We start from the raw sequence: 56,476 nt of genomic DNA on the forward strand, positions 1-56,476 counted from the left end.
ACCTAAGAAGGCGCTGGGCGGGCTGACGCCCGCGGACTACGCAAAGCAGTTAAAGTGACAACGGGCTCCAAAGCATCCCGCTACTCAAGGCGGGGGGACGTCGCCCTTGGGCCACAATGACTTCATATCGCAAGTGACCAAGTGACCAACTTCCTTGACTTTACCGAGCACTCTGCCGTGCTATGGCGCCATCAACGCCGTTAAAACACTCGCTCCTTTTCACAAATAGTCAGTCACTTGGTCACCTTTGGCGAGAACTTGCCAGTGCATCCCGCTTTTGCGAAGGAGCCAGAGTGTTTTTCAAACGAAAAAGCACTCTAGCTCGTCATCCCTTCAGTCAGTCGCGCAGATACTCGCCATATTGCTCAAGCAACTTTGGCTCGCCGCTCAACTGCTCGCGTAGATATTGTTTGAACTGAAGCATTTGGAGTATCCACTCCTCTATGTCCTCTGGATCTTTTACCGTCTCACTATGCTTAAGGCGGTCGTTGTACTTGATACCATCATTCAACGCGCAGAGAAGCGTCGGTAGCCAAGAACTATCAATTTCCATATGAAACATCCTTTTCTAAAAGCTTTGCCAGCGCAGCGAGCAGCGCTTTAAAACGCTCCAAAGGCATGTCGTACGCAGGTGCAATCGTGTGATGGGTCGCATCGTAATTCGAATTGTAGTAATCGCGAACTATCACCAATCCTTCTGGAAGAACCGTGCCTGCAGGAATCTTGTAGTAATTCCATGCCCCCTTGAATAGGTTCGGCTTATCAAATGTACTTATCCCTCTAGGAAAGTTCCTCACTCGTACCCAACCATCTTCGATAGTTATATCCGGTTTTCTTGGTGCTCCGCGCATGCGTTGAACTTCTTGTTCAACAGGAGCGAACAAGCCCTCTTGCGAAGAAACCTTTCTGGCTCGCCATAGATCAACGGGTACTACGCCACCAAAAAATCGTTCTATCTGGTTGGTTTCGATCAATACGTCTTGTAGAACTTCGATGTTCTTCATGACTTACCTCTGTCCTAAGGTTTAAGTGACCGGCGCAATGCTGCGTGCCGAATATATACCCCTTGAACTAGTAACAAAGTGGCCAGGATCACTCTTGAGCTACAGAGCCAGCGCTGGCTTTTTCAGGCATAAAAAAACCCGCCAATCGGCGGGTTCTTCTTTTCTTCACTACCGAATCCTGTACCAGGACTTCCGTAGCCTTCGATTGGTGCCAAGGGGAGACCATACTTATCAAACAAGTTATTGATTTTATTGCAAAATATTTCGAACAGGCCAAAAAACATACACAAGATCATACACAACTTAGACATGGAATCCACCAAATCCGCTCTTGGCGGTCTTAGATCACTCATCGCAACGCATGCCGCTTGCTCCAATGCGAGTCCCCATTGGGTACTCACATTGCAAGTACATCTTAAAGATCAGCCGCCTCACCCTCTCCTTCGACCTGCAGCTGCACTTTGTCCAAGCTACCTTCAGCTGGGTATTTTTCATCTAGAGAACTGAGCATCTCATTTATGAGAGATACAACGTCGCCATCCACTGAATTCAGGCTCCTCGCATACAATCGCGGGATTCGATGCAGCCGGTGAAGTGGATTGTGGCAAGTCACAAAATTCGTGTCGCGGACCGCAGCCCAATGCCCATGCACAAATCCCGATGACCAATCGTAATATTTGTCATAGATATCCTTGCATCCGCTCTCGGTCGCTAGTTTTCTAAGATTGCTGCTGGCCCAGTGACCCACATCAATATTTAAAAATTCCTGCCAAGCGTCTTCGTTAGCAATGCTGTAAAGGGCGTCTTGATCAAGAAAATCAGGCAACTCGCCCTCTGCTTCTTGAATTTTTAAGAATGCCAATTTTGCCTGACCCGCTCCATAGACGCGGTAGGACTTCCAAAGGCTTTCGTCATCTTTGGCAAACAAATATTTCAATGTAACGAAAGCTTCCACGAGTGACCGCAACGCCATCCTTCCAGTAATGCGAAAATGCAGGAGACTGAAGCGAACTTCTTCGGCAATTGCTAACGCATACAATACAAGTCCAAATGCTGTGTCGAGTCGAGCATCAATTCGATTCGAATTGAGGTTAGCTTCACAACGCATGATAAGACTTTGCCGAGCTCGATATAGTGAGTCCTCATCTATCTTCGATGGAGTAATTGTATATCCATCATCGTTAGGGTCGATGCACTGAGTTTTCTTAAAGGCCTCGTCCCAGAACGATTGAACCCAGTGAGTCGGAGAGTCACGACGAAAAGCCTGCTCCATCGCACGTATCGATGGACGCACTTTACGAAGGTCTCCGTGGTTGGGGTACAACCTCAACGATTCAATTTCACCCTGACTTCCGGGTGGGAATACGAGTCGGCCGGAAATCGCTGGAATGATAACTTTGAACCAGCGAATGTCTGTGGATGCTTGGGATTGATGGTCGAGCACCCCTGCCAATGCTCGCCCAAGCGTCTTCCAATCGTCCTTATCCGCCTCCACCGTTAACCGCTGCTTCCAACGATCTATTCCGGGCAGAGAGTCAATGAGAGTAAGAGGCCTTAGCGCTGCATAAGCAAGAGGATGTTCAACAATAAGGTCGAAGAATCCATTGAACCGATCTAGTGGTATTTGCGCCAACATAGTGTGGTCGACAACAGGTAGATTTGGCGGAGCTTCATCATATTCCGCCTCAGATCGATTTGGCGTCAGCCTCTTCTCGCCATCTACTTTAAACCACTCTATGCATAGATGTGCTATCCGTCGAAAGCATGCGAGATAGTCATCACGGTCCATCACCCCTGTAAGCAAGACGGCCCAAAGCATTTCCGGCATATGATCATCTGACCATGAAGACATGTGGAAATTAGGTAACTTGTTTAATGGTGGAATCAGCTTACTTCCATGACGCTGATGTTGCTCGATACCGCTGATATTATAGTTGGCGTAAGACTTGCGAGATTGCTTTTTCCTACCGCGCTGATTTTTCGACTTGGACATTGGAACGCTTCCGCAATTTGTCTAAGTAGACGGGACAAACAGCCAGCATTGACATGAAGATCCGTTGTCAACACCTTAAACCTTCCTAAGCTTAAGACCGACGCTTTGTGCCGGTGAGATATTTCTCGACCTGTGTTACAAGCCTTGGGCTCAACGCTCCAGATACCTTCATCGTTCCACCAGATGAAAGGGTAACGTGACCTTTGAGGCCACGATACGTAACCTCAAAAGCAGAAGAATCAATTCTGTATTCCACACCTTTTAACCATCTAATCTTTTCGACATCCATCCCTTGCTTCGAGGCAAATTCCAGCCTAGCTACCAGATCTTGAGTCACAACAGCGCCAGATACCGACAAGCCCGTTAGCTTCGCAGACTCAACGCCGCCAAAAATTTCAGCTGGATTAGAAAACTGAAACTTCATTGGTTCGCATGTAAAATCTAGGCCAGATATCGTCTCAATGGCATTAAAAAGATGCTTCCCGCCGTGGCCGGGATTTTCAAGTCTGAAGTAGCTTCGCACATCGCGAAAAATTATCGCAAAATCAAGGAAATTGACGCTAGCAAATTCCTCATTAAATGGAACGCCTTCATCACTGATGCGCGTAACAACAACCTTAGTCCGCCATAGGAAGCGAAGCTTTTGGATTTGCCCATCATCTTCGAGCGGAGTAAAGCCAAACTCAGACTCTGCAAGTAGTGGATACTTGCTCAATAACTTAACTATGCCCACGCCCTTCTTCGGAAGGCCAACCCGGTACCACCTGTAAGTGGTACTCATGTCTCGTCACCTTCAGTTTGTTTTGAAATTTCTTTTCTGAAACCTTCCATCAATTCCCGCGCCTTGTCCTCGACAACAGAGGAAATTCGTTCAACTTCCGCACGCAATGGCGTTCGTTTGCGTGACGAAACTTTTCCGTCCTCCATTGGATACACCCCTCGCAAAAGAAATGAGAATCCGGTGCAATCCTTTGGCTCAGCAAACATAGCTTCGATGTCGTAAACGTTCCCGATTCCCTTCAACTCCGCGGTCGCCCAGCCAACCCTACAGATGTAATACTGCCTATCATCCAAAAGGCCATTCAAGATTTCAGACCGCGTTACTCCATTGCCACGTAGGGCAACCCTCTCTACGTGTGTGTCGATATCGTCTTCAGCTTCGTCGTCGGGATCAGGCTTAGGTTTAAACGTGTAAACGTCCGTCACATCACGCCTTGAGTAGTCTGGAAGACTATTCATTAATTCCAAGAAAAACTTGGTCCTCTGTTTATGGAACGGAACATCGAACAAAGATATTTCATCCTTGGAAACACCTTGGCCAGTATTTTTTTCGACTCGCTCGAGGACCATGTCCCTTATCGCGTTGACATAATCGTTTTGCGTATTACGTACGATGTAGCGATCTCCCGACCTAACGAAGTCGACTGTTCCATCACGTACTTGCAACTGATTAAACTCGTTCCTTTTGTAGTCAACCTTCGTGTAGTGAATGTTGACAGATAGATTTTCGCCCGCTCGAGTAACAGTAACTACATCCCCGACCGACTCCATCTCAGCCTTCATTTGCTCGATTGCTTTCGTAATATCATCAATCCCCGCAATGCCATTGACTGCCATTGAGGTAATGCGCTCTCGACGAGAAGCCACGCCTAGACGTGCTGCAATACTTTGGTTATCGTGATAGTCATGCGTGAGTCTCGAAAAATATCTCGCAAGATCCACCCTGTCAGTCTTCTTGCTTACGACAATGTTCCGATGCTCAAACAACTCAATGATTGTCGGCAAATCAACTTTGTGCTCGTTTAGAGCATCGAATATATTTTTGTCAGTTGCGTAGTACAGTGATGGTCCATAAGCAGGCTTTTTCATTTACGCCACCCTATATCGCCGGGATTGTATGTAGTTGCCACACTCGCAATTCGGTCTATTTGGATTTGATCGAGGATCTCACTTCGCTCTGGCGCAAACCCCCAAGCTTTAGCGTACCTAGTCTTAGCTTTTTCAAAGATGCTCTTCAGATCACTGTGCGCGTCGGCACTTGTGACGCGAATACGTAACGTTTCCCCTGAATCGAGCATCTGATAGTGCGAAAGACAATCCAATAGATACTCAAATTCCTCTACGGAATCACCTTTTCGGTTGTAATAGATGAGGTAGCCCTGACCACACTTATCAGCTTTTTTGTGCTTTATAACGATAAACGGCCCTGACATCGTCTCAATAGTCGCGGGCTGCCCCCACACGTCCCCCTGCCTACGCAACATTTTCAAGTCAGGGTAGTAGAATGAGTAATCCTTTGGCAGTTCATCCTCTCCTTTGAGACGAATTAAATCGTTAGCAACGTTGTAGAGCCGTTGAATATCTAGAGGCCCTAAAAAGTGAAGGACGAGATTGGCCGCTAACGGAAGAGTCCCTAAGTCAACTTTCTTTATTTCTTCATAAAAGGACTTGCCATATTGGTAATCATGATTATGGACAAATAACATTCCACGAACTTCATAAGACTCCGTATCATCCATAACATATTTCGCACGCCAGTCAGCAGACTCTCGCGCACATTCGGTCGTCAATGCGAGTGACTTCAAGGCGCCCCTGAGCGCAGTAGCGGAGATGGATTCCGCTTTGTAACTTTTTAGATCCGTGTGAAGATAAATCCGCTTTCCAAGATACGGATCTATGTAGTGAAAAACGACGTCACCCGGGTGGGTATCTTTTTTCTTTTTACTTTTGCCGCCCTTTAGATGTGCATCGTTACAGCACGGGAAATTATCGTCATGCTTGTGATTTTTTTCCCAATGGAAGTGCCGAAAGATATCGTGAGATAACTTCGCGGCGATCTCTGAAATATTTATGGTCTCAGCCACTCGACGTTCCCTTGTATGTTGCCTGCACGACCTTTGCTGCCTCTGAAGATTGGAGATCAGCCATCCGATGGGCCTCCAGCATTTCCAAGGCCCGACCATTTTGGAAGCACGAAACGTACCAGAGAAGCCAATTTTAGACGGTATTGCCGCAATGGTCGGAGAGGCTGAGCCCCTCAGAACGTATACCTTCCGGAATCCTTAAAGAGGTCTATCAAATCTCATATCATAATGATATTATAAAATTCTCTAAGGAGATTTGATAATGTCAGCCGCTATCGTGGGCTATGCCCGTGTCAGCTCCACCGGCCAAAGTCTGGACGTTCAGCTCGATAAGCTGAAGGCATATCGTTGCACCAAGGTCTTTGCCGAGAAGCGATCCGGCAGGCAAGCGGACGGCCGCCCAGAGCTTCAGGCTTGCCTTACCTTCCTACGGGAGGGAGATACGCTAGCCATCACCAAGCTGGACCGTATGGCCCGTTCTGTACTCGATCTGGCCAAGATTGCTGACCAGCTTCGCCAGAAGAGTGTGACCCTGAAGGTTTTGGATCAGGCCATTGATACAAGCACGTCGGAAGGGAAGTTGATGTTCAGCCTGTTAGCCAGCTTTGCGGAGTTCGAAAACGATATCCGTGCTGAGCGGCAAATGGACGGGATCGCCAAGGCCCGGATCAAGGGTGTGCAATTTGGCCGGAAGCATGCCCTCACACCTGAGCAGGTTGGGCGAATTAAAACACTGCGCGAAGAAGAGAGCTTTTCGGTTCCGCAGATTGCCGAGCGGTTTAATGTTGGTGTGGCTACCGTGTATCGTGCTTTAAAACTGCCTTAGCAATGTCTCGATCACGACCACAGGGGACGTATGAAACTCTTCATTAGTTGGAGTGGTGAAAGAAGCAAGGCATTAGCGCTTGCACTCAAAGAGTGGTTTCCACTGGTCCTACATTACGCTGATCCTTGGCTTTCCGAGGCAGACATTGAAGCCGGGCAGAGATGGGCCGATGCGGTCGCCAAAGAGTTAGAAGCATGCAACTTTGGAATTCTCTGTGTCACCCGGGAAAATTTAAATTCTCCATGGGTACTTTTTGAAGCGGGTGCGTTGGCTAAATCTTTAGAAGGTGGCCGCGTCATACCCCTTCTTCTCGATCTCGACTTCCGCGACATCAGCGGACCTCTTGCTCAATTTCAAGCGAAGAAGTGTGAAAAGAATGGACTGCTTGAAACTATACAATCCATCAACCAAAGTGCCGCCAATCCCACGGATGAGCGGTACAAGCAGCTTTTCGAAGCCCTGTGGCCAGACTTAGATAAAAAGATATCCGACATACCCAAGCCTAGTGATCCCGTGAGACAAACGAGGACGCAATCTGAAGTGCTGGAAGAATTAGTCGGAACCGTCCGGACGATGGAGTCTCGCTTAAGAGAGAGTCCAGACGAACCAAGACAACTTAGAAGGCGCAAGCGGATGCACCCCATGATGCTCCGCGAGTTTTCCCATATGTTCTCTGAAAAAAGAGGTGACCCAATCTCAATCTTGATGATCGCGAGTATCTTTCGTGAAGATATTCCGTGGTTATACGAAATTGGGGTTGATGCCTACCGGCATGCCTCTGGTGGCAATCGCAGCGCAGCCAGTAAGGCAGTCCATAGATTTCTTCGCGCGATCGAAGCTGTGCGGCATAGTCCATTTATAGAAGAACTGGATGTCGACGATAAAATGATTCGGCCATCGCTGTTTCGAGATATCGAATTCATGCTGCACGAAGAATTTTCTGACGAAGACCGTAAAGGTGAAAAGTCACTTGAGTCCAGTCCCAGCAGCCGGACTTAGTGCCCACCGATATCAACCAAGTTAGCGACGAGATTCGAGGGTCAGTGGCGATCCCCTTAGCTCGGTTCGCTATCCAAGTGGTGCGCGCGCCCGGGCAAATGTGGCCTTGTACAGATTTGGCGAGAACCTTTTAAAAAGTAGTCGACGAAAAAGCCAAACTTGGTTTCGGAAAGCAGGTTTTTCCTTGCATCATAGGAAATGCCTGCTTTCCATATCGGATTGTGGACCAAGCCACCCTTTCAGCGTTCACTCACGCAAAGTGTTTACGACCGCACTCCAGTTCGGGTACGAAATCGAGAAAATAGCGGGTGCGACCTCATGAAGGCCATCTCCTTCATATCCTTGCAAGCCATCCAACTTCCAGTTGGCAACGCCGCCTTTATCGGGGCAGCCCAAATAGTCCACTTCGACAATCTTCTGGGACGAACTCGGTAAGCTATCAATCTTAAATGAGCCACCACCTCCTATTTGCATGTTTTGACCGTCCACTAAAGCTACACCTGCACTGACACCGCCCAAGTTTTTGTTGGTCTGGTTATCGATTCGCAAAGTAATGTTGCAAAGGTTGGTCGGAGGTTCACCTTGGCCTTTGCTATACGCGATTGGCGTGACCACAACGTATCCCGTAGCTGTTTCCGCTTGCTGGTCTGCTTTCCGCTTTTGCGCTTCCGCTGCAAGTACATCGAACGATTTATCTACGCTGGTTTGGCCATCAACATCTAAGCCATTGGTTCCATCTACGTGTTCGAACACAACGGCCTGCGTTTTGAAGTAAACGGTATGATGAAACTGATTTCCGCATGAAGCCTGATCGCCAACTGCACAGCGATTTGCTCCAACAATTGCATTTGCGGATTCGTACACATTCGAAGGTTTGTCTGTCTTCACTTCAAACGATCCATCGACTTCATAGCTATTCTTTTTGTTCGTATCATCTTTGCGTATTACAGTTGCGTCGTAGCTGACGATATCGTTTGTATCGAAATTCGTCCTTCCTGCTACCCACGTTATTACCTGCCTTTTGATCTCGTCATTCGTTTGGTTCCCGTGGTCGCTTGGCGCATCTAATTTGGCCGCAGCTTGTGAACTGGCCGGATCATCAGCGCTTGGTTTGCTTTGGGTAAAACTTAGGACGCCGCCTAAGCATGCGAACGCTACAATGATGCCAAGCATAATTTTGAACGGCTTACGCATTTCGAAATCCCCTGTTTGATGTTCGGATTGCGAGTAGGTTTCAATCCGAATCAAGTGGCTTGTTGCCCAAAAATTTGGAATTTTTGTTGATCAGATGGATCAGCGCGTGCATAACGGCAAATGCGAGTGCAATGAGAAGTGCGATGTACAGGGCTAAGGCAAACCAGCCCAAATATCCTTCTACGACCCAGCCGATACCAGCCAGCAGAATCACCATGACGCCCGGCCCACTTAGCCTGTACAACGCCCACAGCGTCATCAGCCGACCAAAAAGAGAATCCATATCCGTCTCCCCTGTTTGTTTGTAGTCAATGGATCGAGGCGAGATTTAGACCGCATTCGCGGTAACGCACCCCATCCAAATAAGTTCAATATGGACTAGTCATTTTTGGACTATACCAAAACCAACTTCAGCATGCCATCCGGGTTTACCTCGGATACGCACGATGGCCGGCTCTACTCACCATCCCGACTATCAGCTTCTATTGACAATGCTTAAAGCCACACGGGAATCCGGTAAGGTGGCTCAAACAGAACTTGCGAGCAGATTGGACACAACTCAGACCTTCATCTCTAAGGTTGAGCGAGGCGAGCGCAGGTTGGATGTCGTCGAACTAATTGAGATGCTGGAGGCACTCGATATCAAGCTAGAGGATTGGCTCAGGGACTATGTTGCACAACGACATCGCGAGCACAGAAACAAGACTGTGCCAAAAAAATTGTCAATGTGATGATCAGGCAGCATCCCCGAGCTGATCGACATCTATAAAAATATATTTTCAAAGAGCAACTGAGAACCCTTGAGTCACAAGGGCTCTTAGCTTTAAGCACGCGAAAATTTACAGGGTACGCATTGCCCTAGACATCAAACCACGCCATCCTTACAGAGATAGCTGATGCGATCTTCCCACTTCCATTGAAAATGCCATGCTTCCTTGGCTGCATAGCCACAGATGCCCACGATATTCTCTACGGAAAGAACTCTTGTCCCGTATCTGCTTACGAGCTGCCATCTTTTGTTCTTATGAGTCAGTCCACGAGCCGCGTGAGCAAATGCTTGATTGAGCTCAGCGGCGGCCATGTACTGATTGTCCGGCAGCTTAGGATGGCTATAGATCAAATGATGAAAGTGGCATCCACTAAACTTTTGCGTAGTCATCTTATTGTAGATTGGGTGGGTTTCCATCACTAGTAAACCCGTCAAAGGCGGAACACCTTTCTTGATCCAATTTCTACCTAATACGTATTTTTGAACCTTTCTCCAGTGAATAGATGCAACTCTGCGTGCCTCGCATGGTTCAATATCATATTGAAAAGATAGAGTTCCAAAATACGCTATATCATTCTTTATAAGCTGCTTCTGAATTTTAATTATTCTTGGATTTATCTGTTCATAGTCTTGGTATCGACGTATATCCTCATAATCATGGTCATAGTATGGAATATTTTGATTAATAATAAATTTATTTCTATTCATAAAATTTAATTCACTTTTTTATTGTTTATATTTTTAATACTTCTCCAATCTGATCCAGAGCGATAAGCCCTGCCAGTCAAGAAATATAGTGTTTTCGACGCTCAACTCTTCGTCAGTGGGACCACTGGCTCATTGCCTCTGCGATCTATATTTAGCAGCGCTAAAGCCAAGTGCTATTGCAGCTGTGGAAGTTGGGCAAATTTGGCAGCCACAATTCCATTCAAGTGATCGATTGTTTTTCGACCGCTACCCCTCCCTTCCATTTGCCTTCCTTGCTGGAAACTTCAGCAAGTTCGAATATCCAAGAGTCAACGTCGCAACTTAACCAGCGCGTCATAACTCCCGAAATCTTAATAGGCTTCGGAAAATGCCCTTTAGCCATTAGTCTTCCGACGGTCGAACGAGAAAGACTAGTCTTCTTAACGACGTCAGCCATTCGCAGCAAACTTACTGAATTCGATTCTTCGATTTTTGACACGATGATGATCTCCTAAAATGTGAGGCCATTTTCATCTTGTCTTATTACTCACGCAATAGCATTTGTTAATTTAAGATACTAAAGTTATTATTATAATTGTCATTCATGTTTTATTTATTTTAAAAATTCAGAGCTCTCCAGCACTATTCTTTAGAATGATCTTCGTCCCTTAAGCGATCAAGGTGATCTGCCCATTCCTGCATTTTTTGACGTCGCTGCTCTTTGAACTTCACCCGCGCATAAGCGGCTTGAACCTGATCTTTGGGCGCATGAGCCAGCTGCTGTTCCAACATGTCGAGCTCATAATTCAAGCGTTCCCTGCCCATGCTACGTAAGGTTGCCCGGAAGCCATGTGTCGTGTGCTTGCCACGAAATCCCATTTCTCGCAAAGCCTTGCTTAGCGAGTCACGGCCCAAATGTGGTGTCTTCTGCCTAGCCAGCGGTGGAAACACATATTCCGTACCACCAGTAAACAGGCGCATTTCCTCGAGCGCGCGAAGTGCCTGTTTCGGCAGGGAAGTAGTGAAGTCTTTCCCAGTCTTCATCCTGTTACGACCGTCCAATTCCATGCCCGGCACACGCCATTCCGCCGCCGCTAAATCCATTTCGGACCAACGCGCACTAGCAATGATCCCCGGTCTAAGGCTAGTTAACATCGTTAGTGTTAGTGCAGCGCGGACCACGCGATTGTCGTAACGCTCGATCGCCTTCAGAAGCTCTTTGAGTTCGTTTTCGTTTTCTGTGATAGCAGGAAGATGGCCGCCCTCATGCTTAGGCAACAAATTGTTTAGACGCAGCACCGCATCATCAGCACGCATGCCCTCGTCTATTGCATAACCTACGATGCTACCCACGTGCTGTTTCGCTTTTCTAGCAAGCACAGGTACTTTAGATGCCATCCCAAGAAGGACTGGCTTAACATCCTTTGTCACAAGGGTGCGCATATCTACATCACCAAGTTTGGGAATTAGATATGTCTCAACGATAAGTCGGGCTTTACGATAAGTCTCCGATTGCCAAGTCGGTCGTTTTTCCGATAGCCATCTTGTCGCCACAGTCCGGAAGCTAAATCGCTCAGCTTCAGCAGCCTGCTGGGCTGCAGCCGCTATCTCAGACACTCGTGCACTACGACGATCCCGTTTGGCGGCATTGACCCCTTTGACAGCTTCTCCCCCTTCGACTGCTCGAATTAGCGTAATTGCTTTGGTGCGAGCATCAGCTAATGACAAACCAGTTTCTGGTATGTCTTCAGGAAAATGTCCGATAACGATTGCCGGACTCTGTTTGCCATTCGGAAGACGGCAACGGATCAGCCAAGATTTGCGGCCACTTGGCCTGACTTCCAAATACAATCCGTTCCCATCTGCCAGTCTGTAGGGAGTCTTTTGTCCCTTAGCTTTGGAAATCTGGGTAACGGTGAGTGGTCGAGCAAGCTCAGGCATGTGGCCCCGGTTTGAGTATGAAATTGAAAAACATACTCAAAAGCATACACAAAATGCTGCACTTCCGTGAATTCACCTGAGCCTATAAGAAACAAAAAAACCCGCTAAGTAGCGGGTTTCATTGAGCTTCTGGGACTATAAGAAACATCCTGAAGCATAGTGTTGGTGCCCAAGGGGGGACTCGAACCCCCACGACTTGCGTCGCTACCACCTCAAGGTAGTGCGTCTACCAATTCCGCCACCTGGGCTAATAACGCTTAATTTTAGTGCTTGCTCGTTGCTGCTGCTGCCGGGGCTGTGGGAGCTGGGACTTCGCCCTGCTGTGCCTTGGCCGGGGCCGGCTGCGCCGCTGGGACTTCGCCGTTGCCGGCCGGGGTTGCTGCCGGCACTTCCACCTTCGGCTGGGCCGCGGGCTGCGCATTTTGCGGTTTGGCGGGCTGGTTGCCAAGACTTGCCATCACGCCAAGGTTGTTATTGGCCTGCTGCTGGCGGATGGCGCCGCCGTTGGCCTTCAAGTAGATGCCCATGCCGATGCTGAGCGCGAAGAACAGCGCGGCGAGCACGGCGGTGGAGCGCGACAGGAAGTTGGCCGAACCACGGGCACCGAACACGGTGGCCGATGCACCGGCGCCAAAGCCGGAACCTGCCTCGGCACCAGCACCGCGCTGCATAAGGATCAGCACGATCATCGCTGCAGCGATCAGGATGTAGAACACGCTGAAGATGACGAACATGGGGTCTCGCGTTGGGTTCGGTGTCGCTTAACGGGCGGCGTTGCAGATGGCGAGGAATTCGGAGGCAACGAGCGAGGCACCGCCGATTAGCCCCCCATCCACGTCCGGCTGTGCAAACAGCTCTGCAGCATTGGCCGGCTTGACGCTGCCGCCATAAAGCAGCCGGGTCAGACGGGCGATCATAGCATCCTCTTGCGCCAATTGGCTACGGATGAAGGCGTGCACCTCTTGCGCCTGCTCGGGGGTGGCGGTCTTGCCGGTGCCGATGGCCCAGACGGGTTCGTAGGAGATCAGCGCGGTGTCGAAGGCCTGGATGCCGTTGAGCGTGAGCACGGCGTACAACTGCTCCTTGATCACCTCGATGGTCTGGCCGGCTTCGCGCTGGTGCAGGGTCTCGCCCACGCACAGCACTGGGGTGAGTCCGGCGGCGAGCACGGCGGCGAACTTGCGGGCCACTTTCTCGTTGCTTTCGCTGTGGTGGTGCCGGCGCTCGGAATGTCCGACCAGCACCCAGCGGCAGCCGATGTCCGCCACCATCTGGGCGGAAACTTCGCCGGTATAGGCCCCCTGCCCTTGGTGCTCGCTGACGTCCTGCGCACCGAAGCCGATGCCGGAGGTGCCGTATTTGTCGACCAGCTGGGTCAGATAGGGATACGGCGGCAGGATCAGCACGTCGACGTCGTTGGCAATGTTGGCCTTGATGATGTCTTCCATCAGGCCGTCTGCCATCGAGCGGCTGCCGTGCATTTTCCAGTTCGCGGCGACGAGTTTTTTACGCATGTCCGCATCCGTTAAAAATGAAAGCTGGCAAGCTTAGCTAGCGACCCAGGGCACGGCAACGCGCGTGCTGAATGCATTTTTATTTATATCGATCCAGCAAAGGAATAGGTCATGACGAAAGCTCGTCCACTCAGCTTGATTACTGGTGCATCGGCCGGCATTGGCTCCGCCTTCGCCCGTGCGCTTGCTGCGCGTGCACATGATGTGGTGCTGACGGCGCGCCGCACCGATCGCCTGGAAGCCTTGGCGGATGAGCTACGCGGTCAACATGGTGTGAACGCGACGGTGCTGACTAACGACCTTGCTGATCCGCACGGTGTCGAGCAACTTTGCGCGGCGCTGGACGAACGCGGTTTACAGGTGGACTGGCTGGTCAATAACGCCGGCTATGGTGTGCCTGGACGCTTCGATCAGAACGATTGGCCAGTGCATGCCGATTTTCTGCGCGTGCTGGTGACGGCGCCGACGGAATTGGCGTGGCGTTTGATTAGTGGCATGCGCGAGCGCGGTTATGGGCGCATCGTGAATGTGGCTTCGCTGGCAGGGCATGTGCCGGGGAGCGCGGGGCATACGCTGTATGCGGCGAGCAAGGCGTACATGATCAAGTTTTCGCAGTCGCTGGCGTTGGAGAATTTGGGCATCGGCGTGAATGTGTGTGCGTTGTGCCCTGGGTTTACGTACTCGGAGTTTCACGATGTAACGGGTACGCGTGCGTTGGTGAGCAAGATGCCGGGTTTTATGTGGCAGCGCGCGGATGATGTGGTGCGGGAAGGGATTGATGCGGTGGAGCGCGGCGATGCTGTGCATGTGACCGGGCGGTTCAATCGCACGGTGAAGAGCTTGTTCAAGCTGATGCCGGATCGGATGGCGTTGAGGATGTCGGCGAAGCAGTCGAAGCGGTATCGGGCGCAGGATGCGGAGTGATTTCTTGAATGCACGGAGGATGCAGGTTGGGGTGCAAACCCCAACATCATTGCGTTAGGGAGATGGCGGTGTTGGGGTTTGCACCCCAACCTACGCGATCGGCAAGTGTCATGGAGAGCCGCCACCGATCCAGTGTGCGAGCAGGAAGGCGGTGGCTGAGGCCAGGCCGCCGATCAACACTGTCTGCAATGCGCTGCGCCAGCCGCTGACACCGGTGAAGCGACTCTTGGCGGCGCCGAATATCGCCAGCGCTACAACGGTGCACACGATCGATACCAGCAGCGCCGGCTTCAATTGCGCGATCAGCATGTACGGCACCAGTGGAACAAGGCCGCCGACGATGTAAGCACCACCGATGGTGAGTGCGCTGCGCAAGGCGCGGCCGGGTTCAGGGGTTTCCAGGCCGAGTTCGAAGCGCATCATGAAATCGACCCAGGCTTCGTGATCGTTGCGGAAGTGTTCGAGGATGGGGTCGCAGGCGGCGCGATTGAGGCCGTAGCCTTTGAAGATTTCGACGATCTCGCGTTCTTCTTCGCGCTGTAGATGGCGCACTTCATGGAGTTCGCGGCGGCGTTCGGAGTGGTAGTGGTCGGCTTCGCTGCGTGCGGCGAGGTAACCGCCCAGGCCCATGGCGATGGCACCGGCGGCAATTTCGGCAACGCCTGCGACGACGACGACGCGGCTGGCGACGTTGGCTGCCGAAAGGCCGGCGGCCAAGGCGAACGGTACGGTGAGGCCATCGGCCATGCCGAGCACGATATCGCGGACGGTGTCGGAGGCGGCGAAATGGCGCTCCGTATGAGGGTGGCGATGGGTGGCGGACATGCGGTGGGCTCCCGGGTAGCGGGGAGACTTTAGCGGGTTGTGTGCAGGGGGCGGGGCAATGAGACGTACACGCATTGGCTTTTGCGATGTGTGTTCGTGGATTTGCTCCATGGCCGTCATTTCCGCGCAAGCGGGAATGACGGCCATGCGTAGATACAAACTTTCTAGCGAGGTTGCTTCACCCCACCCCAACCCTCCCCTACTACACGTAGGGGAGGGAGCAGTTCGTCGCGTGGATGTAGAAAGCGTGATGCTCAGATCAGCTTGATCTCACGCAAACGCTGCATGAGATATTCGTGTGAACTGATCGAGGTGTCGTAGCGGCGCGGATTGTCAGGAGTAATGCACTGCGGCAGCGGATCGAGCACCACGTCCGGATTGGGATGCAGAAAGTACGGCACCGAATAGCGTGGCTTGCGTGCATTCGCATTCGGCGGATTCACCACGCGATGGGTGGTGGACGGATACACGTGATTGGTCAGGCGCTGCAGCATGTCGCCGATGTTCACCACGATGGCGTCGCCTTCGGTGGTGATGGGTAGCCACTCGCCTTCGCGGGTGAGCACTTCCAGGCCCTCGGCGCTGGCACCGACCAGCAGGGTGATGAAGTTGATGTCTTCGTGGGCGCCCGCACGCACGTTGGGGATGTTTGCCTCGGTGATGGGCGGGTAATGGATCGGGCGCAGGATGGAATTGCCCTGGTCGATCTTGTCTTCGAAGTAGTCTTCCGGCAGATCGATGTGCAGCGCCAGTGCACGCAGCACACGGCCGCCGAGCAGATCCAAGGCTTGGTAAAGCTCGTAGCTGTATTGGCGAAAACCCGGCACTTCGGCTGGCCACAGGTTTGGCGGCATCAGGTCGGCGAAGCGCGAATGGCGGTCGATGTCACGGCCGATATGCCAGAACTCTTTCAAATCTGGATGACGGCTGTCCTTGGCGGTTTCGATCTTGAAAGGTGTGTAGCCACGCGCGCCGCCGGAACCAGGCACGTGGTATTTCATCTTGGTTTCGGTGGGCAGCGCGAAGAAGCGCTGGAAGGCATCGTAAGCACCATCGATCAGTGGCGGCGTGATGCCGTGGCCGCTGATGCAGCAGAAGCCAAATTCGCGATAGGCCGCACCCAGTTCGGCGACGAAGGCCGCGCGGTCGGTGTCGTAGCGGCGGATGTCGAGGGTGGGAACCTTCTTAGCCGGTGTACGGGCAGATGTATCCATGCTGTTTTCCAGGTAGGCGTACGGTCGATTTTGTGGCCGCCACCGCAGGGGCGGTGCACGTCGGGCCTTTGGGCCATGTCTGCGTCAAGCCAGACAGGCTCCACTCCATGGCGACCTGGCATCTGTTTGTAACGCTGCGCAGGGCAGCGTTACTGGTTCACGAGCGTTCGGTGGCGGATTTTACGACGTCCGCAAGACGTTCTGCCATCTGACGCACTTCGGCTTCGTCGGCGGCTTCAACGGTCACCCGCACCAGCGGCTCGGTGCCGGAGGCGCGCAGCACGACGCGGCCGCGGCCAAGCAAGGCCTGCTCGGTATCGGCCAGTGCCTTGCGCACGGCGTCGCTGTTGAGGGCTTCGCGTGCGCCGGCCGCACGCACGTTGATCATCACCTGCGGCATTTTTTTCAGGCCCTGGCGCGCGCTGCTGAGATCCTGGCCGGACAGCTTCAGCGCTTCGAGCACGGCCAGCGCGGCGACGATGCCGTCACCGGTGGTGGCACGATCCAGGCACAGCAAATGGCCAGACGTTTCGCCACCCAATATGCCGTCGTGCTCCTTCAGTTTCTGCAGCACGAAACGGTCGCCGACATTGGCGCGGATCAGGTCCACGCCCAGGCCTGCCAGTGCCTTTTGCAGGCCGTAGTTGCTCATCAGCGTGCCGACGACCGGACCTTTGAGCAGCCCGCGCGACTGCCAGCTGTGCGCCAGCACGTAGAGCATGTCGTCGCCATCGCCAAGCACGCCGTGGCGATCCACCACTTGCACGCGATCACCGTCGCCATCGAACGCAAAGCCGATATCGGCGCCCTGCTCCACCACCGCGCGCTGCAGTGCTTCGGGGTGCGTGGAGCCAACGTTGTGGTTGATGTTGAAGCCATCCGGCTTGTCGCCAATGGTGTGCACGTTCGCACCCAGCTCGCTGAACACTTTCGGTGCGACTTGGTAGGTGGCGCCGTGCGCGCAATCGAGCACGATCTTCATGCCGGCCAGGCTGAAATCTTCCGGCACGGTGGATTTGCAGAATTCCGCATAGCGCGTGATGACGTCGGTGACGCGGATCACTTTGCCGAGATGTTCCGAATCCACGGTGGTGAACGGTGCATCGGCTTCCAGTTCGATGGCGGCTTCGATTTCGTCGGAGAGTTTTTCGCCTTGCGTGGAGAAAAACTTGATGCCGTTGTCGTAGTGCGGATTGTGCGAAGCGCTGATCACGATGCCAGCATCGGCGCGCAGGCTGCGGGTGAGGTAAGCCACGGCCGGCGTGGGCATGGGACCGAACAGGCGAACGTCCGCCCCCGCGGCGGCCAGGCCGGCTTCCAGGGCGGATTCGAACATGTAGCCGGAAACGCGGGTGTCCTTGCCGATCAGTACCAACGGGCGGCGGGAGGATTTCTTCTCCCGGCCCAGCACCACGCCGAGCGCCCGCCCCAGCCGCAGCATGAAATCCGCGCTGATGGGCCACTGGCCTACGCGGCCACGGATGCCGTCGGTACCGAAATATTTGCGTTGGTTCATGAAAAGTCTGTCTTGAGGAGCGGAAGTCAGGAAATAGGGACAAGGGCGTCGCCAGGGCGTGAATGCTACACCGGGCGGTTAGCTATGCCTCATATTGGCCCTCGCCCGTTTGCCGGGGGAACTTGGAGGTATCCGAGATAAAGCCATTTTCCAGTATGGCCGTCATTCCCGCGAAAGCGGGAATCCATTTTCAACGATGCATCAGAGCAAGATGGATTCCCGCTTTCGCGGGAATGACGGCCTTGAGGTAATGGGTATTTCCTGCCAACGCTTCCCACTTGCCCTATCGGGAATGAGCAGATCAGGCCTTACTCATCATCCGGCCAACTCGGCATTTTCTGCTTGTCATGCCGCTCCGGTGTGTCGCCAGCTTGCACGGCATGCCACACCTTCAATGCATCCACAGTAGCTGCCACATCGTGCACGCGCACCATGCGTGCACCGCGTTGCACGGCGATCAGCGCCGCAGCCACCGAACCGGCGGCGCGGTCGGCGGGGTCTTTGCGGCCGGTGAGCGTGCCGATCATCGACTTGCGCGACAGCCCCACGTAAACGCCACTGCCAAGATCGGCGAAGCGCTGCACTTTACGCAGCAGTGCAAGGTTGTGTTCCAGGTTTTTGCCGAAGCCAAAACCAGGGTCGACCATTACTTTGCGCCGATCGATGCCGGCCAATTCGCAGGCGAACAGGCGATCGGTGAGGAAACGATGCACTTCGCCGACCACGTCGTCGTAGTGCGGTTCGTCTTGCATGCTACGCGGCTCGCCTTGCATGTGCATCAGGCAGATCGGCACGCGCAGTTCGGATGCAGCGTCCAAGGCGCCCTCACGGCGCAGGGCATACACGTCGTTGATCATGCCGGCGCCGGCCGCTACGGCGGCGCGCATCACTTCGGGTTTCGACGTGTCGACGGCGATCGGCAGCGAGGTGCGCGCCACCAATTGCTCGATGACGGGAATGACCCGCTGCAATTCGTCTTCGACGGCAACATCCGCCGCGCCGGGGCGAGTGGATTCGCCGCCGACGTCGAGCATGTCGGCGCCCTCTTCCGCCAGCCGCAGGCCGTGTTCCACTGCGGCTTCCACGCTGGAAAACTGGCCGCCGTCGGAGAACGAATCCGGTGTCACGTTGATGATGCCCACCACGCGCGGACGATCCAGCGTCAACGGCCGGCCGTTGCAATCCAGCACCGTGGCGAACATGTCGGTGGTCATGTGCAATGCTCCGCACCGCCGAGCGCGCCCATGAATTGGCGGTAGTAGCGCAGTTCGTCGATGGAGTCGCGAATATCCGACAGTGCCGTGTGTGCCGATTCTTTGGAGAAACCGCGACCGATGGTCGGCGCCCAGCGACGTGCCAGTTCTTTCAGCGTGGACACGTCCAGATTGCGATAGTGGAAGAAGCGTTCCAGTTGCGGCATCTGCCGATGCAGGAAGCGGCGATCCTGGCAGATGGAATTGCCGCACATCGGCGACTTGCCCGGCATCACCCACGGCTTGAGAAACTCCAGCGTGGCCTGCTCTGCTTGCGCATGCGTGCAGGTGGAGTCCAACACCTGATCCCACAGGCCGGATCGGCGGTGCTGGTTGCGGTTCCAGGTATCCATCGCTTCCAACCGCTCCACCTCATGGTGGATCGCGAAGACGGGGCCTTCGGCTAGAACGATCAGATCCTTGTCGGTGACGATGGTGGCGATCTCGAGGATCGAATCGTTATCGGTATCCAGACCGGTCATTTCCAGGTCGATCCAGATGAGGTTGTCTTCGTTCGCTTGGCTCATGCGCCCTCCTGACGGCGCAGTTTAGCAAGAGCCAAGCCACTTCCTCATTACCCCCGTCTCAGCTGCCCGCTTCCCCTATCATTTGCCCATGCACACCCTCTTCTGGCACGACTACGAAACCTTCGGCACCGATACGCGCCGGGACCGGCCGATCCAGTTTGCCGGCATCCGCACCAACCTGGAGCTGGAAATCATCGACGAGCCGGTGATGTTCTACGGCAAGCCGCCGCGGGAGATGCCGCCCAGCCCGGAGTCCTGCCTGATCACCGGCATCACCCCGCAGCAGGCTGAGCGCGACGGGTTGATCGAGGCCGATTTCGCCGCACGCGTGCATGAGCAGCTTGCTGCGCCAGGTACCTGTGGCGTGGGTTACAACTCCTTGCGCTTTGACGACGAATTCACGCGCCAGCTGTTGTACCGGAATTTTTTCGAGCCGTATGGGCGCGAATGGGAGAACGGCAATTCGCGCTGGGACCTGATCGACCTTGTCCGCATGTGCGCTGCACTGCGACCCGAAGGCATCGAGTGGCCCACGCATGAGGACGGCACCCGAAGCTTCAAGCTGGAACACCTGGCCACCGCCAATCATCTTCGGCAGGACCGCGCGCACGATGCGCTCTCCGATGTGTATGCGCTGATCGATCTGGCACGCCTGATCCGCGTGCGCCAGCCGCGCTTGTGGGACTGGCATTTCAGCCTGCGCCGCAAGCAGCGCGTGTTCGAGCTGCTGGACCTCACCGCCATGACGCCGCTGGTGCATGTGTCATCGCGTTACCCGGCCAGCCGTGGTTGCCTGGCGATCATCATGCCGTTGGCGGTGCATCCGGCTCGGGCGGGTGAAATCATCGTGTACGACCTCGCGCAGGATCCCAGCGATCTGCTGACGCTGGAGGTCGACGACATCATCGATCGCATGTTTACTGCGCGCGCCGATCTGCCGGAAGGTGTGGAGCGCATTCCGCTGCGCACCGTGCATGCAAATCGCTCCCCCGCACTGGCGCCGTTGTCGGTGCTGAAAGGTGTGGATCTCGCGCGGCTACCATTGGACGTGGATCGCTGTCTGGCGCATGCCGATACCTTGCGTGCCGCGACGAATCTGGCGGATAAGTTGCGCCGCATTTTCCAGCGGGCGGCCGAGCTGCCGCCGCCGGAAGATCCGGAGTTGGCGCTGTATGGCGGTTTTCTGCCCGATGCCGACAAGCGTTTGCTGCGCGACGTGCGGGCGACGCCGCCGGAGCAGTTGGGGGCGCGCAAGTTCGAGTTTCGCGATGCGCGTTATCCGGAGTTGCTGTTCCGTTATCGGGCGCGCAATTGGCCGGAGACGTTGACGCCGGAGGAACGGGAGCGGTGGGAAGCGTTTCGCATTCAACGGCTGACGCGGGCTACGCCGCTTACGACGCTGACGTTGTCGGAGTATTTCGCGAAACTCGTGATGCTGCGCAATGATCCGCTGGGGCGCGATAAGGGTGCGGTGTTGGATCAGTTGCAAGTTTGGGGTGAGCAGGTTGCGGCTGAGGCTGGCATTGCGCTTGCGTAGGTTGGGGTGCAAACCCTGATGCATCCCCACTTTTCTGTTTTTCCGGCAAGAGCCGAAGTTAGCGTCGATGCTGTTTCAGAGCGAGTCGTCATTCCGGCGAAGGCCGGAATCCATCGCCAGTGCGAAGCATGGATTCCGGCCTTCGCCGGAATGACGTCGAGGCAAGACTGACTTTTTCGCGGCGAGCGACGCTCCTGAAGCAAGAAACGTGGGGTATATCGGGAGCAAACCCGAATATCGCCGTCTATGTCACCATTGTTGGGGTTTGCACCCCAACCTACGAGAATCGAACCATCATGCCACGCGCCTACTTCTCGCCTGCCACATTCCGCTTCCTCAAAAGCCTGGCCCGCAACAACAACCGCGAATGGTTCCAGAAGCACAAAGCCGAATACGAGCGCGACGTGCGCGATCCGTTTCTGGAGCTGATCAGCGACATGCAGGCTCCGCTGGCGAAAATAAGCGCGCACTTCCGCGCCGATCCGCGCAAGATGGGTGGCTCGCTGTTCCGCGTCTATCGCGATACGCGGTTCTCGAACGACAAGGAGCCGTACAAGCCCTGGGCCAGTGCGCGCTTTTTCCATGAGCGGCGGCATGAGATTCCGGCACCTTCGTTCTACGTGCATATCAAGCCGGGCGATTGCTTTGTCGGCGGCGGCATGTGGCATCCGGAGCCGGATGCGTTGAAGCGGCTGCGTGCTTTTCTTGCTGATAATCCGGCCGCGTGGAAGCGCGCGGTGCAGAGCAAGGCGTTCCGCGATCATTTTGCGTTCTGGGGTGAATCATTGACGCGACCGCCGCGCGGATTTGATCCGGAGCATGAGCTGATCGAGGATCTGAAACGCAAGGACTTTGCGGCAGGCGAGCAGTTTGATGAAGCGCTGGCGTGTTCGGCGGAGTTGTTGCCGTATATGGTGGCCAGTTACAAGCGGCTGGCGCCGATGATTGATTATTTGTGTGCGGCGCAGGAATTGGAGTTTTAGCGCAACCGAAATCCCACCTCAGCGTCATTCCGGCGAAAACCGGAATGACGAGCATCACGCTTACGCCTCCGGGCGCATGTACGGGAACAACAACACGTCACGAATCGACGACGAGTTGGTCAACAACATCACCAGTCGATCGATACCCACGCCAAGCCCGCCCGTCGGCGGCAAACCCACTTCCAGCGCACGAATGTAATCGGCATCGAAGTGCATGGCTTCGTCGTCACCCGACTCCTTCGCATCCACCTGCGCCTGGAAGCGCGCGGCCTGGTCTTCCGGATCGTTCAACTCGGAGAAGCCGTTGGCGAGTTCCTTGCCGTTGATGAACAGCTCGAAGCGATCGGTGATGCCCTTGTCGATATCGTTCTCGCGCGCGAGCGGCGAGACTTCCACCGGGTGGTCGATGATGAAGGTGGGCTGCACCAGGGTGTGCTCCACCGTTTTCTCAAAGATTTCCAGCAGCAGCTTGCCCCAACCGTAACCAGGCTTGACCTGCACGCCCAGACGCTTGGCGTGCGCCGCCATGGCGTCGCGATTGCGCAGTTCTTCGCGCTTGATGTCGGGGTTGAGTTCCAGCACGGCATCTTCCATGCGCCAGCGGCGAAAGGCGGGGCCGACGTCGATCTCGGCGCCTTCCGAGGCGAGCTGGGTGGTACCCAGTACGTTCTTCGCCGTCTCGCGGATCATCGCCTCGGTGAGGTCCATGATCTCGTGATAGGTGGCGTAGGCCTGGTACAGCTCCAGCATGGTGAATTCGGGGTTGTGCCGCGTGGACACGCCCTCGTTGCGGAAGTTGCGGTTGATCTCGTAGACGCGGTCGAAGCCACCCACCACCAGGCGCTTTAGATACAGTTCCGGCGCCACGCGCAGATAAAGATCGATATCCAGCGCGTTGTGGTGCGTGATGAAGGGTCGCGCCGTGGCGCCGCCGGGAATGATGTGCATCATCGGCGTTTCCACTTCCATGAAGCGGTACGGCTCGGCTTCCAGCCACTTGCGGATGTAGCCGATGATCTTCGAGCGCAGCATGAAAGCGCGACGCGCTTCCTCGGTGACGATCAGGTCGACGTAGCGCTGGCGATAGCGCTGTTCCACGTCGGCCAGGCCGTGCCACTTGTCGGGCAGCGGGCGCAGGCTCTTGGTGAGCAGGCGCAGCGTTTGTACCTTCACCGACAGCTCGCCAGTCTTGGTGCGCATGAGCACACCTTCGGCACCCACCAAGTCGCCGACGTCCCAACCCTTGAAGGCATCGTACGTCGCTTCGCCCACCGTGCCCTGGTGGATGAACAGCTGGATGCGGCCGGTGAAATCCTGTATCTGCACGAAGCTGACCTTGCCTTGCACGCGCTTGAGCACGATGCGGCCGGCGATTTTCACCTGGCGTGCCAGTGCTTCGATGACTTCTGCGGTGTGCTGTTCCTTGTCTTCGAACTCCGCCTGCAAATCACCGGCGAAGCTGTCGACCTTGAAGTCGTTCGGGAAGGCAATGCCCTGCTCGCGCAGCGTTTTCAGCTTTTCGCGGCGTTCGGCGATCAGCTTGTTTTCGTCAATGGGCAGGTTGTCGGTGGTGTCAGTCATGGAGATTCCATTGCTGCCGGCGCTCAAATCGAGTGCCAAGCGCTTCTTTATGTATCGCTGATGGTCAAACGCCCATCAATCATCTTTGCCGAACACATGCTTGACGGCGTGCTTGGTGGCATCCCAGCCTTCGCGCGTACCGTGCGCGACGCCGTGCCCTACTTCTTTCGCACCATGCCCGATACCCTGGCCCGCTTCTTTCGCGCCATGGCCGACCGTTTTGGCGACGTGCGCCGTGGCATGACCCACGTCGCGTGCACCGTTGCCGATCGCGTGTCCGGCATCTTTGGCATCCTGCTTGACGCCCTGGCCGGCGGCGTTTGCGACATGGCTGAAAAACAGCACGCTGGCACATGCCAACAGCATCGTTTTGCCGTTCATATCGTGACTCCTCGATCAGTGATCACGCATCGACGCGCTTGGCACCCGCATCCAATCCGGCTTTCAGGCTGGCCTCGATGAAATCGTCGAGATCGCCATCCAGCACCTTTTGGGTGTCGGTGCGTTCCACGCCGGTGCGCAGGTCTTTGATGCGGCTCTGGTCCAACACGTAATTGCGGATCTGGCTGCCCCAGCCAATGTCGGACTTGGTCGCTTCCAGCGCATCCTTTTCGGCGTTGCGCTTTTGGATCTCCAGTTCGTACAGCTTGGCGGCCAGCATCTTCATCGCGCGGTCGCGGTTGGCGTGCTGGCTGCGCTCGGTCTGGCAGGCCACCACCACACCGCTGGGTACGTGGGTAATACGCACCGCCGACTCGGTTTTGTTGACGTGCTGACCACCGGCGCCGGACGAGCGGTACACGTCGGTCTTCAAATCAGCCGGATTGATCTCGATGTCTATATCGTCATCGACTTCCGGCGACACGAACACCGAGGTGAAGCTGGTGTGGCGGCGGTTGTCGGAATCGAACGGGCTCTTGCGCACCAGGCGGTGTACGCCGATTTCGGTTTTCAGCCAGCCGTAGGCGTAATCGCCTTCCACGCGGAAGGTGGCGGACTTGATGCCGGCCACGTCGCCGGCGCTGACTTCCATCAGCTCGGTTTTCCAGCCGCGCGATTCGCACCAGCGCAGGTACATGCGCAGCAGCATTTCGGCCCAGTCCTGCGCCTCGGTGCCGCCGGCACCGGCCTGGATATCGACGAAGGCATTGGCCGAATCCATCTTGCCGGAGAACATGCGCTGGAATTCCAGCTTGCTTACCTCGGCGTCGAGCTTGCCGACGTCGGTCTGCACGGATTGCACGGTGGCTTCGTCGCCGTCGGCGGCAGCCATTTCCAGCAGCTCGCCGGCATCGGCCAGGCCGGAGGTGATGCGGTCGATGCCGCTGACGATGGTGTCGAGACGGGCGCGTTCGCGGCCCAGTTCCTGCGCGTGGGGCGGATTGTCCCAGATGCTGGGGCTTTCCAGTTCGCGGCTTACTTCTTCCAGACGCTCACGCTTGGCGTCGTAGTCAAAGATACCCCCTAAGCGACTCGATACGGGCCGTGAGGTCCGCGATCTGCGCAAGGATCGGATTGGTTTCGATCATGTGTGGTTGAACCCTGAAGGGATGGCGCCCAATGAGCGCAAGATAAACGTCAATCGTAGCAAACCGGGTGCGAAGGCGCCTAGTTGAGGGCCTTAGGAGGCGCGCTCGGTAGGTTGGGGTGCAAACCCCAACATAGTGGTATGCATGGACATGGCGATGTTGGGGTTCGCACCCCAACCTACGGGCGCTCAACCGAATGCCAGCAGCAGACCGCCCAGATTGAACAACGCGTGGCAAAGGATGCCGGGCAGCAGGCTGCCGCTGTAGCGCTTCAATTCGCCTGCCAGTACCCCGAGGAGACAAGCAGCGCAGGCCGTCACCGGCCCCACCTTCAGGTGGATGACCCCGAATAGCAACGCAATGGACAGCGATGCAGCAATACCAGCCAATGCGACGCGCAGGCGTGCGCTCAAAAGGCTCCGGGCCAGCGTGGACTGCAGCAGTCCGCGGAACACCACCTCTTCCTGCACGGGAGCGCCCAGCGCAAAACACAAATAAGCCTGCCAGGGAGCAAGGTGCACGCCCTCCGGCATGCCGGGCTCATTGGCGTGTGCAAGCACCACGGTCACGACGGTACCCAGCAATACGCCGAGTGCGAGGGCATAAAGTACATATCGATACGCCGGCCATTGCCAGCCAAAGTCTTCCGCTGTGAGCCATCGTTGTTGAATGGCCCATCCCATCAATGCGCAGGTTGTTACCAGGGTGAGGGCGATGACCGCGGGCACCATCGCCGTGGGCGTCAGATGCAACGCCGATACGATCAGGAAAGCGGGCATGTAGATCGCCAGAAACAGCAGCAGCGTTAGCGCTACTGATCGCAAGAGCTTGAGCACAAGCATCGGTTTCCCCGTTGGCCCACCCTACCTACACGCTACAGCCAGGGTGAGGGGTGGGACAACGCCACTTCTGCCATAGACCTACGTTGCTTGCCTCACCGTCGTCGCCCCGGCGAAAGCCGGGGCCTAGCGACTCAAAGCGAAAGGCCCTGGGTCCCGGCGTTCGCCGGGACGACGAGCCATTGCGTTTACGGCGTTGCTTCAAGCGCATGTGCATGCACATCACGCACCGCACGTCCTGATGGATCGGCCATCGCCGCAAACGCGGGGTCCCACGCCAACGCGGCAGGCGACGAGCATGCGATCGACTTGCCGCCTGGCACTGTCGCCGCACACGCTTCGCCGGGGAAGAACTTCTCGAAGATGCGGCGATACAGATATGCCTCTTTCGTGGCCGGCGTGTTGAACGGATAGCGCGATGCAGCGGCGGCAAATTCACGATCGCTGACCGCCTGCTCGGCGTGCGCTTTCAAGCCATCGATCCAGCCGTAGCCCACGCCATCGCTGAATTGCTCCTTCTGCCGCCACAGGATCAATTCCGGCAGCGCACCCGCGAAGGCTTCGCGCAGTACGGCTTTTTCGATACGCCCCTTGCCCGCCATCTTGTGCTGGGCGTCCATGCTCATGGCGGCTTCCATGAATTCCAGATCCAGGAAGGGCACGCGCGCTTCGACACCCCAGGCCATCATCGATTTGTTTGCGCGCAAGCAATCATAGCTGTGCAAGGCATCGAGCTTGCGCACGGTTTCTTCATGGAAAGCTTCAGCCGACGGTGCTTTGTGGAAATACAGATAGCCGCCGAAGATTTCATCGGAACCTTCGCCGGACAGCACCATCTTCACGCCCATCGCCTTGATGCGGCGTGCGAGCAAGTACATGGGGGTGGAGGCACGAATGGTGGTGACGTCATAGGTTTCGATATGGCGAATCACTTCCGGCAGCGCGTCTAACCCTTCCCAGAAGTTGTAGATGAAACCGTGATGCACGGTGCCGAGTGCATCGGCAACGACTTTCGCAGCAACCAGATCAGGCGAGCCTTCCAGACCGATGGCAAAGGAATGCAGGCGCGGCCACCAGGCTTCGCTGCGGTCATCGTCTTCCACACGCTCGCGTGCGAAGCGGGCCGCGCAGGCGGCGACCAGCGAAGAATCCAAACCGCCAGAAAGCAGCACGCCATACGGCACGTCCGTCATCAACTGACGATGCACGGCCTGTTCGAATGCCTGGCGCAGTTCGCCGGGGCCATGGCCTTTGGTCGCTGAATACTCACGCCACGGACGCTGGTAGTAGCGCTGCAATTCGCCCGTGATGCTGTCGTATGCGTGGCCCGGCGGAAACGGTGCGACGTCGGCGCAAACACCCACCAGTGCCTTCATTTCCGAGGCGACGCACAGCCGGCCTTGCGCATCATGCCCCCAATACAGCGGACACACGCCCATGGGGTCGCGCGCGATCAGATAGCGCTTCGCATCGCCATCCCACAGGGCGAACGCAAAAATGCCGTTGAGCTTGTTGAGGAAATCCGCGCCGTGTTCGCGGTAGAGCGCGTTGATCACTTCGCAGTCGGAGCCGGTGGTGAAGTCGTAGCTGCTGTGCGCGCGCAGCTCACGATGGTTGTAGATCTCGCCGTTCACCGCCAGCGCCAGGTGTCCATCGCGAGACCGTAGCGGCTGCGCGCCGCTGGCCGGATCGACGATGGCCAGGCGCTCGTGCACCAGGATCACCCCGGCATCCACGAACACCCCGCTCCAATCCGGCCCGCGATGGCGCTGTCGTTGCGACAACTCCAGGGCTAGCAGGCGTAACGCAGCCAGATCGTCGCCCGGCTGAAGATCGAACATTCCAAAGATGGCGCACATGATGGGATTTCCTTTAGCTCGCTGGTAGAGTGAAACGCTAGAAACAAAAGGGCCCGCACTTGGCGGGCCCTTTTGCGTGTGTCTGGTTGCTGCTTACTTCTACACGCCGGCCCGTCCGCGGTTGCGGTTATTGTTATTGGCGTTGTTATTCAGGACTGTTGCAGCCACGGCAGCGCGCGCCGCGAAGGCGGCGTGGTTGGCGAGAAGGCTGACAAAGTAGGTGTGCATGCGGTCGACTAAAACACAAGTCCGTACCGCGCGCAACGGTTACAACTGTTACCTAGGCCGGCCGTCCTGCCGGGTTTGGGACCGGCCAACGTACCGGCTTATGTCGATGACACCCAGCGCAGGGCCTCATCGAGCTCGGCGTCCGCAAACAACCTGAAGTGCATGGGCATGGCGAAGCCGAACATGCTGGACATTACACGTACCCAGCCCACGTCGGTGACCAGTGCCGTGCGTTCCCAGCCACTGATGTGGCGGAAACCCAGCTTTACATCGTCCCACATCGCACCGGGCGCGAAGCCGGTGAAATCGTCGCCGATGTGGATCACCAGGCGCAGTTTGCGATTCAGCGCGAAGGCTGCCTCGATGTCCGGCACCATGATGTTTTCGTAGTCTTGCGCGGTGACCAGGCCGCGCATGCGGAAGCCGAGAATACCGGCGGGGAGCGAAGGGAGTTGCTCGATCATGACGATGCTCCTTGATGCTTCGTCTGAGAGTAGTATCCAAGCGCGATTTGAACAGCCGCACAAGTGAAACGGCGTGAAATTTTCCGGCGACCAACGCGTAGGTTGGGGTGTAAACCCCAACATGATGATGTCAATCAAGGTAGCGATGTTGGGGTTTGCACCCCAACCTACACGGGTTCCATGTAGCGCAGCAGAAGCCTTGGTGATTCCCTGCCCTGCCAATCATTGATAGTGAGCTCATACGCCGCACGCATCATTGCCGGCGGCGGCTTGCCTTCATAGGCATTGAACATCACCGCATCATGTACCGCATCGTCACGCGGATCGCGCAAGCTGAGGCGCAGATGCCGCTCGCCCATCGGTCGCCAGCTGAAGCATTCGAAGCGGTTTTCGAACACCGGCTCGGGAAAGGCCTGCCCCCAAGGGCCGGCGAAGCGCAGCATGCGCGCCATCTCCAGGGTGAACATGCCGGCCGGCATTTCGCCATCGGTGTAGAGCACGGCCTGCAGCTGTTCTTCGCTCAGCCATTCGCGCGCTACCGCGTCAAAAGCTTCGGCGAAACGGGGGTAGTGCCGCGCGGGCAAGCTGAGTCCTGCGGCCATGGCGTGACCACCGAAGCGCTCGATCAAACCGGGATGGCGCGCATCGACCACCGCCAACGCATCGCGGATGTGAAAGCCGGATATGGAGCGCGCTGAGCCACGCAGGTGATCGGGATCGTCCTCGCCCGCCGGCGCGAAGGCGATCACCGGGCGATGCAGGCGTTCCTTCAATTTGGAAGCGACCAAGCCCACTACGCCGGCATGCCAGCTTGGTTCGAACAACGTGACGCCCATTGTTTGCACATCGATGTTTGCCGCGCCGGCCACCATCACTTCTGCTTCGGCCACCATGGTGGCTTGCAGATCGCGGCGTTCCTGATTGATGGAACTCAACAGCTCGGCGTAACGGCGCGCCTGTACGGCGTCATCGGTGAGCAGGCATTCGACGCCCAGCCGCATGTCTTCCAGTCGGCCCGCAGCATTCAAACGCGGCCCGATGGCATACGCGAAATCGCTGGCACACAGCGAAGCCACGCTGCGCTGGCTGACGTCGATCAAGGCCAGAATGCCGGCGCAACCGCGACCGCTACGCAGGCGTTTCATACCGGCTTCCACCAGCACGCGATTGTTGTAATCCAGCGGCACCAGGTCGGCCACCGTGCCCAGCGCCACCAGATCCAGGAGTACCGATAAATCAGGTTCGGGTTTCGTTGCAAACCAGTCTTGCTCGCGCAGATGCGCACGCAAGGCCAGCAGCACGTAGAACATCACGCCGACGCCGGCCAGTGCTTTGCTGGGAAAGTCATCGCCGTGCACATTGGGATTGACGATGGCATCCGCTTCCGGCACATGATCACCGGGCAGATGGTGGTCGGTGACGATCACGCGCATGCCACGCGCATGGGCGGCCGCCACGCCGGCCATGCTGGCGATGCCATTGTCGACGGTCACGATCAGCTGCGCATGCGATGGCAATGAGGCCACCAGTTCCGGCGTAAGCCCGTAGCCGTGCACGAAGCGGTTGGGCACGACATAGTCCACGCGCTGCGCACCGAGCATGCGCAAGCCGCGCACGGCCACCGCGCTGCCGGTGGCGCCGTCGCAATCGTAGTCGCCGGCGATGACGATCGATATGTCGTTGCGGATCGCTTCCGCCAGCAACACGACAGCCTGCTGCATGCCGCTCAAATGCTGCGGCGATAAAAGACGATTCAAGCGATGCTCGGCGTGTTCGGGACTCAACACACCGCGCGCGGCATAGATACGTTGCAACACGGGATGCACGGCCTCGCCCCAGCCTGCCGGTTCACCCAGCAGAGGGCGCCGCTTCAACACTTGGCGCATCACGGTTTGCTCCGCCGCCAAAAGCGCACGCGGTGCCAGGGACGATGCAGCCAGCGCTCGCCGCTGGCGAAGGCAAACAGCACCGGTTCGCGTTTGCACAGTTGTTGCAAAGCAGGCCACCACTCGGCAGCAATGGCATCCACCGGCTCGTCCTGCAGGTCGATCAACCAGCCTGCCTTGGCCGAATCCAGCCGGGTGCGTCGTTGCGCGGGAATGCCGGCGCGTTTCGCCAGTGCCAACAACAGCAGGTCTTCACCGATCACGCCGCTCAACGCAGTGTCGATACGTGCCGGCAACACGCCACCGCCCCAGAACCACAAGCTATTGACCGGCGGCAATCCACGTTCGCGCCGTTGCGCGTTGAGCGGATGTTGATGCAGCAGTACCTGCACTTCATTGAACAACATGCGCCAGCGGCGTGCTTGGGCGCCTTCGGGCAGGTGCTCGTACAGATCTTCGCCGAGTGCGGCCTCGGGTGCGGCGAAATCGGGCAAGGCGTTTTCCGCCGGCAAGCGCAGATGCCAGCGTTGCGGCGAAGAGACCTCCAGCTTCATGCCTTCGTCGGCAAACACAGCTTGCAACGGCTCGGCCAACTCGTCAGCTTCGTCCATGCTCAACGGCAGCTGGCCGCAAGCCATCAGTCGCGCGCCGGTCATATCCGGCTGCACCCAGGCCGGGTCGGCGCTGAGCCAGCAGCTGTCGCCCGCATCGCCGGTCAAATAGTCACGAATGAGCGCGCCCGCCGGCATGCCGCCTTCGCATCGAAAATACGCCGCCAGACCACCGAGGTAGCCCACGGCACCATCGGCAAGACGATCCGCACGCTGCAGCCACGCACGTAACGGATGTGAGTGATCGAAACGCTGCCAGGCCGGCAGCCAACATTCCAAGGTTCGCGGTACGTTATCCATCGTGGGTCAGGCTTCGAGCAGCTCGTACAACTCGAGCCACTCGGCTTCGAGGGTTTCCTTTTCTTTGCGCAGTTCGGCCTGGCGCTGGCCGAGCTTCATCAGTTCGGCGGTGGGGCCGTTGTAGGTTTGGGGATCGGCGAGCTTCTGTTCCAGCTTGGTCAGCTCTTCGTCGATGGCAGCGACGCGCGTTTCGATTTTCTTCACGCGCTGGCGTGATGCCTTTTCGCTTTCGCGCTGCGCGGCAGCGGCGCGGCGGCGATCCGCGGCGGATTCAACCGGTTTGCCTTCCGACTCCGTTTTCTTGGGCGCGGCGCCGCGTGCACGCAGCCAGCGGGCGTAATCGTCCAGGTCGCCATCGAACGACTCCACTTTGTGATCGGCCACGCGCCAGAAGCTGTCGCAGACCATGCCGAGCAGATGGCGATCATGCGACACCAGCACCAGTGCGCCATCGAAATCGGCCAGCGCATCGGCCAGGGCTTCGCGCATGTCGAGGTCGAGGTGGTTGGTGGGTTCGTCGAGCAGCAGCAGGTTGGGTTTGTCCCACGCGATCAAGGCGAGTGCGAGGCGTGCGCGCTCGCCGCCGGAAAAGCCGTCGACGGACTCGAAGGCGCGATCGCCCGCGAAATTCCAGCCGCCGAGAAAATCACGCAGCGCTTGTGCACTGACGCCGGGCGCCTTGTCCTGTAGGTGGTCGAAGGGGCTGGCGCCTTCGCGCAGGCTTTCCACCGTGTGCTGGGCGAAGTAGCCGATTTTCAGATCTTTGTGCGCTTTGCGCTCGCCCTGCAGGGGGAGCAATTCACCGACGAGGGTTTTCACCAAGGTGGACTTACCGGCGCCGTTGGGGCCGAGGAGACCGAGGCGTTCGCCGGCTTCCAGGCGGAAACGTACGTCACGAAGAATGATGGCAGGCAGCGCACCGGCTTCGCCGGGATAGCCCGCTTCCACGTCTTCCAACTGCAGCATCGAATCCGGCAAGCGATCCGGCACCGCGAACTGGAAATGGAATGGACGTTCCGCCCTGACCGCTTCCGTTCCCGAGATCTTTTCCAGCCGCTTCATGCGCGACTGCGCCTGCTTGGCCTTGCTGGCCTTGGCCTTGAAGCGATCGATGAAGGATTGCAGGTGCGCACGCTCCGCCTGCTCGCGTTCGTGCGCGATCTGCTGCAAGCGCAATTGCTCAGCACGCTGACGTTCGAAGGCGCTGTAGTTGCCGCTGTAGAGCTTCCCCCTGCCCTCGTTGAGATGCAGGGTGTGGGTGATCACGCCGTCGAGGAATTCGCGGTCATGCGAGATCACCAGCAAGGTGCCCTGGTAGCGGCGCAGCCATTCTTCCAGCCACAGCACGGCATCCAGGTCCAAGTGGTTGGTGGGCTCGTCGAGCAGCAGCAGCTCGGACGGTGCCATCAGGGCGCGGGCCAGGTTCAGGCGCACGCGCCAACCGCCGGAGAACTCGCATACCGCGCGTTCATGCGTTTCCGGGCTGAAGCCGAGTCCGTGCAGCAGACGGCCGGCGCGGGCGCGGGCGTCGTAGCCGTGCAGCTCTTCGATGCGGTGATGGGCGCGCGCCATCGCCTCGGTGTCACCGCGTGCCTGGGCATCGGCCTCGTCGCGTATGGCGGTGGCCAGTTCCACGTCGCCGCCCATCACGTAGTCGATGGCCGGGTCGGGCAAGGCCGGGGTTTCCTGCGCTACCGAAGCCAGGCGCAGCTTGGCCGGCATATCCAGCTCGCCCGCATCGGCCTCGAGCTGTCCCTGGAGGGCGGCAAACAGGCTGGATTTACCGCAGCCGTTGCGACCCACCACGCCCAGGCGCCAACCGCTCTGGATGACGAGGTCGATATCGGAAAGCAGCAAACGGCTGCCGCGGCGCAAAGCAAAGTGGCGGAACGCAATCATGGGGAGAATCAGGCTAGGACCGGGCAAGGCACCCGAAGCCGCACATGATAACGGTCAGGGGCGCTCTGGTTCATTCAGATCGGCCCTCCATCACATCTGCCGGCTTTGCTCGTAGCAGGACCTTCACGGTTCTGCTAAAACAGCGCGGCAACGCTTTGTGCGGAGAGGGGAATCATGTTCAAGCACCGTTACACCCTGCCCTTGCTGGCAGCCATGGCCCTCGGCGCCGGGCTGGCCGCGTCGCAGGCCGCCCTTGCCCAGGAAACGCTTACCCAGCGCGTGCAGGAAGAAAAAACCATGAACCTGCCGGCACGCGGCATGAGCATGGAGCAGGTGGAGAAGCGGTACGGCGCACCACTGCACAAGCTTTCGCCGCGAGGCGGGGATTCGGCGCATCACCCAACCATCAATCGTTGGGAGTACTCGAATTTCATCGTGTACTTTGAGAACAGCCATGTGATTCATGCGGTGTTGAATACACCGGCCGGTAACAATCGGAATCCGATGGTGGTGAATTGACCCGCCGTCATTCCGGCGAACGCCGGAATCCAGTACAAACATGCTGTGCGAAGCACTCAGCATAAAGAGGTTATGTGTGCTTCGCACGATGTGTTTAGACTGGATTCCGGCGTTCGCCGGAATGACACCTGGAAAGATTGAGCGTCGCCGGAAGAAAGACTGCCTCGCGCAACGATCAGCGGCATCGTAAACTTTCGCACTTGCCTGCCTGGCAGCCGCCGGGCGATTCCCCCTCAACGCGAGTGTCGTCCCCATGACCGATTCCAACTTGCGCCTGCCGGCCGAATGGGAGCCGCAGGCCGCCGTGTTGATTGCCTGGCCGCATGACGGCACCGACTGGGCCGAGCGGCTCGAACAAGTGGAATCCACCTACGTCGCGCTGGCGGCGGCCGTGACGCGCTTCCAGCCGCTGATCATCGTGGTGGCCGATGCTGCTCTGCGTGCACATGCCACCGCGAAACTGCAAGCCGCACATGCTGATCTCTCACGCATCCGCTTCGTGGAATTGCCGTACGACGACACCTGGCTGCGCGATTCGGGGCCGATCACCTTGCGCGGCGACGGCAACCGCTTTCAGCTCACCGATTTCCGCTTCACCGGCTGGGGCGGCAAATTCGGCGCGGCGCAGGATGACGCGTTGATCGCCGGACTGGTCCAGGCTGGCGTGTTCGGCTCGGCTGAGCACAAACGTATCGATTGGGCGTTGGAAGGCGGCGGCATCGAGAGTGATGGCGTCGGTACCGTTCTCACCACGTGGCGCTGCCTCACGCAGCGGCATCCGGAACAATCGCGCGAGGAAATGAGCAATATCCTGCGCGACGGCCTGCACGCCAAGCGTGTGCTATGGCTCGATTACGGTTACCTGGAAGGCGACGATACCGACGCACACATCGATACCTTGGCGCGCTTTGCGCCGGGCGATCGCATCGTCTACCAAGCGTGCGACGATACCGATGATGTACACCATGCCGAGTTGCAGCGCATGGGCGACGAACTGGCGGCATTGCGTACCCCAGGTGGCAAGCCCTATACGCTGTATCCGCTGCCCTGGGCCGAGCCGATCATCGACGAAGGCCGGCGGCTGGCGGCGTCTTACGCGAATTACCTGATCGTCAATGGTGCGGTGTTGGTACCAGCCTACGGCGATGCCGCTGACAACGAAGCGGCGCGCATCATTGGTGAAGCGCATCCTGGCCGTGTGGTGGTGCAAGTGCCCTGCCGCCCGTTGATCTGGCAAAACGGCAGCCTGCATTGCATCACCATGCAGTTGCCGGCAGGGTTGTTGGGTTAGTACTCAACACGACACATGAGCGTTGCGCTACTCAACTTCTATGCGAGGCGCCGGCAGCGCATGGCTGCTGTGCCGTTTGACGATTTCATCGTGGCGCACATCAGGGCCGGGCAGAAACGGCTGACCAACGGTACGCAGCGTGCAGCGGTCGACATGGGGCATTACCTCGTCGTGACCCCGGGCATGCTGCTGAACGTGGAGAACGTACCAGCCAGCAATGGACCGTATCTTTCCAGTTGCATTGCGGTGTCGCGCGAATTGCTGCTGGAAAAGAAGTGGACAACGGACACCGATCCAACAACTTGGACAGTATTGCCGCCCTCGCCTGCCCTGGATCAGGCTTTCGCGCATACCGAACTGGGTTTGCAGCAGCAATTACCGCAGGCAGTGTTGGCGCATCGGGTGCGGGAGCTGTTGGAAGCGCTCGATCTCAGCGGTTTCCGTCCCACTTCGCTGCAAGAGCTGGCGGTGGCCGAGCGCGTACGCATGTTGCTGGCCGCGATGCCTGATAGAGCGTGGCACGCTGAAGACATTGCCGGACATTTGGCGATGAGCGTGGCAACGTTGCGCCGCAAGCTGGCTGCGGAGAAGACGAGTTTCCGCGCGGTGCTGGAAGAAGTGCGCCTGGCACGCGCGCTCACCTTGATCCAGACCACTACACAGCCGCTCAAGCGCATTGCCGAAGTCTGCGGCTATCTCTCTCCGTCACGTTTTGCGACACGGTTCCGGATGCGTTTTGGCACGCTGCCTTCCGAATTGCGTGAGTAATCTGCGCTGACCGACATCGCCTGAAAAAGTGCTAGGTTGACGTCCGGCTTGGGTAGAAGGACTCATCGGATGAGTACTGTTTCCAAATCATTGGCCACGCGCATTCTATGGGGCTTGACCATCGGCGTCGTGGCAGGCGTCATCACTCTGGGTGTGGGGGAACTCTCTCCGCGCGTGTTGAGTGCGGCGCAGACCGTGTCCTCGGCTGCGCTCGATCCGTTTGGCCAGATTTTCCTGCGCTTGCTGTTCTTCGTGGTAATCCCGCTGGTGTTCTCCTCGCTTGCATCGGGCGTAGCGCAATTGGGCAGGCTCGATCGCCTTGGACCATTGGCTTGGCGCACGTTTGCGCTGTTCGCCGCCAACATGCTGATCGGCGTCGCCATCGGTTTGTTGATGATGAATCTGCTGCAGCCAGGCCATCATCTGGCAGGGGGCGCCAAGGATCTGCTGATGCAGGAATATGGCGGCAACGCAAAGCAGACAGTGCAGCGTTCGGAGGCGCAACCCGGCATGAGTTTCGCGTTGCTGGTAGACATGTTCATGCCGCGCAATCTGCTCGGTGCTTTCGTCGGCAACAGCCGCGGTGCGCTGGGTGACGTACTGCCGCTGATCGTATTCGCGATGCTGGTGGGCGCCGCCGCGACACAGCTGGACGAGCCGAAGCGATTGAAACTGCAAGCCTCGCTCGATCTAGTCAGCGACACGATGACTGCCATCGTCGGTTTTGCGCTGAAGCTTGCGCCGTATGCGGTACCCGCGATGATCTATAGCGTGATCGTGAAAGTCGGCCCCAGCATTTTGATCACGCTTTCCGTGTTCGTGCTTGGTTGCACGGCGGCGCTGGCATTGCAGTTGTTCGGCACCATGTCGGTATGGCTGCGCGTGTTTACCTCTCGATCGCCGCTGATGTATTTCAAGCAAATACGGCCGTTGCTGGTTACGGCGTTTTCCACCAGTTCCAGCAGTGCCTCTCTGTCCGCGTCACTGGCGATGGCACGCGACGAATTGAAACTGGCACCGAGCACGTCGGGTTTCGTGCTGCCGTTGGGAGCCACCATGAACATGAGCGGCACAGCCTTGTTCGAAGGTTGCGTGGTGCTGTTCGTGGCACAGGCGTTCGGGATAGAACTCGTGCTCGGACAGCAATGCGTGCTGATGCTGCTGTCGGTGCTTAGCGCCGTGGCAGTGGCCGGCATTCCTGGGGGTTCGTTGCCGCTGATTGCAGGTTTGCTCGCTACTTTCGGCGTACCACCGGAAGGCATCGGCATCGTGCTGGGCGTGGATCGCATCCTCGATATGTTGCGCACTACGGTCAACGTGGGCAGCGACATCGTTTCCGCCACGGTCGTGGATGCGCAAATGCGCAAGATCGCACCCGTTGGCGCTGAAGAAAGTGTGAGCGTTTCGGGCGATTGATTGCGCGTGGCGTGGCAAGCCCGTGGCAGGCACTTTCATATCCTGCCGCCGTCCACACACGAGTGTCTGCCATGTTCCGTACGCTTGCCGTCTTGTTTGCCCTCAGCGCCGCCGTTGCCCATGCCGGTGACTTTTCTCTACAAGTCGATGCCGCCGACGCCACCGGCCATATCGCGCCGAAGTACACCTTCAACGGCTTCGGTTGCAGCGGGCAAAACTTGGCACCCGCCATGCACTGGCAAGGGCAGCCTGCGGGAACACGCAGCTTTGCGATGACGGTGTACGACCCGGATGCGCCCACCGGCAGCGGCTGGTGGCACTGGGTGGTGATCAACCTGCCAGCTTCTATCCATTCGCTACAGGAAGGCGGTGCATTGCCCACGGGCGCACGCGGCATCCACAATGACTTCGGCACCACAGCCTGGGGTGGCCCCTGCCCACCCGTTGGCGATAAGCCGCATCGCTATGTATTCACCGTGTATGCGCTGGACGTGCCGCAGCTGGATGTGCCGGACAATGCCAGCGCCGCGCTGGCCGGTTTCATGGTGCATGGCCATGTACTGGGCAAAGCGCAGCAAACGCTGACGTACGGGCGATAAGGCCCTTCCTCTGCACTCGCGGGTGCAGGGGAAATGCCTCAAAAAAATCAGCCTGGCTATTTGTCCAACCGCACCCACTTGTTGCCGAGACGCGCACAAACACCACCATCTTGGCAAACGGTCAAATTGCCTTTGTCGACGGCGGCATTGATCTCGGACACCCATCGCGCACGCGCGATCTCCTCACGCGCTTGCCTCACTGCATAAAGCGATGCGCCGATCGCCAGCAAGGAGCCGATCGCGCAGGCAATAAAAGCTCTCCAGGCATGGGTCGTATGCATGCGACGCATCGCTTCGATGCGTCCAGCCAGATGCTGCGAAGCCACCTCCAGCGTGCGGGCGCTACGCTGCAGCGTTTCCTCCAGGTTGTGAACGGGGCCCGCCAGGCCTTCGGTCAGCGCCGCGTGGGTAGCGGTTTTTACGTTCGACATAGCCTGGGTGGTACTGCGTTCGACGGTGCTCGATACCTGCTGCGCTGCATGAAGCAATTGCTGAGCCGCATGATGGTTTGTTTCCACCACACGGCTGCTGCGCTCTTCGAAATGGTCGGTGGCGGCGGAGAGTTTGACGGCGAATGTTTTGATATCTTCCATGTTGTAATCACCGTGATTCAGCGAGAGAGCGTCAGCACGGGGCCGTGTTGAACGGGAGTTTGCAAGACCTGCTGCTGTTGCCTCACCAACTCGGCCTGCTGCTCTTGCAGTTGCTGCTGCTGATTGAAAAGGTGGCCCTGCTCGAAAAACAATTGACCGGCATCCGATTGCGCATAAGCGCGCCCCACTTGGCGAGCAAGCGCGTCGTCTTTGTGGATGGCAGCTTGATACAGCGCCTCGAACATGTCGTCGATGGAACTGTTTTTATCGATATGCGGGCATCTGGCAGGCCATGCATGCTCGCGTTGCCATGGCGGCGCAAGCTCGGGATTGCGCTCCCGCTCCACCTCGTAAGCACGCGCCGAGATCGGCAGAACATGCTCATGCGTTGTGATGGTGTGCTGAAACAACCCTTTCGCAGGCGGCAAGCTGCTGCTGTCGTAATACGGGATGGGGGATGGGTTGCTGCCCAAATCGATACCATTTTCTTCCAGCAGCTTTTCGCTCAAGTGCAACTGCGACAGGTTTACAGTGATGGAAGGCGTGCGGTTGTAATGGCGCTCCAGTTTCGCCGCTTCGCCAATGGCCCAGGCGCCGTAGTAGTTGGCGTAGTCGGATTTGCCGAGGGCACCAAGAGCCGATTCTTTTGGTTCTTTATCAAAGAAATTCCGTCCCATAGCCTCCAGATTGGCGGGCGTTGGACTAAGGGTAAGATCAGGGTTAAGGGTGAGGTTGGGTTGAAGTGCATAGACATAGACCGGGTAGTCGCCGCTTTGCTCGATGAAGTCCCTTAATCTGGTGGGTTGAGCGTTGTAAATATCAGCCAGGGTGGGAGTCGGGTTGGATGTCTTAATCTGGCTGACAATGGCATTCCATCCAGAAATTTCCGCACTAGCCTCATCGCGGCGATTGGCAGCGATAAGATTGCCGATGGCCGCCGTGTAATCGTGATGGGTCTTGGCAGCTTGCGTAGCTTCTTTGCTGAAAGTCGCATACGCCTGCACGGTAGTGGCGTGATTGAAGCCATGTTGCAATTCGTGGCCTAACGTAAAGACCACTTCCCCCGTATTAACGGTCTTGTCCGACCGTGTACTCAGGATACGTAACGGCAAGCGCATGGCCTTAGTAGCCGCGTCGTATTCACCACCCGCATGGGAGTGGGAAATTGGTTCAATCTGTTTGAGATATCCTAGTTTCACAGCGGTATTGATTTGCTCAATCAAAGCCGCTGATGCCTCGATCGAAGCGCGCAGATTTTGAACCTGGTCCGGAGTGACACCAGGCTGCGTTTCGAAGGCGGCGATGATTACCTGGGCTTCATGGCTAAGAGTTGGCACGTCGCGCTCCTTGCGTTATTCAGTAGATCAGGACCATCTTCACGCATCGGTGATTGATTTTCTCAACTGGTTCGTTGGCTTCCCCTTCTGGGTAGACCTCGATGTAGAGCTTAGGGCGGGTGAAAGAAAGGTTGATCAGTGCTCCGTGTTCGCCGTAGTACGGTTCGGACGTGAAGCCCATGGATTCAAGTTCGGCCTTGAACTGGTCAAAATCTATCTGGCAAATATCGGTCATGGGAGGACTAGCGCCAGGAGCGTTTTTGTTGAAAGAGAATTCGAAGCGGGGGCCATAGTTGGGGGACCGATCCACACCGAAGCCATAACTCCATTGGCGCGTTATGGACTCTCCAAACCCATATCTTTCATAGCGATCAGCCGCATGATTGATCGCCGTTCCCATGGCTTCTCGCAAGCGCTGTGGCGTGAAGTCTTCGAGGCTCTTGCTACTTCGAATCAGCGTCAGCAGGCGTGTCAATGCCTGCTCAGCATTGAGAAGGGGGCGAATCGATGTAGTGCTTATTCCATTGTGATCAAAGTCGGCGGAATGAGACAAGGCAGATGTCTCCTTAGAAGATGGCAAGGTGGCTTGTGAGGGCGCACTCTCGCAAGCAACTAACGTGACTGCGCCGAACAAGAGGCTTATACGACTACAACGGGATGGTGATAGCGCGAACAAGACTGCTTCCCCACAGAATCCATTGCAAATAACCTATCACTGGGCGAACGCGTGAAATGACAGCGATAGCCTGAAAGGAAAGTAAGGTTCTCTCGCCTTGATGCGCCAAACACATTTGCCCAGTCCGCCGCCGCGCCCCTTAGCCGCTGATGATTCAATCGAGGCGCACAGGTTTTGCACTTGATCCGGGATGACGTTGGGCTGCTTTTCAAAAGCGGCAATGATCGCTTCAGTTTCAGTGCTCAGTGTTGGCATATCGCGTTCCTTGCGTTCAAGAAATCAAAACCATCTTTACGCATCGATGACTGATTTTCTCAACGGGGTCATCGGCCTCGCCTTCCGGATAGACCTCGATGTAGAGATTCGGTCGGGTGAAGCTAACGTTGATGAATCTGCCATGCTCGCCATAGTAAGGCTCGGAGTTAAAACCCATCCCCTCGAGTTCGGCCTTGAATCGGTCGAAATCGATCTGACAAATATCAGACATCGGAGGAGAAGTTCCTGGATCGCTTCTGAAGTCAAAGCTGAGCCTGGGGCTTGGTTTGAGATTTTCATCCATCTCTATGGCATATGACCAATCCGCCGTAACCGGTTCGCCAAAAACGTGTTGTCCAGGTCGATACGTTGCAAACGGTACTCCCATCTTTTCGCTTAGATACTCACCCGTGAACTCGTTCACGCTGCGACTGGTTCGAATCAGCACTAGCAACCGGGCAAGCACCTGCTCAGCGTTGAGAACGGGGCGAATCGGCGCAGTGGTTATCCCACTGTGATCAGAGTCGGCGGAATGAGACACAGCAGATGTCTCCTTGGAAGATGGCAAGCTGGCTTGTGAGGGCGCACTCTCGCAAGCCACTAACGTGACTGCGCCAAACAAGAGGCTTATACGGCGGGATGGTGATAGCGCAAACAAGATTGCTTCCCCACAGAATCCATTACAAACAACCTATCACCGGGCGGACGCATGAAATGACAGCGATAGCCTGAAGGGAAAGTAAGGCTCTCTCGCCTTGATGCGCCACACACAATTTGCCCCATTCCGCCGCGGCGGTCCTTTAAACTATGCGTTTCCCGCCACCCGGCGACCAGGAAATGCCCCGAATGACCCGCAAGACACTCAAGGTCGCGCTGCTGCAGGAGACTCACCGCGGCAGCCGCGATGCCAATCTCGATGCCATCGAAGCCGGCCTGCGCGAAGCTGCCGCGGCCGGTGTCGAGCTTGTGCTGCTGCAGGAGCTGCACAACGGTCCGTATTTCTGCCAGCACGAATCGGTGAACGAGTTCGACACCGCCGAGACCATTCCTGGCCACAGCACCGCACGCATCGGCAAGCTAGCCGAGGAGCTGAGGCTGGTAGTGGTGGCTTCGCTGTTCGAAAAACGTGCCGCCGGGCTGTATCACAACACCGCGGTGGTGTTCGATCGCTGCGCCGCGATCGCGGGCAAGTACCGCAAGATGCATATTCCGGATGATCCGGCCTTCTATGAAAAGTTTTATTTCACACCGGGCGATCTAGGCTTTGAGCCGATCGACACCTCGGTGGGCCGTCTGGGCGTGCTGGTGTGCTGGGATCAGTGGTACCCCGAAGCTGCGCGCCTGATGGCGCTGGCCGGTGCGGAATTGCTGCTCTATCCCACGGCGATCGGCTGGGATCCCAATGATGCGCAAGATGAAAAAGACCGTCAGCGCGAAGCATGGATTACCGTGCAGCGTGGCCATGCGGTGGCGAACGGCATTCCTCTGCTGGCTTGCAACCGTACTGGCTTCGAACCCGATCCGGCTGGCGTGGGCGCTGGCATCCAGTTCTGGGGCAGCAGCTTTGTGGCAGGTCCGCAGGGTGAATTTCTGGGCGAGGCCGGCAACAACAAGCGTGAATTGCTGATCGTCGAGATCGATATGGCGCGCAGCGAGCACGTGCGTCGCATCTGGCCGTTCCTGCGTGATCGGCGGATCGATGCGTATGGCGATTTGCTGAAGCGCTTCCGCGATTGATGTTGTAGGTTGGGTTAGCGCAGCGTAACCCAACATTTTTAGGCGGCATTGTTGGGTTACGCTGCGCTAACCCAACCTACGCCCCGCGTTTGCCAAGGCCACGGCAGGACAGGTTTTTGATCCCGTCGACGGACAGGCGCAAGCAGGCTTGCACTACCCAACCCAAGTCCTCATGCTGCACGTCTCCCCCACCCCATACCCATCGCATGAGCGTCCCCGAAACCAACCTCCCCACCAAGCCTGACCTCAGCGGCCAGCCGATCGAGCGGGTGCATCGCGATGGGGTGGAATACGTGTTGTTGGGCACGGCACACGTGTCGCGCGCCAGCGTGGACGCGGTGAATGCGCTACTGGCGAACGAGTCGTTCAACGCCATTGCGGTAGAACTGTGCGAAAGCCGCGCGCAGGGTATGCGCGATCCGGAAGCGTTCAAGCAGATGGATCTGTTCCGCGTGATCCGCGAGGGCAAAGCCGGCATGGTGGCGGCGAGCTTGGTGCTGTCCACCTTCCAGAAGCGGCTTGCCGATCAATACGGCATCCAGCCTGGCGCGGAAATGAAAGCAGCGATGGATGGCGCCGCCGAACTCAACGTACCGCTGTGGCTGGTCGATCGCGAAGTGGGCACCACGCTCAAGCGCGCCTGGCACAGCGTGGGTTTCTGGCAACGCTTCAGCCTGCTCGGTGGCATGCTGGCCAGCGTGTTCGAGCGTGAGACGATCGACGAGAAGGAAATCGAGAAACTCAAGCAAGGCGACATGCTGGAAAGCGCCTTCAGTGAATTTGCCAATGAATCGGCACCGCTGTACCGCAGCCTGATCGCCGAACGCGACGCCTACATGGCGGCGCGTCTGCGCGAGGAAGCCGGACGCTCGGTCACCGCCAACCCATGCAAGGTGCTGGTGGTGATCGGCGCCGGGCATCTCAAAGGCCTGAGCGAACACTTGCGCATCCAACAGGCGGATCCGAGCGAGACCGTGGCCGAGCTGGCCAAGACGCCGCCCAAGGCGCAATGGCCGAAATGGCTGGCCGTCGGTTTGGTGCTGCTGATCTTTGCGGCGATCGGCTATGCCTTCCACCGCAACACGGCGCTGGGTGCGCAAGCCTTGCGCGACTGGGTGTTGTTTACCGGAGGGTTCTCCGCACTCGGTGCACTGCTGGCACGCGCACATCCGTTGAGCATCATTGCAGCTTTCATTGCCGGCCCCATCAAGCCGTTCCGCCCGGGCATTCCTTCCGGCGGCATCAGTGCGATGGTGGAAGCGTGGGTGCGCCGGCCGCGCGTGGCGGATTTCGAAAGCCTGCGCGACGACATCGTGCACTGGAGCGGCTGGTGGACGAACCGCGTGGCACGCACGCTGCTCAATTTCTTCCTGGTCTGCCTGGGCACCATCGTCGGCGAGTACACCGCAGGCATCCATATTCTTAAGAACCTGTTCTGATTTGCGGCAATGCGCAAGGGAGCGCGGCTTTTTGTCGCTCCCCTACTGCGTTATTCGCCCATTGTGACGGCTGAGCGGCAACCTCTATACTCGGTCGAGTACGTTGCACGCATCCGCTGGAACCTTGGGGATCCTTTTGATGATTCGATTGCAATTGTTTGGCTTGGCCGCCATCACTGCTGCTGTTCTGATTTGTTCCAGCTCTGCCCTTGCCACGGGCGACAAGAAAAACGGCCGTACCCTCGTCTATACGTGCAATGGCTGCCATGGCGTTCCCGGCACCAACAATGCGTATCCGCAATACCCGGTGCCAAAGATTGCGGGGCAGAATGAGCAATATCTGATCAGCGCGCTGCATGAGTACAAGGCGGGCGACCGCACGCATCCGACCATGATGGCGCAGGCGCAAAGCCTCTCCGATCAAGAGATCGAGGACATTGCCGCCTATCTTTCCAGCATTGCTCCCAAGTAAGCCACCGAGGATTCCATCGACATGAAACGCGCGCTCACGCTGCTCTCGTTCGGTATGGCTTTCGCGCTGGCCTCGGCGCCGCTGCTGGCTGGCGGTGATGCTGCAAACGGCAAGTCCAAGGCGGCGGCCTGTTTTGCCTGCCACGGTGCCGACGGCAACGCTGTCGATCCGCAGTATCCGCGTCTGGCTGGCCAGTATTTCGGTTACATCCAGCAGGCCTTGCACGAATACAAGGACGGCCGTCGCAGCAATCCGATCATGAAAGGTTTTACCGCGACGCTATCGGATCAGGATATCGACGATATCGCGACGTATTACTCGTCGTTGCCGACGAAGATGGATACGTTGAAGGGGCACGTGCAGGGTGATTGATCGCTCTCGCTATGTCATGTCCACTGTTCCCGCGAAGGCGGAGGCGCTTTCGCGGGAATGCACAGCCTTCAAGATAAGCGGATGTGTGCAGCGATGGATGCCTCGCATCAGCCCATCGCGGACTGCCCTTCCTTCTTGCTGTAATACGGATTGGTGCCGCCCTTGTGATCGGTTGCATCGCGCACCGCGGTGATTTCCGGTACGCGCTCACGCAGCGTCTTTTCCACGCCATGCTTGAGCGTCACGTCGACCATGCCGCAACCGTGGCAACCACCGCCGAATTGCAGCAGCACCACGCCATCGGCATCCACTTCCAGCAGGCTTACGCGTCCACCATGCGCGGCGATGCGTGGATTCACTTCGGCCTCGAGCACGTAGCGCACGCGCTCCACCAAACCCGCCTCCGTGCCTGGGAGTTGTCCTTTGATCTTCGGCGCGCGGATATTCAACTGACCACCGGTCTGGTTCGGTTCGTAATCAATGGTGGCGCTTTCCAGCCATGATGCGCTGTCGCCTTCGATATAGAAGTTGAAGCCCTGGCACTCCACCGTCCATTCGCTGCCGGTGAGTTCGTAAGGTTCGCAGAATTCCAGTTCGCAATCGGCAGCGGGCGTGCCCGGTGCGGTGACGCGCAGGCGAATGCCTAACCCGTCGATGCCCTGCTGGGCGAGTAAGCGCTGGAAATGCTCCTGCGCGCGTTCGGAAATCTCGATCATGCCTGCTCCGGAACCACTAACTTTGCCCGTAAAAGTACGGACCTATACCGCACCATTTTAGTCCTGTTTTCAGCGAATGTCCGAATGGGTCGTTTTCGCGTACAGTTCCAGCGTTTGAGCACACGACGGAGATCGCCATGACTGCCCAACCGCTATCTGCCCAGCATTGCCAGCCGCGCAAAGGCAAGGAACATGCGCTGGACGAAGCAGCCGTTACCGCGCTGCTGCCGCTGGTGCCGGGCTGGAAGCTAAGCGCACAGGCCGATGCCTTGGTGAAAGATTTCCGCTTCGAGAACTTTCATCACACGCTGGGCTTTATCAACGCGGTGGGGTTCATGGCCAACCATGAGGACCACCATCCGGATATCGAGGCGGGCTACGGCCATTGCAAGCTGCGCTGGTCTACGCATGATGTGGGCGGCCTGTCGTTGAACGATTTCATCTGTGCGGCGCGTGTCGACGCTCTGCTCGAACGTTGAACGAAACCGGGCGTCTCCGAGCGGCGTTAATCTGCGCCAGCTACGTGCTGGTTGCGCTTATTGCCTGCGTGGCGCTTGGCCGCTTGGCCGCGCAGATGACCGCCACGCAATTGCTGGACCAAGCGCAGCACCAACTCGCGCGCATTGAAGCCAATCAGCCGCTTTGGGAATGGCAGTTGCGCAAGCCACGCGATCTCGTCGCAGGTCGCGCGTTCGGCAACGCAACGGTCGTACAGGACGATGATGCACTGCGGGTCACCAGCGAAGACGGCACGCCGTTCGAACTGGGTTTACCGATTGCATCGCCGCTGGATCTCAGGCATTGGCCGATTCTGCAGTTGGCATTGCAGAGCAATACAGCCGGCAACATCGGACTGGTGTGGCAAGGCAGCAGCCATGCCCTGGCTTGCCTGGCACCTTCCGCCCATGTGCTGACACCCGATACAAGTAGCTTGCGCATCGATTTGCGCGATCTGGCGTGGAAGAGCGCCGAACAAGGCAAATGCGCCACACCGGGCATTGCGCAGATGCTTCGCTTGCGTGTCCAGCTTCCGCGCGATGGAAGTCTACGCATCGCATCAGCGGCATTGCTGACCACCGAGCCGATGCCACATTTGCAGGACGTTGCGATCGATCTGCCGAAAAACGCTCTGCAGCAGGGCATGGACCGTATCACCGCACGCACCCAAAACTGGCCTATGCCACTGTTCCGCTTGCCCGATGGCATCAGCGCAGAAGCCATGCTGGCGTTAAGCAATCGACTGCGCGATCGCTGGCCAGCCGCACTGATCGTACCCGCCGGCGAAACACCTCAGGCCGAGCCGATGGCTCGCCCTCGTCAGGCATGGGCCTGGAGTGCCTGCATCGTCTACCTGCTTGTATTGCTGTGGCTGGCACTGCGTCCCGTCCGAGGTCGCTTGCGGCCGTGGATTGAAATCGCCGGCTGCCTGCTGGGCCCTTTATGGGTGATCACAGGTTTGCACTGGGGGCTGCGCCCTACCCCGCTAGGCTTGACGACCTTCGGCGGGGGCTTGGTCTACGCGCTCGCCATCGAACGCCGGCATCTGCCGCGGCTATGGCGCTGGCCCGGGGCGGGTCGCCAGTGGTTGTGGCCGCTGGCGACGCTGCCGGTTACCGTGCTGCTGGCCATGTTCTATGGCCACGCACTGCGCCCCCTGTTGCTTGGCCATGTGCTTGCCTATTTCGCCTGGGCCTGGTTGCAGCAGTGGTTGATACTGGTTGTGTTGCTGCACCGCTTTGAACGGATTCTGCCCCGGCCAAGCTGGGCCATCGTGCCGGTTGCGCTCGTATTTGCGTTGTTGCACACACCCAACGCTGCGCTGATGCAGCTTTGCTTCGTCGGCGAGCTCTGGTGGGCGTGGTGCTTTTTGCGCTCGCGCAGCGTATTGCCAGTTGCGCTGTCACATGCGATCTGCGCCTTGTTAGTGGAGTCGGCGCTGGCAGGCGGACCGCTGCTGCGTTCACTCGAAGTCAGCGCTCGCTTCTTTTTGTAGGTTGGGCAAAACCCACTATCGTGACTACACCGCCACGGCAACGCCGGGGTTTACCCAACCCACGGTCTGCGCGTGCTTTTTCCTTTGGTGGAGAGCGCATCCAACACCGACTTCAAGTCATCCGGCAACGGCGCTGAGAACCCATAGGCGCGCCCATCCAGTTCGAACGACATGTGTGAGGCATGCAGAAACAGCCGGTGAAGCCCACGCTCTCGGAAGCGCTTGTTCGCCTCCTTGTCGCCATATTTGGTATCACCCGCCAGCGGATGGCCGATGTGCGCGGCGTGCACGCGGATCTGGTGCGTACGGCCGGTGCCCAGGGTCGCCTGCATCAGGCGCGCACCAGCGTACTGCTCCATCTCCCGGAAGAAGGTGAGCGAGGGTTTACCGTCGTCCGCCACCCGTACCATCCGCTCGCCGCCTTGCAGTACCGACTTCTTCAGGGGCAGGTTCACGTCGAACTTGGCCTTCTGGGGGTGTCCCACCATCAGGCATAGATATTGTTTGGTCACTTCGCCTGCCCGGATCGCCTCCTGCAAGCCGGTAAGTCCCGCGCGGGTACGGGCGAACACCAGCACGCCGCTGGTGTCGCGATCCAGGCGATGGACCAGCTCCAGATGATCCTTGAGTCGAGCCTGACGCAACAACTCGATCGCGCCAAAACTCACTCCGCTGCCACCGTGGCTGGCCATCCCGGATGGCTTGTCGATGACCAGAAAGTGTTTGTCCTCGAAGATCACCGCCTCAGCCACCGCCGCGAGCGCCGCCTGGGGAGCCCCCTCTTCGGCCGGCCGCTCGGCCACCCGCACCGGCGGAATGCGCAGGATATCGCCCTGATTGAGACGGGTATCCGGCTTGGCACGCTTGCCGTTCACGCGTACCTGGCCGGTGCGCAGCAGCCGGTAAATCATGCTCTTGGGCACCCCCTTGAGCAGGGTCACGAGGGCGTTGTCGATGCGCTGACCGTCCCGCTCCGGACCGATCTCTACTTGACGCACCCCTTGAGGTACATCGGGGGAAGTTGCCGTCTGCATTGAAAAAAACCTGGGTTGAGAGGATACTCGCACAGCGCTCAGCCCGGTCCACCGACATCCGTTGAGGACCAGGCGCCCGCCTGTTACGCCGGCGAGGTTTGCTCCGGTCGGCCATCTTGGCAGCCGGTTGCAAACACCCTTTCATCGTAACGGTTCGGGTAGCCGCTTGTCCGGTTTTGTTGACCTGATGGCGCGGCGTGCGTGCAACGAATCATCCCGGTATCGGGAACGTTACCGTTATTTTTGCCGCTTTACCGCAGCGGCGCGATCCCCGGAGAGGCCGCCACACCAGGCGCCACCGCGGCGCGCGACGCGCGGCCAAGCTGAGGAATCACAATGAAAAGAATGTTGATCAACGCAACTCAGCGTGAAGAGTTGCGTGTGGCCATCGTGGATGGCCAGACCCTTTACGACCTTGATATTGAAATCCCTTCCCGCGAGCAGAAAAAAGCCAACATATACAAAGGCCGCATCACTCGCGTCGAACCCTCCCTTGAAGCCTGTTTCGTCGACTACGGCGCCGAACGCCACGGCTTTCTCCCGCTGAAAGAAATCGCCCGCGAATTCTTCACGCAAGGCCTCGATCCCTACAAATCCAACATCCGCGACCTGCTGAAAGAAGGCCAGGAAGTGGTCGTGCAGGTGGAGAAAGAGGAGCGCGGCAACAAGGGAGCCGCCCTCACCACCTTCATCAGCCTGGCCGGCCGCTACATGGTGCTGATGCCGAACAACCCGAAAGCGGGTGGCGTTTCGCGTCGCATCGAGGGTGAAGACAGGCAGGCGCTGAAGGAAGCGCTGGAACATCTCACCGTCCCCGACGAGATGGGCCTGATCGTGCGCACCGCCGGCATGGGCCGCGACGCCGAAGAGCTGCAGTGGGATCTGGACTACCTGCTGGCCACCTGGAAAGCCATTTCCCAGGCCGCCAACGCGCAGAAGGCACCGTTCCTGATCTATCAGGAATCAAAGCTGTTCATCCGCGCCCTGCGCGACTATCTGCGCAACGATATCGGCGAGATCCTGATCGATGAGGAATCCCTCTATCAGGATGCCCGCGACTTCATGCAGCAGGTGATGCCCAACGCCCTGCGCAAGCTGAAGCTGTACAAGGACGACACCCCGCTGTTCTCGCGCTACCAGATCGAGACACAGATCGAGAGCGCGTTCGACCGCACTGTGCGCCTGCCCTCCGGCGGTTCGATCGTGATCGACCAGACCGAGGCGCTGACCGCCATCGACATCAACTCCTCCAAGGCCACCAAAGGTGGCGACATCGAGGAGACGGCGTTCAACACCAATCTTGAAGCGGCCACCGAGATCGCCCGCCAGCTGCGCATCCGCGATGCCGGCGGCCTGATCGTGATCGACTTCATCGACATGGACAGTCCCAAGCACCAGCGGGAAGTGGAAGAGCGCCTGAAAGAAGCCGCCAAGCTCGACCGCGCGCGCATCCAGATCGGCCGCATCTCGCGCTTCGGCCTGCTGGAGATGTCCCGCCAGCGCCTGCGTCCATCGCTGGGCGAAGCCACCCAGATCGTCTGCCCACGCTGCGAAGGCCACGGCCATATCCGCAGCGTGGAATCACTGTCGCTGTCCACGCTGCGCCTGATCGAAGAGCACGCGATGAAGGACAACACCGGCCAGGTGCTGGTCCAGGCCCCGCAGAGCGTGGCCAACTACATGCTCAACGAAAAGCGTGCCAGCGTGGTCGAGATCGAACTGCGCAACAAGGTACACGTCGTGATCGTGGCGGACGACAAGCTCGAAACGCCGCATATCGAAATCCAGCGCATCCGCGAAGCGGAAATGGGTGAGCACAGCAAGCCCAGCTACGAGCGCCTTACCGCCGAAGAAGCGAACGTGGTGCGCAAGATGGGCCAGATGCTGGGCAGCAGCGAGCAGCCGGTGGTAACTGGCATCGTGCCCAGTAGCCCGGCCCCCGTGCGAGAAGAAGCGCCGGTCGCAGCCCCCGCTGCCACGCCGGTCAAGCCGCAGCGCCAGCCAGCCGCCGCTCCCGCTCCGGTACCGGCGGCCTCGCAAGGCGGTTTCCTGTCCAAGCTGTTCGGCTTGTTCCGTAGCAATGACGCCGCCGTAGCTGCCCCTGCTCCGGCTCCTGTGACCGCGCCACCGCAAACCACGCGTGGCAAACAGCAGGACAACCGCCGTAACGAGCAACGCACGCGCGGCGAAGGCCAGCAGCAACGCCAGAACCAGCCGCAGCGCGAAGCCCGCGGCGGTGGGCAGCAGCAGGCCAAGAACCCCAATCAGCAGCGCCAGCGCCAGGAACAGCAGGCGCGCCAGCAGCAAGGCAAGCAGGAACAGCAGCAGCGCCAGCCGAAGCCCGCGCAAACCGGCGACGCGACTGCCAACGAGCAGCGCAATAAGCAGCAACAGAACGTTGAGGCAGCCAAACCATCTCAGCAGGAGCGCCAGCCACGTCAGCCGCAGGCAGAGCGTCAACCGCAAGCAGAACGCCAGGCACAGCAGCAACCGGTGAATCCGCCAGTTGCCAAGCCGTTGGAGGCGCAAAAGCCAGCCGCCGAAACCACAGCCGGCGCTATTGCTACGGCTGAGGGCAATGCTGCCGCCGCAGAAGCATCAGCATCGGCGGAAGGTACCGGTCAATCACGTCGCCGCCGCGGCCGTCGCGGTGGCCGTCGCCGTCGTCGTCATGAGGGAGCAGTGGCCGGTGACGCACAGAGCAACCAGGCCCATGCCCTGGATCTGGACGACGAGGATCGCGACGACATCGAAACCGACGAGGCGGAAGCCGAGACGGCAGAGGCGAAGAAGCCTGAAATGGCCATGCCCGTGGCGGCTCCCGTGGCTGCTGCACCGGAACCTGCATCAACACCCGCTAACGACGTTGTCCACCCTACCCCGCTCATCGAAAACCATGAACCGGTAACAGTGAAGCAGGCAATAGCCGAAACGGAAGCCTTCAAGATGGCTACCGTCGAGCCCGAGGCAGCTACGACTGCCGCTGTCGACAACCACACTACGACTCCGTTGATCATTGCGCCGGCCCCGGTGCCGTCGTCGTTCAACCTGCCAGTGCTTCCGCCGATTCCGGTGCGCGAGGCTGCTGTTGAGGTTGAGGCATCCGGTACTTCAGAAGAAACCATTGCACAGCCGCATCACCACGGAGATACCTTGGTCGCGCAAGCCGAAGTTGTCACCGTTACAGTACCCCATGACGTGGAGCCGAGCGCGAACGAGCCAAGCGTAGTGATCGAGTCGATCGTCGCTGCCGAGATCAAGCATGCGGACGAACCTGTACTCGTCGAACCCGCAGCCGTGCCAGCCCTCGACGAGCCGGTGGCTGTGACGCCGGCGCCGATCATCCATCAGCCCGAGCAAGGTGATCTGCTCTCAACGCCGCTGCACCATCATGCGTCGACCGAGCCTCTTCACGATCACGGTAACGTCGAGGAAGCCGAGGCCAAGGAACCATCCTCCGAAGAGGAAAATCTGCATGCTGGCCAGCAACGCGACAACAGGCTTTCCTGACACACCGTCGCCATCGGAAAGCACATAAAAAAGGGCCGGACATCACGTCCGGCCCTTTTGCTATCCACGTCGAAACTCGTATTTCAGTTTCCGACCTGGTTGTTATGCGTATCCAGCAACCCATGCACGGTCATTAGATGGGCCAGGCTGATCACGTGATCGACCTGCAGCTTCTCCATCAGCCGCTGCTTGTAGGTGGAAACCGTTTTGGGACTCAGATTCAGCTGCTCGCCAATGGCAGTGAGTGCCTTGCCGCGCACCAGCATCATCGCCACCTCCAGCTCGCGGCTGGATAGGGAATCGAACGGCGAACCTTCGCCATCGAGCGTCGCCAGCGCCAACTGCTGCGCCACTGCCGGAGCGAGATAACGGCGGCCACCTGCCACCTGGCGCACCGCGTTGAGCAGTTCCTCCGCCGCGCAGCTCTTGGTGAGGTAGCCATGCGCGCCAGCATCCAACAAGCGCTTCGGGAAGCGTGCGTCCTCCACTACCGTCACCACGATCACATGGGTAGGCAGATTCGCACGCACGATGCGCTCGGTCAGCTCAATGCCGCTCATACCGGGCATATGAACGTCGACCAGGGCGATGCGCGGTCTGCTGGTGCGGATCAATCGCAGCCCGTCCTCGGCCGTGGCCGCCTCCCCGCAAACGCGGATATCTGGTTGTTGCAGGATCATTCTGAAGCCGGTTCTTACCAGCTCGTGGTCATCTACCAGTACAACGTCGATCATCTAGCGCCCTCCTTGGTTAGGAACTGTGCCTTCGCAAAGTAGGCAGGTCGCTGACACATTGCAAGTCGATAACCCCGCGTTCCGAAAGGAATTTCCATCTTGAGCCAACCCCCACAATCAAGGTAGGAAATTACCTACATACATGTCCTAATTTTGATGCCATGATTAACAAAATAGCTGTCGTAAGTCACGCGTTCCTCCACCCTCTGCCATGGAGCGTATCGATGGTGATCTACTCGCTCAGACAGTCGCCGGATGGCGATTGGAGCATCCGAAGGGATTCGGCCACGCTGTTCAGCCAGCTACGGCTCGGTCCCGCCATTCAACTGGCGCGCGAAGCCGCTCGCGACGAGCACAACCGCTCAGGCCGCAGCACCTGCGTGGAAATGCCCGGTCCCGCCTCCACTATCCGCCTTGCGCAATACGCGCGCCCGGGTCAGCCGCTGGAAAGCGCCGTGGCCTGACCGATCCAAAGCAAAAAGCGGGGTCGACTGCTCCGCTCGCGTAAGGTGCATGTTACGATCCGCGCGCCTGCAGCCGGTCATTCGGCATCCCCTCCTGCCCGGATGGCGAAACAGGTAGACGCAAGAGACTTAAAATCTCTCGGCCGCAAGGCTGTGCGGGTTCGAGTCCCGCTCCGGGCACCAATAACAATCAATCACTTGGGCGCCCATCACGCCATTGGCTTGGCGCCGCGTGTAGGAAGCCGTGTAAAAAGCAGCGCATTGCCATGCACACCTGAGGCGATGGCACATTGAGCTTGCGCTTTCTGCATCAGTGAGGCTGCGTCACCGACAAGAACGCTGCCGCCGCGTGTATCTGCTCCTCTGTCAGCTTGGAAGCCACTTCGGTCATGGAGCCTGGCTTTGGCGTATCAGCTTTGGCTCTAACCTGGAATTCGTGCAGGCGATTCACGACGAATGCATCCGGTTCGCCAGCAATACCAGGGAAACGTTGTCCGTTTCCTCTGCCGTTTTCTCCATGACAGGAAAAGCAAGCAGGAACGCCATTGTCACCACCATGCATGGCCAGTGTGTTGCCTGCGGTCACCAGATCAGTTGCCGGCGCGGGAGCCGGTGCAAGCGGTGGGTTTTGTGCGGAGAAGAAATGGGCCAGCGCATTGATGTCGGCATCCGATAGTGTTTTTGCAATCGGCTGCATCACGTCGCTGCGACGTGTTCCAGCTTTGAACATCGTGAGTGCATGCGCAAGGTAATCCGCATTCATGCCGGCGATACGCGGAACACCCGCTGCAGAACCAGCACCTGATGAGCCGTGACATGCAGCGCAAATTTGCACTGATGCCGGTGGTGTGGCGGCAAGCGACAGTAATGAAAATGGAAAGATGAGCATAAACACCACGCCCATCCGAACAGACAAGAAAAAATCACGCGCTCTCGCGAAGCGACATACTGCGAACAACATTGGCTAGCCCTTGATGACTAGGGTGGCTGCTTGCAGTATTACGGCTAAAACACACGATAGGAATTTGATTTTCTATATCGTAGACATCGACCATATCTATGGCGTTTTGCACTACGCAACGAGTACTAGCATTGAGATTGTGGCGCTAATTGCATTACGGGAAAGATGCGCCAGGAATCGCTACTCGCACCCGCAACCCACGTCCTGACGGTGCATCAAGCAATTCAATCGTCGCATTATGCAATTGCGCTGCACGCTGCACGATGGAAAGACCAAGGCCATAGCCATCACCACCACTTGATTCGCGATGAAAACGCGCAAACACGCTGGCCCGTCTTTCCAGCGGAATGCCAGGGCCGTTGTCAATCACTTCAATCACCGTCGCGCCTTGTGAGCGGCGCATGGATAGCTGCACCTGCCCGCCCAACGGCACATGATGCATGGCGTTCTCGATCAGGTTGCGCAGCAAGGCAGCCATCGCGGCTTCGTAACCGTAAATCACCAGGCTGTCATCGTGCTCAGCGAAAGCGAATTCCACGCCGCTTTCACCAAGTAGTGGTGCTAGTTCGTCGATCACATTCATCGCCACGACGATCAAATCGACTTCACTGCGCTGCCCTACTGCAGCGCCGGCCTCCAGCCGCGCGAGCGCCAGCAATTGCTCAATGCGCCTGGCCAGTCGCGCCAGGCCGGATTGCGCACTGGTCAATGCAGTCTGTGCGTCGGCTGGCAGTGGCGCAGCCATGGCGCCATCCAGATGGATCATGGTCGATGCAAGCGGTGTACGCAGCTCGTGCGCCACGTCTGCGCTGAAACGGCGCTCACGTTCCAGGGCATCCTCCAGGCGTTCCAGCTGCGTGTTCAAGGCATCCACCACGGGCTGCAGTTCCTGTGGCGAACGATCCAGTTGAATAGGCTGACGGCTGCCCGGCGCGCGCGACGCCAGCGCCTGCCGCAAACGTTCAAGCGGACGCAAGCCGCGCTTTACTGCCCAGCCCACCAACACCGCCAACAGCGGCAAGCCGACAAGCTGAGGCAAGCCCAAATCGAGCCACAGTGCATGCGTGATATCCCGTCGACTGTCATCACGCTCACCGACGCGTATAACCACGTTATTGACGTCATCGACCAGGGTGAAAATGCGCCAGCCGTAACCCTCGAAGAAATGATTTTCGAAACCGGAAACGGGCGCGGGCTGCAACGGCAGTTTCGCCAGGTTGGTGGTGGTCAGGCGCATGCGGTTGTGCATGTCGAACACCTGATAACCCACTTCCGTTTCATAGGTGCGCGTGTGCATCAGCTGTTCTTCGGCCTCGCGGCCAAGGATCGGCACTACCAACAACCCTTGCTCCGGCATGCGCAACGCATCGAGACCAGCATGCTGGACCAGCACATCCAGCGTACGCGCCGATTGCGCAAGACGCCCATCCAGCAGCTCGCGCGTTTCCTTCAACGTGCGGTTATAGCTATACAGGCCGATCGGCAGCAGCACGGCAATCAGCACGGCGATGATCATCCAGCGCAACCGGCCGCTCAGACTCAGGCGCTTCACGTGGGGTCCCTGGGAATCATGTAGCCCACGCCGCGAATCGTGCGTATGGCGTCGAAGCTCAGCTTGCGGCGCAGGGCATGAATCTGCACTTCCAGCGCGCTGCTGCCCACTGCGTTGTCCAGACCATACAGCGAGTTTTCCAGATGCTCGCGGCGCACGATACGTCCGGCTCGCTCCATCAGAATGCGCAGCAGAGAAAATTCGCGACGGGTCAGTTCGACACGCGTGCCGCGGTACTCTGCTTCGCAGGTACCGATATCCAGACTGATCAC

57 protein-coding genes and 2 tRNA genes (1 of these 59 cut by a window edge) are annotated in these 56,476 nt (G+C 57.9%); 20 read left to right on the plus strand and 39 right to left on the minus strand.

Features of this window, described 5'->3' with window-relative positions; all coding sequences use genetic code 11:
• Positions 1-337 precede the first annotated feature (337 nt).
• The 6 genes from IEX75_RS00005 to IEX75_RS00030 all read right to left on the minus strand — a co-directional run bounded on the left by IEX75_RS00005 (position 338) and on the right by IEX75_RS00030 (position 5,861).
• The gene (locus IEX75_RS00005) at positions 338-553 is read right to left on the minus strand and encodes a hypothetical protein (protein WP_188792232.1); all 216 of its coding nucleotides are present in this window, start codon (positions 551-553) and stop codon (positions 338-340) included.
• Positions 543-1,004 (minus strand): Tse2 family ADP-ribosyltransferase toxin, encoded by a 462-nt coding sequence (locus IEX75_RS00010; RefSeq protein ID WP_188792233.1) that lies wholly within the window; start codon positions 1,002-1,004, stop codon positions 543-545. Before IEX75_RS00010 ends, IEX75_RS00005 begins: the two co-directional genes overlap by 11 nt.
• A gap of 415 nt (positions 1,005-1,419) precedes the next feature.
• Positions 1,420-2,997 carry a DUF5677 domain-containing protein gene (locus tag IEX75_RS00015; RefSeq protein ID WP_188792234.1) on the minus strand — a complete coding sequence of 526 codons (1,578 nt, stop codon included), beginning with the start codon at positions 2,995-2,997 and terminating at the stop codon, positions 1,420-1,422.
• A 91-nt stretch (positions 2,998-3,088) separates the two neighbouring features.
• On the minus strand, positions 3,089-3,778 hold the full coding sequence (locus IEX75_RS00020; RefSeq protein WP_188792235.1) for a hypothetical protein: 690 nt from the start codon (positions 3,776-3,778) through the stop codon (positions 3,089-3,091).
• Complete coding sequence (locus IEX75_RS00025) at positions 3,775-4,866, minus strand: hypothetical protein (RefSeq protein WP_188792236.1); 1,092 nt, start codon at positions 4,864-4,866, stop codon at positions 3,775-3,777. The genes IEX75_RS00020 and IEX75_RS00025 overlap by 4 nt, the downstream gene beginning before the upstream one ends.
• The gene (locus IEX75_RS00030; protein ID WP_188792237.1) at positions 4,863-5,861 is read right to left on the minus strand and encodes a PD-(D/E)XK nuclease domain-containing protein; all 999 of its coding nucleotides are present in this window, start codon (positions 5,859-5,861) and stop codon (positions 4,863-4,865) included. The genes IEX75_RS00025 and IEX75_RS00030 overlap by 4 nt, the downstream gene beginning before the upstream one ends.
• 262 nt (positions 5,862-6,123) lie before the next feature.
• Here IEX75_RS00030 and IEX75_RS00035 point away from each other — a divergent pair, with 262 nt between their 5' ends.
• The gene (locus IEX75_RS00035) at positions 6,124-6,687 is read left to right on the plus strand and encodes a recombinase family protein (RefSeq protein WP_188792238.1); all 564 of its coding nucleotides are present in this window, start codon (positions 6,124-6,126) and stop codon (positions 6,685-6,687) included.
• Positions 6,688-6,717: 30 nt separating this feature from the next.
• Positions 6,718-7,686, plus strand: a complete 969-nt coding sequence (locus IEX75_RS00040) for a toll/interleukin-1 receptor domain-containing protein (protein ID WP_188792239.1) — start codon at positions 6,718-6,720, stop codon at positions 7,684-7,686.
• 246 nt (positions 7,687-7,932) lie between these two features.
• Here IEX75_RS00040 and IEX75_RS00045 read toward each other — a convergent pair whose 3' ends face one another.
• Both IEX75_RS00045 and IEX75_RS00050 read right to left on the minus strand, forming a co-directional pair.
• Complete coding sequence (locus IEX75_RS00045) at positions 7,933-8,880, minus strand: hypothetical protein (protein WP_188792240.1); 948 nt, start codon at positions 8,878-8,880, stop codon at positions 7,933-7,935.
• A gap of 40 nt (positions 8,881-8,920) precedes the next feature.
• Positions 8,921-9,163 carry a hypothetical protein gene (locus tag IEX75_RS00050; RefSeq protein ID WP_188792241.1) on the minus strand — a complete coding sequence of 81 codons (243 nt, stop codon included), beginning with the start codon at positions 9,161-9,163 and terminating at the stop codon, positions 8,921-8,923.
• 163 nt (positions 9,164-9,326) lie between these two features.
• Between IEX75_RS00050 and IEX75_RS00055 the strand changes: the two genes are divergently transcribed.
• A complete protein-coding gene (locus IEX75_RS00055; protein WP_188792242.1) occupies positions 9,327-9,611 on the plus strand; it encodes a helix-turn-helix domain-containing protein in 285 nt (94 codons plus the stop codon).
• A 134-nt stretch (positions 9,612-9,745) separates the two neighbouring features.
• Here the strand turns inward: IEX75_RS00055 and IEX75_RS00060 are convergent, their stop codons facing one another.
• The 6 genes from IEX75_RS00060 to tpiA form a co-directional block, all read right to left on the minus strand.
• The gene (locus IEX75_RS00060) at positions 9,746-10,357 is read right to left on the minus strand and encodes a hypothetical protein (protein WP_188792243.1); all 612 of its coding nucleotides are present in this window, start codon (positions 10,355-10,357) and stop codon (positions 9,746-9,748) included.
• A 220-nt stretch (positions 10,358-10,577) separates the two neighbouring features.
• A complete protein-coding gene (locus IEX75_RS00065; RefSeq protein ID WP_229720574.1) occupies positions 10,578-10,835 on the minus strand; it encodes a helix-turn-helix transcriptional regulator in 258 nt (85 codons plus the stop codon).
• Positions 10,836-10,978: 143 nt separating this feature from the next.
• Complete coding sequence (locus IEX75_RS00070; RefSeq protein ID WP_188792244.1) at positions 10,979-12,277, minus strand: tyrosine-type recombinase/integrase; 1,299 nt, start codon at positions 12,275-12,277, stop codon at positions 10,979-10,981.
• A gap of 163 nt (positions 12,278-12,440) precedes the next feature.
• A tRNA-Leu gene (locus IEX75_RS00075) sits at positions 12,441-12,525 on the minus strand.
• Positions 12,526-12,540: 15 nt separating this feature from the next.
• Complete coding sequence (gene secG, locus IEX75_RS00080; protein WP_188792245.1) at positions 12,541-13,011, minus strand: preprotein translocase subunit SecG; 471 nt, start codon at positions 13,009-13,011, stop codon at positions 12,541-12,543.
• Positions 13,012-13,038: 27 nt separating this feature from the next.
• Positions 13,039-13,791: a triose-phosphate isomerase gene (gene tpiA, locus IEX75_RS00085; protein ID WP_188792246.1), complete on the minus strand. Its 753-nt coding sequence runs from the start codon at positions 13,789-13,791 to the stop codon at positions 13,039-13,041.
• Positions 13,792-13,902: 111 nt separating this feature from the next.
• On the opposite strand from tpiA, the gene IEX75_RS00090 reads away from it, so the two are divergent.
• Positions 13,903-14,715: an SDR family NAD(P)-dependent oxidoreductase gene (locus IEX75_RS00090; protein WP_188792247.1), complete on the plus strand. Its 813-nt coding sequence runs from the start codon at positions 13,903-13,905 to the stop codon at positions 14,713-14,715.
• A gap of 108 nt (positions 14,716-14,823) precedes the next feature.
• Here IEX75_RS00090 and IEX75_RS00095 read toward each other — a convergent pair whose 3' ends face one another.
• From IEX75_RS00095 to orn, 5 genes are all read right to left on the minus strand, one after another.
• Positions 14,824-15,540: a VIT1/CCC1 transporter family protein gene (locus tag IEX75_RS00095; protein ID WP_188792248.1), complete on the minus strand. Its 717-nt coding sequence runs from the start codon at positions 15,538-15,540 to the stop codon at positions 14,824-14,826.
• A 254-nt stretch (positions 15,541-15,794) separates the two neighbouring features.
• Complete coding sequence (locus IEX75_RS00100) at positions 15,795-16,754, minus strand: isopenicillin N synthase family dioxygenase (RefSeq protein ID WP_188792249.1); 960 nt, start codon at positions 16,752-16,754, stop codon at positions 15,795-15,797.
• Between the two features lie 157 nt (positions 16,755-16,911).
• Positions 16,912-18,270 carry a phosphoglucosamine mutase gene (glmM, locus tag IEX75_RS00105; protein WP_188792250.1) on the minus strand — a complete coding sequence of 453 codons (1,359 nt, stop codon included), beginning with the start codon at positions 18,268-18,270 and terminating at the stop codon, positions 16,912-16,914.
• A 308-nt stretch (positions 18,271-18,578) separates the two neighbouring features.
• On the minus strand, positions 18,579-19,484 hold the full coding sequence (gene folP / locus IEX75_RS00110; RefSeq protein WP_188792251.1) for a dihydropteroate synthase: 906 nt from the start codon (positions 19,482-19,484) through the stop codon (positions 18,579-18,581).
• Positions 19,481-20,050 (minus strand): oligoribonuclease, encoded by a 570-nt coding sequence (gene orn / locus IEX75_RS00115; protein WP_188792252.1) that lies wholly within the window; start codon positions 20,048-20,050, stop codon positions 19,481-19,483. The genes folP and orn overlap by 4 nt, the downstream gene beginning before the upstream one ends.
• Positions 20,051-20,138: 88 nt before the next feature.
• Between orn and sbcB the strand changes: the two genes are divergently transcribed.
• Both sbcB and IEX75_RS00125 read left to right on the plus strand, forming a co-directional pair.
• Positions 20,139-21,587 (plus strand): exodeoxyribonuclease I, encoded by a 1,449-nt coding sequence (sbcB, locus tag IEX75_RS00120; RefSeq protein ID WP_188792253.1) that lies wholly within the window; start codon positions 20,139-20,141, stop codon positions 21,585-21,587.
• Between the two features lie 296 nt (positions 21,588-21,883).
• The gene (locus IEX75_RS00125; RefSeq protein ID WP_188792254.1) at positions 21,884-22,570 is read left to right on the plus strand and encodes a DUF2461 domain-containing protein; all 687 of its coding nucleotides are present in this window, start codon (positions 21,884-21,886) and stop codon (positions 22,568-22,570) included.
• Positions 22,571-22,630: 60 nt separating this feature from the next.
• On the opposite strand, the gene lysS is transcribed toward IEX75_RS00125, so the two are convergent.
• The 9 genes from lysS to IEX75_RS00170 form a co-directional block, all read right to left on the minus strand.
• Positions 22,631-24,151, minus strand: coding sequence for a lysine--tRNA ligase (gene lysS, locus IEX75_RS00130; protein ID WP_188792255.1), 1,521 nt, complete (start codon positions 24,149-24,151; stop codon positions 22,631-22,633).
• 75 nt (positions 24,152-24,226) lie between these two features.
• On the minus strand, positions 24,227-24,532 hold the full coding sequence (locus IEX75_RS00135) for a hypothetical protein (protein WP_188792256.1): 306 nt from the start codon (positions 24,530-24,532) through the stop codon (positions 24,227-24,229).
• Between the two features lie 22 nt (positions 24,533-24,554).
• A protein-coding gene (gene prfB / locus IEX75_RS00140) for a peptide chain release factor 2 (RefSeq protein WP_188792257.1) occupies positions 24,555-25,680 on the minus strand; the annotation gives its coding sequence in 2 pieces (ribosomal slippage) (positions 24,555-25,604 and positions 25,606-25,680; 1,125 coding nt in all).
• Between the two features lie 188 nt (positions 25,681-25,868).
• On the minus strand, positions 25,869-26,522 hold the full coding sequence (locus IEX75_RS00145; protein ID WP_188792258.1) for a CPBP family intramembrane glutamic endopeptidase: 654 nt from the start codon (positions 26,520-26,522) through the stop codon (positions 25,869-25,871).
• Positions 26,523-26,707: 185 nt separating this feature from the next.
• The gene (gene asnB / locus IEX75_RS00150) at positions 26,708-28,378 is read right to left on the minus strand and encodes an asparagine synthase B (RefSeq protein ID WP_188792259.1); all 1,671 of its coding nucleotides are present in this window, start codon (positions 28,376-28,378) and stop codon (positions 26,708-26,710) included.
• 326 nt (positions 28,379-28,704) lie between these two features.
• Positions 28,705-29,070, minus strand: coding sequence for a SpoIIAA family protein (locus IEX75_RS00155; RefSeq protein WP_188792260.1), 366 nt, complete (start codon positions 29,068-29,070; stop codon positions 28,705-28,707).
• Between the two features lie 167 nt (positions 29,071-29,237).
• Positions 29,238-30,956: a single-stranded-DNA-specific exonuclease RecJ gene (gene recJ / locus IEX75_RS00160; protein ID WP_188794269.1), complete on the minus strand. Its 1,719-nt coding sequence runs from the start codon at positions 30,954-30,956 to the stop codon at positions 29,238-29,240.
• Entirely contained in the window at positions 30,956-31,867 is a 912-nt protein-coding gene (locus IEX75_RS00165; protein WP_188792261.1) for a phosphoglycerate mutase, read from the minus strand. The genes recJ and IEX75_RS00165 overlap by 1 nt, the downstream gene beginning before the upstream one ends.
• 6 nt (positions 31,868-31,873) lie before the next feature.
• Positions 31,874-33,766, minus strand: a complete 1,893-nt coding sequence (locus IEX75_RS00170) for an ABC-F family ATP-binding cassette domain-containing protein (RefSeq protein ID WP_188792262.1) — start codon at positions 33,764-33,766, stop codon at positions 31,874-31,876.
• Positions 33,767-33,940: 174 nt separating this feature from the next.
• On the opposite strand from IEX75_RS00170, the gene IEX75_RS00175 reads away from it, so the two are divergent.
• The 5 genes from IEX75_RS00175 (at position 33,941) to IEX75_RS00195 (ending at position 38,359) form a co-directional block, all read left to right on the plus strand.
• Positions 33,941-34,285: a hypothetical protein gene (locus IEX75_RS00175; RefSeq protein WP_188792263.1), complete on the plus strand. Its 345-nt coding sequence runs from the start codon at positions 33,941-33,943 to the stop codon at positions 34,283-34,285.
• 253 nt (positions 34,286-34,538) lie between these two features.
• Positions 34,539-35,576, plus strand: coding sequence for an agmatine deiminase family protein (locus IEX75_RS00180; RefSeq protein WP_188792264.1), 1,038 nt, complete (start codon positions 34,539-34,541; stop codon positions 35,574-35,576).
• A gap of 15 nt (positions 35,577-35,591) precedes the next feature.
• Entirely contained in the window at positions 35,592-36,344 is a 753-nt protein-coding gene (locus tag IEX75_RS00185) for a helix-turn-helix transcriptional regulator (RefSeq protein WP_188792265.1), read from the plus strand.
• A gap of 69 nt (positions 36,345-36,413) precedes the next feature.
• Complete coding sequence (locus IEX75_RS00190) at positions 36,414-37,760, plus strand: dicarboxylate/amino acid:cation symporter (RefSeq protein WP_188792266.1); 1,347 nt, start codon at positions 36,414-36,416, stop codon at positions 37,758-37,760.
• A 71-nt stretch (positions 37,761-37,831) separates the two neighbouring features.
• Positions 37,832-38,359, plus strand: a complete 528-nt coding sequence (locus IEX75_RS00195; RefSeq protein WP_188792267.1) for a YbhB/YbcL family Raf kinase inhibitor-like protein — start codon at positions 37,832-37,834, stop codon at positions 38,357-38,359.
• 56 nt (positions 38,360-38,415) lie between these two features.
• On the opposite strand, the gene IEX75_RS00200 is transcribed toward IEX75_RS00195, so the two are convergent.
• From IEX75_RS00200 to IEX75_RS00220, 5 genes are all read right to left on the minus strand, one after another.
• The gene (locus IEX75_RS00200; protein WP_188792268.1) at positions 38,416-38,952 is read right to left on the minus strand and encodes a hypothetical protein; all 537 of its coding nucleotides are present in this window, start codon (positions 38,950-38,952) and stop codon (positions 38,416-38,418) included.
• A gap of 17 nt (positions 38,953-38,969) precedes the next feature.
• Positions 38,970-40,289, minus strand: a complete 1,320-nt coding sequence (locus tag IEX75_RS00205; protein WP_188792269.1) for a hypothetical protein — start codon at positions 40,287-40,289, stop codon at positions 38,970-38,972.
• Between the two features lie 19 nt (positions 40,290-40,308).
• The gene (locus tag IEX75_RS00210) at positions 40,309-40,842 is read right to left on the minus strand and encodes a hypothetical protein (RefSeq protein WP_188792270.1); all 534 of its coding nucleotides are present in this window, start codon (positions 40,840-40,842) and stop codon (positions 40,309-40,311) included.
• A 159-nt stretch (positions 40,843-41,001) separates the two neighbouring features.
• On the minus strand, positions 41,002-41,220 hold the full coding sequence (locus tag IEX75_RS00215; RefSeq protein WP_188792271.1) for a hypothetical protein: 219 nt from the start codon (positions 41,218-41,220) through the stop codon (positions 41,002-41,004).
• 16 nt (positions 41,221-41,236) lie between these two features.
• Entirely contained in the window at positions 41,237-41,761 is a 525-nt protein-coding gene (locus IEX75_RS00220; protein WP_188792272.1) for a hypothetical protein, read from the minus strand.
• Positions 41,762-42,066: 305 nt separating this feature from the next.
• Between IEX75_RS00220 and IEX75_RS00225 the strand changes: the two genes are divergently transcribed.
• The 4 genes from IEX75_RS00225 (at position 42,067) to IEX75_RS00240 (ending at position 45,240) form a co-directional block, all read left to right on the plus strand.
• Positions 42,067-42,957: a carbon-nitrogen hydrolase gene (locus IEX75_RS00225; RefSeq protein ID WP_188792273.1), complete on the plus strand. Its 891-nt coding sequence runs from the start codon at positions 42,067-42,069 to the stop codon at positions 42,955-42,957.
• Positions 42,958-43,163: 206 nt separating this feature from the next.
• On the plus strand, positions 43,164-44,396 hold the full coding sequence (locus IEX75_RS00230; protein WP_188792274.1) for a TraB/GumN family protein: 1,233 nt from the start codon (positions 43,164-43,166) through the stop codon (positions 44,394-44,396).
• A 139-nt stretch (positions 44,397-44,535) separates the two neighbouring features.
• Entirely contained in the window at positions 44,536-44,868 is a 333-nt protein-coding gene (locus tag IEX75_RS00235; protein WP_188792275.1) for a c-type cytochrome, read from the plus strand.
• A 21-nt stretch (positions 44,869-44,889) separates the two neighbouring features.
• Positions 44,890-45,240, plus strand: a complete 351-nt coding sequence (locus IEX75_RS00240; RefSeq protein ID WP_188792276.1) for a c-type cytochrome — start codon at positions 44,890-44,892, stop codon at positions 45,238-45,240.
• Between the two features lie 107 nt (positions 45,241-45,347).
• On the opposite strand, the gene IEX75_RS00245 is transcribed toward IEX75_RS00240, so the two are convergent.
• Positions 45,348-45,956, minus strand: a complete 609-nt coding sequence (locus IEX75_RS00245) for an NfuA family Fe-S biogenesis protein (RefSeq protein WP_188792277.1) — start codon at positions 45,954-45,956, stop codon at positions 45,348-45,350.
• 137 nt (positions 45,957-46,093) lie between these two features.
• On the opposite strand from IEX75_RS00245, the gene IEX75_RS00250 reads away from it, so the two are divergent.
• Both IEX75_RS00250 and IEX75_RS00255 read left to right on the plus strand, forming a co-directional pair.
• Entirely contained in the window at positions 46,094-46,435 is a 342-nt protein-coding gene (locus tag IEX75_RS00250; RefSeq protein ID WP_188792278.1) for a 4a-hydroxytetrahydrobiopterin dehydratase, read from the plus strand.
• Positions 46,436-46,479: 44 nt separating this feature from the next.
• Positions 46,480-47,949: a CPBP family intramembrane glutamic endopeptidase gene (locus IEX75_RS00255; RefSeq protein ID WP_188792279.1), complete on the plus strand. Its 1,470-nt coding sequence runs from the start codon at positions 46,480-46,482 to the stop codon at positions 47,947-47,949.
• A gap of 50 nt (positions 47,950-47,999) precedes the next feature.
• Here IEX75_RS00255 and IEX75_RS00260 read toward each other — a convergent pair whose 3' ends face one another.
• Positions 48,000-48,983 carry an RluA family pseudouridine synthase gene (locus IEX75_RS00260; protein ID WP_188792280.1) on the minus strand — a complete coding sequence of 328 codons (984 nt, stop codon included), beginning with the start codon at positions 48,981-48,983 and terminating at the stop codon, positions 48,000-48,002.
• Between the two features lie 336 nt (positions 48,984-49,319).
• Here IEX75_RS00260 and rne point away from each other — a divergent pair, with 336 nt between their 5' ends.
• A complete protein-coding gene (rne, locus tag IEX75_RS00265; RefSeq protein WP_188792281.1) occupies positions 49,320-52,493 on the plus strand; it encodes a ribonuclease E in 3,174 nt (1,057 codons plus the stop codon).
• A gap of 83 nt (positions 52,494-52,576) precedes the next feature.
• On the opposite strand, the gene IEX75_RS00270 is transcribed toward rne, so the two are convergent.
• Positions 52,577-53,227: a response regulator gene (locus tag IEX75_RS00270; RefSeq protein ID WP_188792282.1), complete on the minus strand. Its 651-nt coding sequence runs from the start codon at positions 53,225-53,227 to the stop codon at positions 52,577-52,579.
• Positions 53,228-53,451: 224 nt separating this feature from the next.
• On the opposite strand from IEX75_RS00270, the gene IEX75_RS00275 reads away from it, so the two are divergent.
• Complete coding sequence (locus IEX75_RS00275; RefSeq protein WP_188792283.1) at positions 53,452-53,691, plus strand: hypothetical protein; 240 nt, start codon at positions 53,452-53,454, stop codon at positions 53,689-53,691.
• A gap of 96 nt (positions 53,692-53,787) precedes the next feature.
• Positions 53,788-53,874, plus strand: a tRNA-Leu gene (locus tag IEX75_RS00280).
• A 127-nt stretch (positions 53,875-54,001) separates the two neighbouring features.
• Here the strand turns inward: IEX75_RS00280 and IEX75_RS00285 are convergent.
• From IEX75_RS00285 to IEX75_RS00295, 3 genes are all read right to left on the minus strand, one after another.
• The gene (locus IEX75_RS00285; protein ID WP_188792284.1) at positions 54,002-54,652 is read right to left on the minus strand and encodes a c-type cytochrome; all 651 of its coding nucleotides are present in this window, start codon (positions 54,650-54,652) and stop codon (positions 54,002-54,004) included.
• Between the two features lie 154 nt (positions 54,653-54,806).
• The gene (locus IEX75_RS00290) at positions 54,807-56,204 is read right to left on the minus strand and encodes an ATP-binding protein (RefSeq protein ID WP_229720575.1); all 1,398 of its coding nucleotides are present in this window, start codon (positions 56,202-56,204) and stop codon (positions 54,807-54,809) included.
• Positions 56,201-56,476: the 3' end of a response regulator gene (locus IEX75_RS00295; protein ID WP_188792285.1), read on the minus strand. It continues 390 nt past the right edge of the window; the window shows 276 of its 666 coding nt (coding positions 391-666); its start codon lies off the right edge, out of view; its stop codon occupies positions 56,201-56,203. Before IEX75_RS00295 ends, IEX75_RS00290 begins: the two co-directional genes overlap by 4 nt.

The organism is Dyella nitratireducens, assembly GCF_014642835.1.
Lineage (GTDB): Bacteria > Pseudomonadota > Gammaproteobacteria > Xanthomonadales > Rhodanobacteraceae > Dyella_B > Dyella_B nitratireducens.

Bases quoted from the DNA above. Each gene is read 5' to 3' on its own strand.
- IEX75_RS00005 (WP_188792232.1), bottom strand. From the start codon at position 553: ATGGAAATTGATAGTTCTTGGCTACCGACGCTTCTCTGCGCGTTGAAT.
- IEX75_RS00010 (WP_188792233.1), bottom strand. From the start codon at position 1,004: ATGAAGAACATCGAAGTTCTACAAGACGTATTGATCGAAACCAACCAG.
- IEX75_RS00015 (WP_188792234.1), bottom strand. From the start codon at position 2,997: ATGTCCAAGTCGAAAAATCAGCGCGGTAGGAAAAAGCAATCTCGCAAG.
- IEX75_RS00020 (WP_188792235.1), bottom strand. From the start codon at position 3,778: ATGAGTACCACTTACAGGTGGTACCGGGTTGGCCTTCCGAAGAAGGGC.
- IEX75_RS00025 (WP_188792236.1), bottom strand. From the start codon at position 4,866: ATGAAAAAGCCTGCTTATGGACCATCACTGTACTACGCAACTGACAAA.
- IEX75_RS00035 (WP_188792238.1), top strand. From the start codon at position 6,124: ATGTCAGCCGCTATCGTGGGCTATGCCCGTGTCAGCTCCACCGGCCAA.
- IEX75_RS00040 (WP_188792239.1), top strand. From the start codon at position 6,718: ATGAAACTCTTCATTAGTTGGAGTGGTGAAAGAAGCAAGGCATTAGCG.
- IEX75_RS00045 (WP_188792240.1), bottom strand. From the start codon at position 8,880: ATGCGTAAGCCGTTCAAAATTATGCTTGGCATCATTGTAGCGTTCGCA.
- IEX75_RS00050 (WP_188792241.1), bottom strand. From the start codon at position 9,163: ATGGATTCTCTTTTTGGTCGGCTGATGACGCTGTGGGCGTTGTACAGG.
- IEX75_RS00055 (WP_188792242.1), top strand. From the start codon at position 9,327: ATGGCCGGCTCTACTCACCATCCCGACTATCAGCTTCTATTGACAATG.
- IEX75_RS00060 (WP_188792243.1), bottom strand. From the start codon at position 10,357: ATGAATAGAAATAAATTTATTATTAATCAAAATATTCCATACTATGAC.
- IEX75_RS00070 (WP_188792244.1), bottom strand. From the start codon at position 12,277: ATGCCTGAGCTTGCTCGACCACTCACCGTTACCCAGATTTCCAAAGCT.
- secG (WP_188792245.1), bottom strand. From the start codon at position 13,011: ATGTTCGTCATCTTCAGCGTGTTCTACATCCTGATCGCTGCAGCGATG.
- tpiA (WP_188792246.1), bottom strand. From the start codon at position 13,791: ATGCGTAAAAAACTCGTCGCCGCGAACTGGAAAATGCACGGCAGCCGC.
- IEX75_RS00090 (WP_188792247.1), top strand. From the start codon at position 13,903: ATGACGAAAGCTCGTCCACTCAGCTTGATTACTGGTGCATCGGCCGGC.
- IEX75_RS00095 (WP_188792248.1), bottom strand. From the start codon at position 15,540: ATGTCCGCCACCCATCGCCACCCTCATACGGAGCGCCATTTCGCCGCC.
- IEX75_RS00100 (WP_188792249.1), bottom strand. From the start codon at position 16,754: ATGGATACATCTGCCCGTACACCGGCTAAGAAGGTTCCCACCCTCGAC.
- glmM (WP_188792250.1), bottom strand. From the start codon at position 18,270: ATGAACCAACGCAAATATTTCGGTACCGACGGCATCCGTGGCCGCGTA.
- folP (WP_188792251.1), bottom strand. From the start codon at position 19,484: ATGACCACCGACATGTTCGCCACGGTGCTGGATTGCAACGGCCGGCCG.
- orn (WP_188792252.1), bottom strand. From the start codon at position 20,050: ATGAGCCAAGCGAACGAAGACAACCTCATCTGGATCGACCTGGAAATG.
- sbcB (WP_188792253.1), top strand. From the start codon at position 20,139: ATGCACACCCTCTTCTGGCACGACTACGAAACCTTCGGCACCGATACG.
- IEX75_RS00125 (WP_188792254.1), top strand. From the start codon at position 21,884: ATGCCACGCGCCTACTTCTCGCCTGCCACATTCCGCTTCCTCAAAAGC.
- lysS (WP_188792255.1), bottom strand. From the start codon at position 24,151: ATGACTGACACCACCGACAACCTGCCCATTGACGAAAACAAGCTGATC.
- IEX75_RS00135 (WP_188792256.1), bottom strand. From the start codon at position 24,532: ATGAACGGCAAAACGATGCTGTTGGCATGTGCCAGCGTGCTGTTTTTC.
- IEX75_RS00145 (WP_188792258.1), bottom strand. From the start codon at position 26,522: ATGCTTGTGCTCAAGCTCTTGCGATCAGTAGCGCTAACGCTGCTGCTG.
- asnB (WP_188792259.1), bottom strand. From the start codon at position 28,378: ATGTGCGCCATCTTTGGAATGTTCGATCTTCAGCCGGGCGACGATCTG.
- IEX75_RS00155 (WP_188792260.1), bottom strand. From the start codon at position 29,070: ATGATCGAGCAACTCCCTTCGCTCCCCGCCGGTATTCTCGGCTTCCGC.
- recJ (WP_188794269.1), bottom strand. From the start codon at position 30,956: ATGCGCCAAGTGTTGAAGCGGCGCCCTCTGCTGGGTGAACCGGCAGGC.
- IEX75_RS00165 (WP_188792261.1), bottom strand. From the start codon at position 31,867: ATGGATAACGTACCGCGAACCTTGGAATGTTGGCTGCCGGCCTGGCAG.
- IEX75_RS00170 (WP_188792262.1), bottom strand. From the start codon at position 33,766: ATGATTGCGTTCCGCCACTTTGCTTTGCGCCGCGGCAGCCGTTTGCTG.
- IEX75_RS00175 (WP_188792263.1), top strand. From the start codon at position 33,941: ATGTTCAAGCACCGTTACACCCTGCCCTTGCTGGCAGCCATGGCCCTC.
- IEX75_RS00180 (WP_188792264.1), top strand. From the start codon at position 34,539: ATGACCGATTCCAACTTGCGCCTGCCGGCCGAATGGGAGCCGCAGGCC.
- IEX75_RS00185 (WP_188792265.1), top strand. From the start codon at position 35,592: ATGAGCGTTGCGCTACTCAACTTCTATGCGAGGCGCCGGCAGCGCATG.
- IEX75_RS00190 (WP_188792266.1), top strand. From the start codon at position 36,414: ATGAGTACTGTTTCCAAATCATTGGCCACGCGCATTCTATGGGGCTTG.
- IEX75_RS00195 (WP_188792267.1), top strand. From the start codon at position 37,832: ATGTTCCGTACGCTTGCCGTCTTGTTTGCCCTCAGCGCCGCCGTTGCC.
- IEX75_RS00200 (WP_188792268.1), bottom strand. From the start codon at position 38,952: ATGGAAGATATCAAAACATTCGCCGTCAAACTCTCCGCCGCCACCGAC.
- IEX75_RS00215 (WP_188792271.1), bottom strand. From the start codon at position 41,220: ATGCCAACACTGAGCACTGAAACTGAAGCGATCATTGCCGCTTTTGAA.
- IEX75_RS00225 (WP_188792273.1), top strand. From the start codon at position 42,067: ATGACCCGCAAGACACTCAAGGTCGCGCTGCTGCAGGAGACTCACCGC.
- IEX75_RS00230 (WP_188792274.1), top strand. From the start codon at position 43,164: ATGAGCGTCCCCGAAACCAACCTCCCCACCAAGCCTGACCTCAGCGGC.
- IEX75_RS00235 (WP_188792275.1), top strand. From the start codon at position 44,536: ATGATTCGATTGCAATTGTTTGGCTTGGCCGCCATCACTGCTGCTGTT.
- IEX75_RS00240 (WP_188792276.1), top strand. From the start codon at position 44,890: ATGAAACGCGCGCTCACGCTGCTCTCGTTCGGTATGGCTTTCGCGCTG.
- IEX75_RS00245 (WP_188792277.1), bottom strand. From the start codon at position 45,956: ATGATCGAGATTTCCGAACGCGCGCAGGAGCATTTCCAGCGCTTACTC.
- IEX75_RS00250 (WP_188792278.1), top strand. From the start codon at position 46,094: ATGACTGCCCAACCGCTATCTGCCCAGCATTGCCAGCCGCGCAAAGGC.
- IEX75_RS00260 (WP_188792280.1), bottom strand. From the start codon at position 48,983: ATGCAGACGGCAACTTCCCCCGATGTACCTCAAGGGGTGCGTCAAGTA.
- rne (WP_188792281.1), top strand. From the start codon at position 49,320: ATGAAAAGAATGTTGATCAACGCAACTCAGCGTGAAGAGTTGCGTGTG.
- IEX75_RS00270 (WP_188792282.1), bottom strand. From the start codon at position 53,227: ATGATCGACGTTGTACTGGTAGATGACCACGAGCTGGTAAGAACCGGC.
- IEX75_RS00275 (WP_188792283.1), top strand. From the start codon at position 53,452: ATGGTGATCTACTCGCTCAGACAGTCGCCGGATGGCGATTGGAGCATC.
- IEX75_RS00285 (WP_188792284.1), bottom strand. From the start codon at position 54,652: ATGTTGTTCGCAGTATGTCGCTTCGCGAGAGCGCGTGATTTTTTCTTG.